Here is a 57,419-nt window from a genome sequence, read left to right as displayed (position 1 = left end):
CCCGCCGGGCGCGTGCCGCACCGCAGCCGATCGAGCCGGAACCCGAAGAGGTGCTGGAGCTGAGCGATCCGATGCCGCATTCGCGGATGGAGCCGGCGCGGGTCGAACAGCCGCGCGTCGAGCGCGAGATGGCGCGGGTCGCTGCACCGCAGCCGGTCGCCCAGCCGGCGCCCCAGCCCGTCGCGCCGCCGCAGCCCGCGCCCCAGCCTGTCGCGCAACCCGCGCCCCACCATTATGCACCGGAGCCCGAGCCTGCGCCGCAACCCGCGCAACCTCCGCGGCCCGCACCCGTTGAGCCTGCAATGTCGGACGAACCCATTTTGTCCCAGCGCGCCGCCGCGGCGAGCCTGGGGTCGCTCGAAACGCTGAGCAAGCTGCTGGTCAAGCCCGAGCCGGACAGCGACGGCACGCTGGAGGGGCTGGTCCGCGAGATGCTGCGCCCGATGCTGCGCAGCTGGCTCGACACGCATCTGCCCGAGATGGTCGAGACGATGGTCGCGCGCGAGATCGCCAAGATAACCGCGCAGATGCGCTGAGGCCGTCGATGGGGAGGGGCATGGCGGCGACGTGGCGCCCATCGCAGCCCCGCCCTGACTTGCCACCGTCACGGGCTTTGCGTAGCGATCGGTGATGACCAAAGCCTCTCAGATCGTTTCCGAACTCGACCGCCTCTACCGCGCCTCCGTCGACCGCCTGCAAGCGGCCCTCAATACCTATCTGACCGACGGCACGCCGCCGTCGCCGCAGAGCCGCCTCGACGGCTCGTTCGCCTATCCCGTCATCCGCCTGCGCTACGCCGCGACCGGCGACCGGCCGGCGCCGCTGCGATCGTTCGGGCGGCTGGTGTCGCCGGGCGACTATACGATCAGCGTCACCAAGCCCGCGCTGTTTGCGGATTATCTGACCGAACAGCTGACTTTGCTGATCGAGGATTATGACGTCGAGGTCGAGGCGGTGCCGGGGCGGCAGGAAATTCCGTTCCCCTATGTGCTCGATCCGGGTCATGCGCTGAGCCTCGACACCGTGTCCGCGACCGAGCTGGCGCGGCATTTCCCCGCGACCGAGCTGGCGCATATCGGCGACGAGATCGCCGATGGCCTGTGGATCGCCGAAGGGGGCAGCCGGCCGCTGGCGCTGTTCGACGCGCTGCGCACCGATTTCAGCCTGGCGCGCCTGCGTCATTATATGGGGACGCCGTCCGAGCATACGCAGCGCTTCGTGCTGTTCACGAACTATCACCGCTATGTCGATGAATTCGTTCGCTGGGGTGCGTCGCAGCTGGGGGAGGGATCGCGCTTCACGGCTTTGTCGGGTGCCGGCAATATCGTGATCGACAAGCCCGGCGACGTCGACAAGCTGGTCAACGACAGCGCGTGGCGGCGGCATCAGATGCCGGCCTATCACCTGATGGCGGACGACCGCACCGGCATTACGCTGGTGAACATCGGCGTCGGGCCGTCGAACGCGAAGACGATCTGCGATCACCTCGCCGTGATGCGGCCCGAAGCGTGGCTGATGATCGGCCATTGCGGCGGCCTGCGCCCCAGCCAGCGGATCGGCGACTATGTGCTGGCGCACGCCTATCTGCGCGACGACCATGTGCTCGACGACGTGCTGCCGCCCGAAATTCCGGTGCCGGCGATCGCCGAAGTGCAGCAGGCGCTGGCCAAGGCGTCGGAGATCATTTCCGGCCAGTCGGGCGAGGAATTGAAGCGGCGTCTGCGGACGGGCACGATCGTGACCACCGACGATCGCAACTGGGAATTGCGCTATTCGGCGTCGGCGCTGCGCTTCTCGCTCAGCCGCGCCGTCGGCATCGACATGGAGTCGGCGACGATCGCGGCGCAGGGCTATCGCTTCCGCGTGCCGTACGGGACGCTGCTGTGCGTGTCCGACAAGCCGCTGCATGGCGAGTTGAAGCTGCCGGGGCAGGCCAATCGCTTCTACGAGCGGGCGATCAGCGAGCATATGCGGATCGGTATCGAGGCATGCGAGCAGTTGCGGCTGGAGGGGGATCGCCTGCACAGCCGGAAGCTGCGCGCGTTCGACGAGCCGCCCTTCCGCTAAGCCATTGAAATGACGTCTACGAGCGGCGGGCCGGGAAACGATCCGCCGCACGTGCGTTACGCCTCCGAATCAATCAGGGAGCCGTATCGTGGCCGACGACACCGACACGCCCAAGACCGACACCCCCGCCGCCACGCCGCGCCGTCGTGCGCCGCGCAAGGCGAGCACGACCCGTTCCACCGCCGCGAAGACCGGCACGACTAAGCCACGCGCGCCGCGTAAGGCTGCGGCGCCATCGACCGTCGAGAAGGTCGAGACGGCGATCAGCGATGCGGCCACCAAGACGACGCGTCGCGCTCGCACGGCGGTGACCAAGGCGGAAGGCGCCGTCGCATCGGCCGCCAAGGCGGTGAAGCCGCGGTCGAGCAAGCGCGCGGCGCCGCGCCCGGCGTCCAAGAAGCCGGCGACGAAGGCCACGGGAAAAAGCGGCGATCTGCTGAGTGGTAAATGGGGCGTCGCCGCAGTCGGTGCCGGTGTTGCGGCCGTGGGCGCCGCCGCGGCGGCTGCGTTGCTGACGCTGCGGGGCAGCACCCCGAAGGACAAGGACGCCGGTCGCAAGGCGCATGCGCCGGACGGCGAGGACGCCTCCGCCTCGTTCCAGGCGGGCATCGCCGACGAGAATACGATCCCCGAAAAGGTGTGATACGCGCCGCGCGGTCCCGATGGGATCGCGCGGCGGATCAATGACATTGCCGCTGCCCCGTTTTCCGTTCTACACGTCGGAGGCCACGCCCGCTGGAGCGGCGTGATGAGGGGTGAGCGTTGATCCAGCTTTCGGTGATGACGGCGGTCGTGTGCGGCGCAGTGCTCGCGCTGCTCGTCGGCGGTGCGGGCTACGCACTGTTCGTCGGCCGGCGGCTGGCGGCCGAGGCCGACGATGCTAGCGCACGCGTCCGCGAGGCCGAGGCGCTGCGTAGCGTATCGCCTGCGCTTGCGATGCTGGTGCGGGCGGATGGCCGGGTCGAAATGCCGCCGCGGCTGGTCGATTGGCTCGGTCTGGCCGTCGCACCTCGCTTTCTGCAGGATCTGTCGGCCGATGGCGCGGGTCTGCCCGCCGACGAGGCGACGGCGCTGGCGAATGAGGTAAAGGCGGCGCAGCGATCCGGGCGAGCGTTCGTCCGTGCGCTGCACCCGCAAGGATCGGGGCGTGCGATCACCGTGCGGGGCAGCCGCGCACCGGGCGAACTGGGTGCCACGGGCGCGGTCGTGCTGTGGACGATGGACGCGACCGACAGCGAGAGCGAGATCGGGCGGTTGCAGACCGAGGTCGACGACTTGTCGACCGCGTTCGACGCGCTGTCCGGCCTGATCGAGGCGGCGCCGCTGCCGATGTGGTATCGCGGGTCGGACTTGCGGCTTGCCATGGTCAACAGCGCTTATGTCCGCGCCGTCGAAGGCGCCGATGCTGCCGATGTGATCGCGCGCGAACTGGAACTGGTCGAGGGCTCCGGCCGCGGCGGTCCGCGCGCGGGCGCGCAGGCGGCGCGGATCAGCGGCAAGCCGCAGCGTGAAATCCTGCCTGCGACGATCGATGGCGAACGCCGCAGCCTGGAAGTGCATGACGTGCCGCTGCCGACGGGCGGTGTCGCGAGCTTCGCGGTCGATGTCGAGGATTTGGAGCAGTCGCGTGCCGGCGCCAAGCGCTTCGCCGAGGCGCAGCGCGCGATGCTCGACCGCCTGTCCGCGGGCGTTGCGCAATTCGGCGCGGACCGCGGTCTCGTCTTCTGCAACCAGCCGTTCCGCCGCATGTTCGCGATGAGGACCGAATGGCTGTCCGACCGGCCCGAATTCGATCGCGTGCTGGAACGCATGCGCGAGGCGAACCGCTTGCCCGAGGTGCGCGACTTCCCATCGTGGAAAGCGGAGCGGCGCGCCTGGTTCGTGCCGGGCGAGGATGCGGCGGAGGAAAATTGGCATCTGCCGGGGGGTACGCATCTGCGGGTGGTCGCGCAGCCGCTGCCCGATGGTGGTTTGTTGGTGATTTTCGAGGATCGGACCGAACAGGTGCAGCTCGCCTCCGCGCGCGACACGTTGCTGCGGGTGCGGACCGCGACGTTCGACAATCTGTTCGAGGCGCTGGCGGTGTTCGCCGGCGACGGCAAGCTGCAATTGTGGAACAACCGGATGCGCGCGGTCTGGGGGTTCGAGGAGGAATTCCTCGCCGGTCATCCGCGCGTCGATACCTTTGCCGAGACTGCGGCGCCCAAGCTGGCGACGCCCAATCGCGCGGCGCTAATCCCCGAACTGGTGCGATCGGCGACGGTCGAGCGCCAGCAGCGCGGCGGCCGCGTTGCCTTCGCCGACGGGCGGCATTTCGAATTCGCCGCGGTGCCGCTGCCCGACGGCAATGCGCTGCTCACCATGCTCGACATCACCGACAGCCGGCGTGCCGAACAGGCGTTGCGCGAGCGCGCCAATGCGCTGGAGGCGGCGGACCGGGTGAAGACGCAGTTCGTCGCCAATATGAGCTACGAATTGCGTACGCCGCTGACCTCGATCAGCGGGTTCGCCGAGATGCTGCATGGCGGCTATGCGGGGAAGCTCAGCAAGGACGCGGACACCTATGTCGAGGCGATCCTGCAATCGGTCGAGCGGCTGGGGCTGCTGATTGATGACGTGCTCGACCTGACGCAGGGGGGCGACGATGCCGAGATCGAACGGGTCGACGTCGATCTGGCGGTGGTCGCGCGGGCGGCGGCGGATACGATCATGCCCGCAGCCAAGCGGCGAAAGCTGGACTTCGCGGTCGAGGTCGCGCGCTCGGCAGGGCGGGTGACGGGCGATCCCAAGCGGCTGAAGGAAGTGATCGAGCACCTGTTGCGCCATGCCGTCGCGGCGACGCCCGAGGGCGGGCGGATTCTGCTCCACGCCGATGGCAGCGCGACGGGGGCGCGGATCGTCGTATCGGACGATGGCTTCGGCATGGATGCGGAGAGCGTTGCCAAGGCATTCGACCGGTTCGGCGAGCCCGGTATGCAGCCGACCGGCGAACGCGCGCTGGGGCTCGGCCTGCCGCTGGCGAAGCAGTTCGTGGAGGCGCACGGCGGGCGGATCGACCTGGTGTCGCAGCCGGGCGAGGGGACGCTGGTGACGGTCGAGCTGCCGCGGCGGTGATGATGCGCGTGTGGACGCCCCATATGCGCCGTCACCCCGGACTCGTTCCGGGGTCCAATCGTCCGCATGGGCGCAGCTTGAGCCTCATGCCGTCCCCCTCGCCGCAAAGTGGACCCCGGACCAAGTCCGGGGTGACGGAGGGGGGGTGGTGACGTCGATCTTTCTCGCCGACGCTATCGCGACCGAAGCGTTCGGGGCGAGCCTTGCCGCCGTCGTCCAGCCCGGTGACGTCATCGCGCTCAACGGCGACCTTGGCATGGGCAAGACGAGCATCGCGCGCGGGTTGCTCGCCGCGCTCGGACTGCCGGGCGAGGCGCCCAGTCCCAGCTTCGCGATCGTCCAGCCCTATGATCCGCCCGAGGTGCGGCTGCCGGTGCTGCACGTCGACCTGTATCGCATCGAGGACCCGGACGAACTCGAGGAACTGGGTCTCGACGAGGCACTGTCGGACGCAGTGCTGCTGGTCGAATGGCCGGAGCGGGCGCCGGGATACTGGCCGCATGCATTGCGGTTAACCCTGGCGCCGGCACCGGACGGCGGACGAATCTTGACAGCCGACGTCCCGGCGTCATGGAAGCCGCGATGGCCGATATGACCCCGCCCGCCGGTGCGCCCGCCTTCCTCGCGATCCATGGCTGGTCGGGTACGATCAGCCCGGTGGCGGGGGATGCGTCGTTCCGCCGGTATTTCCGCGTAACCCAAGCGAATCGCAGCGCAATCCTGATGGATGCGCCGCCGCCGCACGAGGATCCGCGCCCCTTTATCGCGATCGCGCAATGGCTACGCGAACGCGGCTTTGCGGCGCCTGCGATTCATGCTGCGGACCTCGACCAGGGCCTCGTCCTGCTCGAGGATTTCGGCGACGCGCGGCTGCGCGAGGCGGCGGACGCCGACGCTGCGGCGGCATTGCCGCTGTACGAGGCGGCGATCGACCTGCTCGTCGCGCTGCGCGGGCATGCCCCGGCAGAGATCGCGCCATACGACCATGCGGTGCTGCATCGGGAGGCGGCGCTGCTGCCCGAATGGTATGGTCCGGCGGTCGGGCTGGATGTCGACGTCGCGGGCTATCATGCCGCCTGGGATGCGGTGTTCGATCATGCGCTGACCGATGCGCCCGTAACGGTGCTGCGCGATTATCATGCCGAAAATCTGATGCTGGTCGGATCGGCTCAGGCGCTCGGCCTGCTCGACTTTCAGGACGCGCTGGCGGGTCACCCGGCTTATGATCTCGTATCGCTGTTGCAGGATGCGCGGCGCGACGTGGATCCCGAGGTCGAGCGCGCGATGCTGGATCGCTATCGCGCGGCGACGGGCGTGGGCGACGGTTTCATGGACGCCTATCACGTGCTGGGCGCGCAGCGGAACGCGAAGATCATCGGCATCTTCACCCGGCTGTGGCGCCGCGACGGCAAGCCGCGCTACGCCGCGCTGTGCCCGCGCGTGTGGAGCTATCTGGAGCGGGACCTGTCGCAGCCGGCGCTGGCGCCGGTCGCGCGCTGGTTCGACGAGAACGTGCCGCCCGAATTGCGCGGCGATCCGAAGGTGCTGTCCGCATGACCCGTCAGCGTTCGCTCCGCCCGGATCCCGGCGGCGCGGTGCCGCACACCGCGATGGTGATGGCGGCCGGTATCGGCAAGCGCATGCGCCCGCTGACGGCGACGCGGCCCAAGCCGCTGGTCGAGGTGGCGGGCAAGCCGCTGATCGATCACGTCTTCGACCGGCTGATCGACGCGGGCGTGGCGAAGGCGGTGGTCAATGTCCATTACCTGGCCGATACGTTGCAGGCGCACGTCACCAACCGGTTCGACGGGATCGAGGTGGCGATCAGCGACGAGCGCGCACAGCTGATGGAGACGGGTGGCGGGCTGGTGCAGGCGCGCGACCAGTTGGGCGCCGATCCGATCCTGGTCGTCAACAGCGACAATCTGTGGATCGATGGGCCGGTCGACGCGATCAAGCTGCTGAGCCATCGCTGGGACGATACCAAGATGGACGCGCTGCTGCTGGTCGTGCCCTATGCGCGCGCTCACAATCACAAGGGGCAGGGCGATTTCCGGGTTGCGGCCGACGGCCGTATCGTCGGGCGGCGCAAGGCGGGGGCGACCGCGCCGTTCGTATACACCGGCATCCAGATCCTGCACCCGCGCCTGATCCGCGACTGGCCGGAGGGGCCGTTCTCGACCAACCTGTTCTGGAGCCGTGCGATCGAACAGGGCCGGGCCTATGCGCAGGTCCACCAGGGCCTGTGGTTCGACGTCGGCACCCCCGCCGCGATCCCTAAGACGGAGGCGATCATCGCCAATGGCTGAGGCGCGTCTTGATGGCAGTGCCAGCCCGCTCCCCCTCCCGGCCACCCACACGGTATCCTGATGGGTGGCCGGGAGGGGGAGCGGGCCGGAACCGTCGAGCATAACAAGCGCCCGCAACTCTTCACCATTCCGGCGCACCGCGCGTTCGCCGACACGCTGGTCGCGGGGCTGATGAAGCGGACCGGCGGCGACGCGATGGCGCTGGCCCGCGGCCTGATCCTGCTGCCCAACAATCGCGCGGCGCGTGCGGTGTCGGCGGCGTTCGTTCGCGCGAGCGGCAACGGGCTGCTGCTGCCGCGGCTGGTGACCCTCGGCAGTCCCGACCTGGGGGAAGCGGTGGGCGCGGCGCTCGACCCGGTGGACGATGCCGATCCACCGCCGCCGGCGATCGCGCCGATGCAGCGCCGGATGATCCTGGCGCGGCTGGTGTTCGAGGAGCGTGCCGCGGCGGGTGTGCCCGTCGACGCCGCGGAGGCGGTGCGGCTGGCGGGCGAGCTATGCCATACGCTCGACCAGTTGCTGGTCGAGGAGGTCGAGCCCGAGCGTTTGCGCGATCTCGACCTAGCGCCCGAGCTGACCGATCATTGGCAGCGAGCGCTGTCGACGTTCCGGATCGTGCTGGAATGCTGGCCGGGCGAGCTGGCGAGGGCCGGCCGTATCGACGCGGCGACGCGGCGAAGGATGCTGCTCGACCGGCTGGTGACGCGCTGGCGGACGCGGCCGCCGACGGGCTTCGTCTGTGCGGCGGGCGTGACCGATCCGGCGCCCGCGGTCGCGCGGTTGCTGCGCTGTGTCGCGGAGGCACCGCAGGGGCTGACGGTATTCGCCGGACTCGACCTTCAGATGCCCGAGGCCGAGTGGGATGCTTTGGGGCCGCATGCGCCCGACCCGGTGACGGGGCGCGTCCGCCGGTCGATCGAGACGCATCCGCAATTCCATCTTAAGCTGATCCTCGACCGCATGGGCGTCGGCCGCGGCGAAGTAGCGCATTGGCCGGGCAGCGCCGGGCCGGACGCGGGGGCGTTGCGCGGGCGCGCGATCGCCAACGCCTTGGCGCCCGCCGCCTTTACCGGCAAATGGACCGATCTGAAGGCGGAGGACCGGCGCCTGACCGGGGTCGCCGCCGTGGAACTCGCAACGCCGGCGGAAGAGGCGCAGGCGATCGCGCTGGCGCTGCGCGGTGCGATCGAGGAACCGGGCAAGACCGCTGCGCTGGTGACGCCGGATCGCGCGCTCGCTCGCCGGGTCAGCGCGCATTTGCGGCGGTGGCAGATCGAGGCGAACGACACGGCGGGCCGGCCACTGTCGATCCTGCCGCCGGGAACGCTGCTGCTCGCGCTGGCCGAGGCGGCGGCGCAGCGGTTCGCGCCGCTGGCGCTGCTGGCGCTGCTCAAGCATCCGCTGGTCAAGGTAGACCCCAATGATCGCGCTCTGCGGGGCGCATGGCTGGACGGGACGCGTACGCTCGATCGCGCGTTGCGGGGCCCGAGGCCGGCGGCGGGGCTCGACGGGATCATGGGGCATCTGCTGGCCAACCGGCGGGATCGGGCGGCGGCGTGGTTCGCCGAGCCGGTCGGCGTGCTGAAACCGATCGAACTGGTGTTCGACCAGGGCGCGCAGCCGCTGTCGGCACTGCTGGCGGTGCTGCGCGAGACAGCGCAGGCGTTGTGCGGGGACAATCTGTGGTCGGGGCCGGCGGGACGCGCTGCGGCGGAGTTCCTCGATGCGCTGGAGGCGGAGGCGGCGGTCGGGCCGCCACGCGTCGCGCCCGATGGTTTCCCGCCGCTGCTGCGCGGGCTTCTCGACGAGGTGGCGGTGCGGCCGGGGTCGGGCGTCGGCCATCCGCGCATCGCTATCTATGGCCCGATCGAGGCACGGTTGCAGACCGCCGACTTGATGGTGCTGGGCGGGTTGAACGAAGGCGTGTGGCCCGGGCGACCGGCGCCCGATCCGTGGCTGGCGCCGCGTATCCGGGGAGCGCTGGGTCTTGCCGGGCTGGAGCGGAGCGTCGGTGTCGCGGCGCACGATTTTGGCCATGCGCTGGGCGCGCCACGCGCGCTGGTGACGCGGGCGCGGCGCGATGCGGCGTCGCCGGCGCTCGCGTCGCGGCTGTGGCTGCGGTTGCAGGCCATGGCGGGAGACCGGTTCACGCGGGCGCATGATCTGGAGGGCTGGGCGCTCGCGTTGGACGATCCCGGTGAGCATCGCCCTGTCGTCCGACCGGAGCCGATGCCGGGACCGGCGCTCCGGCCGAAGGCGATCTCCGTCACCGAGATCGACCGGCTGAAGGCCGACCCTTATGCCTTTTACGCGCGCCGGGTGCTGGGGCTGATGCCGCTGGACCCGGTCGATGCCGATCCCAGCGCGGCGTGGCGCGGCACCGCCGTCCACGACATCCTGGAGCAATGGTGGAAGCAGGACGCGTGCGCGCCGGACGCGCTCGTCGCGCGCGCTACCGCGATGCTGGAGGACGAGCGCACGCATCCGATGATGCGCGCGCTGTGGCGGCCGCGGTTGATGGAGGCGGTGCGCTGGATCGCCGACACCGTGACGGCGCAGGACGGTGAAGGACGCACGGTTGCCTCCGCGGAGGGGAAGGGCAATGTGACGATCGCGGGCGTCACGCTGTCGGGCCGCTACGACCGCGTCGACCGGCTGGCGGACGGCACGCTTGCCATCGTCGACTATAAGACCGGTAAGCCGCCGTCCGCCGCGGCGGTGCGCGCGGGGTATAGCCTGCAACTCGGGCTGCTCGGCGCGATCGCGGAGCGGGGCGGATTTCAGGAGGTGAAGGGCAAGGCCGGCGGCTTCGAATATTGGTCGCTCGGCAAGAAGAAGGATCAGTTCGGCTATATCGAGACGCCGGTGGACGCCGAGGGCAAGCGGGACAAGATCGTCACGACCGAATTCACGACGATCGCGGTCAGCAACTTCGTCGATGCGGCCGGCAAATGGCTGACCGGGGACGCGCCGTTCACCGCCAAGCTGGTGCCCGAATACGCACCTTATGCCGAATATGACCAACTGATGCGCCGGGACGAATGGTATGGCCGGGACTGAACTGGCGACCCTGCCGCGACTGAAGGGCGCACAGGCGGCGGCGAGCGATCCGCACGCGCACGTCTGGCTGTCGGCGTCGGCCGGCACGGGCAAGACGCAGGTGTTGGCCGCGCGCGTGTTCCGCCTGTTGCTGCGCGGCACCGATCCGTCGGCGATCCTGTGCCTCACCTTCACCAAGGCGGGCGCGGCGGAGATGGCACAGCGGATCAACAACCGGCTCGCCGCTTGGGTGCGGATGCCGGCGCCGCAGCTGTATGCCGACCTGGAAGCGCTGGGCGAGAAGGGTACGCCGGAGTTGCAGGCGCGGGCCCGGACGCTGTTTGCGGGCGTGCTCGACGCGCCGGGCGGCGGCCTGCGCATCCAGACGATCCATGGCTTCTGCCAGAGCCTGCTCGCGGCGTTTCCGGTCGAGGCGGGGCTGACCCCTGGCTTCCGCCCGCTGGAGGCGCGCGAGGAGGCGGTGCTGGCGCGCGAGACGCTCGCCGCCCTGCTGACCGATGCCGAGCGCGAGGGCCGCGAACGGCCGATCGAGACGATCGGGGCGCTGTCGCTGCGGCTGGGCGAGGGCGGGGCGGAGAGCTTCCTGCTCGCCTGCGCGCGCTCGCTGCATGCGCTGGAGGCGCTGCCGAGTGGGATCGGGCCGTGGCTCCGGCGCGCGCTCGACCTGCCGCAGGGGGATATCGGCGAGGCGCTGGCCGAGGGCTGTGACTGTATCGACACCGATCTGGTCGAGCGGCTCGCAGCGGCGAACACCGCCTGGGGCGCAGCGACGGGCGTGGGGCATGCCGAAACGCTCAACCGCTGGCTCGCGGCGGCACCGGCGGAGCGGGCCGCGACGCTCGGCGACCTTGCAGGCGTGGTGCTGACGGGGAAGAACGAACCGCGCAAGGCATCCAAGAAACTGGTCGATGCCGAGCCCGATTATGCCGAGCTGGCGGCGGCGCTGGGGCAGCATTGCCTTGACCTGCTGTCGCTTACCGCGCGCGCGGCGTACGCCGATTTGCTTGCCGAAGCGCTGGAGGTGGGACGCGACTATGCGCGCGCCTATGCCGCGGCGAAGCGGCGGACGGGGGCGGTCGATTTCGACGATTTGATCGGCGTGACGGTGCGGCTGCTCGAACAGCCGGGCATCGGCGAATGGGTGCGGTACAAGCTCGACCAGGGCACCGAGCATGTGCTGATCGACGAGGCGCAGGATACCAACCTCAACCAGTGGCGGATCGTCACTGCGCTGGCAGGAGAGTTTTTCGTCGGGCGCGGCGTGCATGCGCCGTCGACCCGCACGCTCTTCACAGTCGGCGATTTCAAGCAGGCGATCTTCGGCTTTCAGGGCACGGACCCGATCAACTTCCGCTGGGCGGAGGGCCATTTCGCCGGCCGCGCAGCGGAGGTGGAGGGCGCCGACGACTGGCCCGAGGAGGAACGCGGCCTGCCGTTCCAGCGCCTGTCGCTGACGCATTCGTTCCGATCGACGCGGCCGATCCTCGAGTTCGTCGATGCCGCCGTCGCGGCCGCGGGCGAGCCCGGCCTCGGCGCGATCGACGCGATGCAGGCGCATGCGAGCGAGGTGCCCGGCCCCGGTACGGTCGAGCTATGGCCGCCGGTGATCGCGGGCGGTAGCGAGACGGACGAGGAAGCGTGGATCGACGATGCCGTACGCGAACAGGCGGTGCGGATCGCGCGCGCGGTGCGCGACTGGCTGAAAGGCGGCCTGATGCTGGAGAGCAAGGGGCGTGCTCTGCGGCCCGAGGACGTGATGATCCTCGTCAAGCGGCGTGGCGACCTCGCCTCGCTGATCGTCGCGCGCCTGTATGCCGAAGGCGTGCCGGTCGCGGGCGTCGACCGGTTGCGGCTGAACGCGCCGCTGGCGGTGCAGGATCTGCTCGCCGCCGTACGCTTCGTCCTGCAGCCGGAGGACGATCTGTCGCTCGCCGCGCTGCTCGTGTCGCCGCTGATCGGCTGGACGCAGGACGAATTGATGCACGCTGCGCCGCGAGAGCATGGCAGCCTGTGGCGGCACCTGACGCAGACGCTGTCGGAGGAGCGATTGGCGCCGCTGCGCGCGATGCTGTCGCGCGCCGACATCGCGACGCCCTACCAGTTCCTCGAGGAGATCCTGTCGGGGCCGCTGGACGGGCGGCGCAAGCTGCTGCGCCGGTTGGGGGCGGAGGCGCGCGATCCGATCGAGGAACTGCTCAACGCCGCGCTGGCGTTCGAGACGACGTCGACGCCGTCGCTGCAACGCTTCCTCGACTGGTTCGATTGCGGCGATGTCGAGATCGTGCGCGATCCGTCGGCGCCGCTCGACGCCGTGCGGGTGATGACCGCGCATGGCGCGAAGGGCTTGCAGGCGCCGCTGGTGATCCTGGCAGACGCGACCGTCGATCCCACCGCCGCCCCGCGCGCGCTGGTGCGCTGGGTGCCGGAGCCGGGGGCGCAGCCGATCCCGATCTTTCGGCCGCGGTCGGGTGAGCGTGGCGGGCCGCTGGATGTGGCGATCGGCGAGGTGGAGCGCCGCGAGCTGGAGGAGCATTGGCGCCTGTTCTACGTCGCCGCGACGCGCGCCGAGGAACGGCTGGTGATCGGCGGCGCGCTGGGGCCGCGCGCGCAGGGCGAGCCGCCGGTCGCGAGCTGGTATGCCGCGGCGGCACGCGCGCTGACTGAGCTGGGCGTGCCGGACGATGGGCCACGGGTGTTCATAGGCTCCGATCCCCAGCCGCCGGTCAAGCCGCGCGGCGGCGCGCTGGCACGCCAGCCCGAACGGGTGGTGCTGCCCGATTGGGCGCATGTGCCCGCGCCGCCCGAAAGCCGCCCGTCGCGCCCGCTCACCCCGTCGGCACTCGGCGAGGATGAGGTGAGCGACCCTCCGCCCGGCCCGGCGATGCGCGCCGCCGCGGAACGCGGGCGGCTGTTCCACGCGTTGTTCGAACGCCTGCCGCCGGTCGAGCCGCAGCATCGCGCCAGCTGCGCGGATCGCTGGCTCGCGACCGCGGGCGGCGTCGCGGACCCTGGCGAGCGGCAGCGGATCGTCGCGGGCGTGCTCGCCGTGATCGAGGATTCCGCTTATGCGCCGCTGTTCGGCCCCGACAGCCTTGCCGAGGCGCCTATCGCGGCGACGCTCGCCAACGGCATGGTCGTGTCGGGCACCGTCGACCGGCTGCTGATCGCGCCGGACGCGATTCGCCTTGTCGATTTCAAGACCGGGCGCCGGGTGCCGGATACCCTCGACGATATCCCGCCCTACCACTTCGATCAGATGGCGGCCTACGTCGCGGCGCTGCGCGTGATCTTCCCCGATCGCACGATCGCAGCGGCATTGCTCTACACCGGCGGGCCACGTCTGTTCGAACTGCCCGCGGACACGCTCGCCACGCACAAGCCGCGCTTTCGCATTCCGGAGCAAAGCTAGGGGCCGGACGGTTGAGCCGGGCGGCACGCCATCCTAGATGGACAGCAAAGGAGATACCCATGGCTACCAAACAGATCACCGACGCCAGCTTCGATGCCGACGTCCTCAAGGCCGATGGCCCCGTGCTCGTCGACTTCTGGGCCGAATGGTGCGGCCCTTGCAAGATGATCGGGCCGAGCCTCGAAGAGCTGTCGGAAGAGCTGGGCGAGAAGGTGACGATCGCCAAGCTCAATATCGACGACAATCCCGATGCGCCGGGCCGTTACGGCGTGCGCGGCATCCCGACGATGATCCTGTTCAAGGGCGGCGCCCCCGCGGCGACCAAGGTTGGTGCCGAGCCCAAGGGACGGCTGAAGGCCTGGCTCGAGGGCGAGCTGGCGTAAGGTCGAAGCGGGCGGGGGGAAACCTCCGCCCGTTTTGCTTTGGGTGACGGGCGGCGGCGCTCAGGCCTCGACCGCCGTCACACGTATCGCTCGCTCCCACATCTTGTCACTCGCAGCCGCGATCATCACGTCGCGGGGATAGCCGATACGATAAGGGCTGCCATTGAGCTGACGCACCACACCGCCCGCTTCGGTGAGGAACAGCGCGCCGGCAGCATGATCCCAGGGCAGCGAGCGCTGGAAGATGGCCGCATCGTCCACCCCCAGCACGAGCCGCGGATATTGCTCCGCTGCGCAGCGCGGCATCGGGTGGAGCGTCCAATCCTCACCCGCCCGTGCCGCCAGGTCGGCCTGCTCCGTACCGTCGAGGAAATAGGTCGGTACGCCCAACACGGGTCGTGCGTCCGTGCGGGTGCGTGTGGTCACCGCGACATCGTCGATGAACGCGCCGCCGCCTGCGACCGTGTGGCACAGCCGGTCTGCGACGGGATCGAGGATCCAGCCCGCCAGCACCTCGCCCTCCTCGGCGAGCGCGATCATGATGCCGAACGGCGTCTTGCCGCTGGCGTAATTGTTGGTGCCGTCGATCGGGTCGACGATCCACACCCGGCCGCGGTCGATTCCGTCGAGCAACGTCGCATCCGCCGCCACCGCTTCTTCGCCGATAACCCGCGCCGATGTGTCGATCGCGACGAGGCCGGCGGTGAGCGCTTCCTCGCTCAGCCGGTCGGCGATCGTCACCATGTCGTCCGCCGCCTTTTCCTCCACTTCGTCGGCGGCTAGGTTGCGGAAGCGCGGCAGGACGATCTCGGCCGCGACGCGCCGCATCAGCTGGGCGACGGCATCATGGTGCGGGTGGTGCATGTCAGCTCCTGTAATCGGCGTTGATCGAGATGTAGCCGTGGGTCAGGTCGCAGGTCCAAACCGTGGCGGTGCCATCGCCCAGCCCGATGTCGACCCCGATTTCGATATGCTGGCCCTTGAGGTGCGCGGCGACCGGGGCTTCGTCATAGCCCTCGACCGCGAGACCCGCCTGCGCGACCTGCGTGTCGCCGAAACGGATCGACAGACGGTCGCGTTCGGCGGGTTCGCCGGCCTTGCCTACCGCCATCACGACGCGGCCCCAATTGGCGTCCTCGCCCGCGATCGCGGTCTTGACCAGCGGCGAATTTGCGATCGACATGGCGATGCGGTGCGCCGACCGGTCGCTCTCGGCGCCCTCGACCGCGATCTCGATCAGCTTGGTCGCGCCCTCGCCATCGCGCACCACCAGCATCGCAAGCTGGTGGCACAGATCGGCCAGCGCCGCGGCGAAGGCATCGGCGCCCGCGCTGTCGCTGCTCTCGATCGGGGCATTGCCGGCGGCGCCCGTGGCGAAGGCGAGGACCGTGTCGCTGGTCGACGTATCGCCGTCGACCGTGATGCACGAGAAGGTCTTGCCATTCGCCGCGGCAAGGGCGCCTTGCAGGAAGCCGGGGGCGACCGCCGCATCGGTGAAGATGAAGCCGAGCATCGTCGCCATGTCCGGCGCGATCATGCCCGATCCCTTGATGATGCCGACCAGCGTGACGGTCCGCCCATCGACGATCGCGGTCGTCATCGCGCCTTTCGGATAGGTGTCGGTCGTGCCGATCGTCTCCGCCACCGCGAGCCAATCGCACGGGGTTGCGGCGAAGGCGGCGTCGAGGCCGGCTTCGGCCTTGTCGATCGGCAGCGGCACGCCGATGACCCCGGTCGAGGCGACGAACACGTCCGACGGCTGGCAACCGACATGCTGCGCCGTGCGCGCCGCGATCGCCTCCACCGCCGCGCGGCCGCGATTGCCGGTAAAGGCGTTGGAGTTGCCGGCATTGACGACCAGCGCACGTGCCTGGCCCAGGGACAGCGCCTGCCGACACCATTCGACTTCGGGCGAGGGGCATTTGCTTTGCGTCAGCACGCCCGCCACGCTGGTGCCCTCGGTCAGCGTCACGAAGGTCAAGTCGCAGCGATCCCACGTCTTGTAGCGCGCGCGGGCGACATGCGGGGTCACGCCGGCGACGGCGGGCAGGGCTGGGAAGGGCGTGGCGAGGGGGGAGATGGACGTGGACATGGCCGTGCCATAGGCTGCTTCCAAGACAGGGCAAAGACGCATGATGGACGAAGACGCGCAACCGACGCGGGTGACGGTTCTGAAGGGCGATGTGCGACCCCCACCGCGTGAGGGTGGCTCCCCATTGGCGGGTGAGCGCCGCGCTCTGATGGTCGGCGTACTCGTGCTGGTAGTGCTGGTGTTGCTCGCCTTGATGGTCGTCGGCGGCGAACTGGTAAGGCGGGCGTTCGATCAGGCAAGCCCGCCCCGGGTATGGACGGGGCCGTCGACGGTGAACGCGGGGACAGTGAGCCGGAGCAGCATGAATCCGGCGGATTGGATTACCAACGACGACTATCCGCCTGAGGCGTTGCGGCACAACGAACAGGGGACCGTTACCGTGCGCTGGTCGATTACATCTGCCGGCCGGGTGCGTGATTGCGAAGTCTTGGAAAGCAGCGGGCATGCGAGCCTGGACGCCGCCGCGTGTCGCGCGATTACCCGGAACGGCCGCTATCCCCCGATTGCGGCCGATGCGCCGGTACGACGGTCAACGCGCCGGGTGGTCTGGAAAATTCCCGACGAAGGGCCGACCGCGGGTGCGGCAGCCCGGCCGATCGATATCGCCACCGCACGAAACCAGGACTCCGCAATCGAGATCGCCATCACCGTTGGTTATGATGGCAGGGTCGAATCATGCCGCATCGTCGGAGCGCCGCCGCCATCCGGGGGCGATCCCTGCGCGGCGACGCCGCGGGGCATGTGGATGGGACCGGGGTTCGTCCGTGACGGCAAGCCGATCAAGGCGGTGCTTCACCGGCGGTGGTCGTCGACGACGACATTCGAATAGATGCGACGGACGGATGCGGATGGACGACGGACCGCATCTGCAATAGGGACTGCCCCCGTGAACCTGCTGTTGCTTCTTTCCGCGCTGCTGTCCGCCCTGACCGGCGGTGCCTCTGCGGTGCGTGCGCCGGTGGCGGCGCATGCCGCGGCGGGGATCGTGGCGAGCGTGCAGGCCGAGGTGCGGGCCGCCCGCGCGGCGAGCCGGCCGCAACAGCGGGTCCCGGGGCTTGCCGCGCTGGCCGATCTGGGCACCACGACCGTGCTCGCGCTGACCGCGGTCGAGCCTCTTTTTGCGAGCCGACGGCGCGAATAGCGCGCGCGTGCGTTGCTTCGGCCACGGCCGACCCCATCTTTTCATGCAATCGACGCTGCGCGCCCTTCGTCCGTGCGCGCGCGCAAAATCATTAGGAATCAGCCTATGTTCGGCGGCCTTGCCAAGTCCATTTTCGGGTCCTCCAACGATCGTTACGTGAAGTCGCTGGGCAGTATCGTCCAGAAAATCGGCGCGTTCGAACCGCAGCTCCAGGCACTGTCCGACGAGGAACTGTCGGGCCAGACCGCCAAGTTCCGCGAGCAGCTGGCGAACGGCATTAAGCTCGACGACCTGTTGCCCGAAGCCTTCGCTACGGTGCGCGAGGCGGCGGTGCGCGTGCTCGGCATGCGCCACTTCGACGTGCAGATGATCGGCGGCATCGTGCTCCATCGCGGCGAGATCGCCGAGATGCGCACGGGTGAAGGCAAGACGCTGGTCGCGACGCTGGCCACCTATCTCAACGCGCTGCCGGGCGATGGCGTCCACGTCATCACCGTCAACGACTATCTCGCCGCGCGCGACGCGGAGTGGATGGGACAGGTCTATCGCTTCCTCGGCCTGACTGTCGGCGTCATCATCCCCAACCTGACCGACGAACAGCGCCGCGCCGCCTATAACAGCGACATCACCTACGGCACGAACAACGAGTTCGGCTTCGACTATCTGCGCGACAACATGAAGTACGAGCGCAGCAGCATGGTGCAGCGCGCCTTTGCCATGGCGATCGTCGACGAGGTCGATTCGGTGCTGATCGACGAGGCACGCACGCCGCTGATCATCTCAGGGCCCACAGACGACAAGTCGGAGCTGTACATGAGCGTCGATGCGATCGTGAAGCAGCTGACCCCCGACGATTACGAGAAGGATGAAAAGCAGAAGACGATCATCCTGACCGAAGACGGCACCGAACGCGCCGAGCGTCTTCTGGAAGCCGCCGGCCTGCTGCAGGGCGCGAACCTGTACGATTTCGAGAACACGCAGGTCGTCCACCATCTGAACCAGTCGCTGCGCGCGAACATGATGTTCAAGGCGGACACCGATTATATCGTCAAGGATGGCAAGGTCGTCATCATCGACGAATTCACCGGCCGCATGATGGACGGGCGCCGCTGGTCGGACGGCCTGCACCAGGCGGTCGAGGCGAAGGAGGGCGTCACGATCGAGCCCGAGAACCAGACGATGGCCTCGATCACCTTCCAGAACTATTTCCGCATGTACCCGAAGCTCGCCGGCATGACCGGCACCGCGGCGACCGAGGCGGCCGAATTCTACGACATCTACAAGATGAACGTCGTGACGATCCCTACCAACGTGCCGGTGCAGCGGATCGACGAGGAAGACGAATTCTACAAGGACACCAACGACAAGTTCCGCGCGATCGCCAAGAAGATCCGCGAACATGCCGCGCTGGGTCAGCCGGTGCTGGTCGGCACGGTGTCGATCGAAAAGTCCGAACTGCTCAGCGAATTCCTGGTGCAGGAAGGCGTCGAGCATAAGGTGCTGAACGCGCGTTACCACGAGATGGAGGCGCATATCGTCGCGCAGGCGGGCCGGAAGGCTGCCGTCACGATCGCGACCAACATGGCGGGCCGCGGCACCGACATCAAACTCGGCGGCAACCTTGAATTCCGCATGCTCGACGAGCATCCGGACCTCGTCGAGGGCACGCCGGAATACGAGGCCGAGGCGACGCGCATCCGCGCCGAGATCGAGATCGAGAAGCAGGAAGTGCTCGCCGCGGGCGGTCTGTTCGTGCTCGGCACCGAACGCCACGAATCGCGCCGCATCGACAACCAGCTGCGCGGCCGTTCGGGTCGCCAGGGCGATCCAGGCCTGTCGCGCTTCTACCTCAGCCTGGACGACGATCTGCTGCGCATCTTCGGACCGGACACGCTGTTCGCGCGCATGATGCGTTCGAACATCGAGGACGGCGAGGCGATCGGCAGCAAATGGCTGTCGAAGGCGATCGAGACCGCGCAGAAGAAGGTCGAGGCGCGCAACTACGACATCCGCAAGCAGGTCGTCGAATATGATGACGTGATGAACGACCAGCGCAAGGTGATCTACGAACAGCGCGCCGACATCATGGATGCCGATGCGGTGGGCGATGTCGTTACCGACATGCGTGCCGAGACGGTCAACGTCATCGTCGGCGGTGCCTGCCCGCCCAACAGCTATCCTGAGCAATGGGATATCGCCGGCATGAAGGCGGGCCTGGTCGACGTGCTCAACCTCGACCTGCCGGTCGACGACTGGCTGAAGGAAGAGGCGATCGATCCCGAGATCGTTGAAGAGCGCGTGCAGGAAGCCGCCGATGCCGCCATCGCCGCCAAGTCGGCGGAGCTGGAGCCGGAGACGTGGACGCAGGTTGAAAAGTCGATCCTGCTCCAGAACCTGGACCATCACTGGAAGGAGCATCTGGCGACGCTCGACGCGCTGCGTCAGGTCGTCCACCTGCGCGCCTATGCGCAGAAGACGCCGATCAACGAGTATAAGCAGGAGGCGTTCAGCCTGTTCCAGCGCATGCTCGACGCGATCCGTGAGGACGTGACGAAGACGATCGCGCACGCGCAATTCCAGATGCAGCCGCTGCCAACCGATTTGCCCGAACTGCCGGACTTCATCACCACGCATTTCGACCCGTTCACGGGCGAAGACGATTCGAACGATATCGACGCGGGCACGATGGGGCGCGTCACCGCACAGATCCCGCCGATGCAGATGATGCAGCCCGATGTGCCGACCGAGTTGGGCGACAATCCGGAGCTGTGGGACGGCCGCGTGAACCGCAATGCGCCGTGTCCGTGCGGTTCGGGGCGCAAGTACAAGCACTGCCACGGCGCGGTGACGGTGTAAGGGGCGGGGACGCCTTTAAACACGTTCGTCATCCCGGACTCGTTCCGGGATCCACCGTGCGGCAAGGGGGGCGGGGGAGCCTCCAGCGCTGCCTCCGCCGCCCAGTGGACCCCGGAACAAGTCCGGGGTGACGGCGATAATTCCGGAGCCGCTACACACGAAAAAAGGCCGGGCCACCCTGCGGTGACCCGGCCTTTTTCGTTACATCTGAAGCAGTCTTACTTCGGCAGCACCACGCTCGGGCCGATGCTGTTGACGACCGCGCGGGCGTCGAAGGCGCGCAGGTTGTCGCGTGGGATCGGGCCCTTGCGCATCACGATCTCGGCGCTCGCTTCGTAGCGATCGATCGTGCGGATGTCGAAGTCGTTGCCCCAGGGGCCGAAGCCGCCGCCGAACCATGGGTCCCACGTGCGCCAGCCGAACCCGCGGCCATAATAACGCCACGACGGACCCCAATAGCCGCCGAAGCCACCATAGCCCCAGCCGCCGCCGATGCCCGGCGTCGTATAGGTGCGCGACTGCAGATCGGTGTCGCGGTTCGCCATAACGAAATAGTCATAGCCATTCTGCAACGTCAGTTCCGCGGCGCGGAACAGCAGATAGCGTTCCACCGTGTCGCGGGACGTCACGCTGTTCCCGGCGAAATTGACCAGGAATCGACCCGGTTCGATCTGACGGTCGCTATAGCCGGTGCGATTGAAACCCTGCCCGGTGGCGGGGCGATAGGTGGTTTCGGTCGCGCAGCCCGCGACCATCAACGTGGAGGCGGCGAGCGCCGCGACCATAGCCTTGCGGCCAAGATGCATCATGACACCAATACTCCATTCGCGCGCGGGTGCGGCGAACCCTCGCGCGTATATCCACTTCCGTCCGAACGAGCGATGAACGACTTGGCTCCGTCCGGCAACGTTTCGTCGCGATCACGTGCCGATGACATGCAGGGCAATGCTGCGCCGATGCGGCGCAATCCGGTGTTCGAACAGATAGATACCCTGCCACGTGCCCAGCATCGGTTCGCCCTCTGCGATCGGTATCGACAGCTGAACGCCGGTCAGTGCGGCTTTGAGGTGCGCGGGCATATCGTCCGGCCCTTCGTCGTCGTGCTCGTACGTTCGGCTTTCGGGAGCAAGTCGGTCGAAATAGGCCTCCATGTCGCGGCGGACGGCTGGCGCGGCATTTTCCTGGATGACCAGCGAGGCGGAGGTATGTCGGCAGAATAGGGTGAGCAGGCCTTCGCCGATCCCCTGCGCCGCCACCCAATCGCGGACGGGCGCGGTGATGTCGACCAGCCCCTTGCGGCGCGTCTGGATCGTCAGCGTGCCGACCGACTGATGCATGTTGGCTCCTTTTCGCAGTTTAGATCCGTTGCCAACGCGCTGCCGCCGCGTTCGGACCCTGACTGCGCCAAAGGATATGAGCGATGCCCGACCAAAACCCGCTGCACCGTGGCCCCCAGCGGCGCGCCGTACCGCGCATGCTGACCTTCATCGCGACGATCGTGCTGATCGCAGTAGCGCTGGTGGTCGGGTTCACCTTCGCGCGTTGAAGTGCGCTATGCGGTACCTGGACGGGGGCAAGCGGCCGGCTGCCGCGATCGCCTACTGATACCTTCGGAGGCCGTCGAAGACGGTCGCGCGGCACGTTTGCAATAAGGCGGTCGACGGGCCCGGGACGGCCGGCACGCGTCGCCGCGTCCAATGCCGTCCGGCTCCGATCCGTTGGAAAACTATTCGCTGTCGACGGGTTTCTTGGCGGTGACGGCCATCAGCACGGGGACGGTCAACAGGGCGGCAGCCATGGCACCGATCGCCACTTCCAGAAAGATCATAGCAAAGCCTCTCCAGCGGAAGCATTGATCGCTTCTCGCATCGGGGCATGATGCGGACGAGTCGAAGCCAGCGCAAGCGATTTCGCTGGCCGGCCCAAGTCGCTGACGGTGTGGGTGAAAATGGCTCCCTGAGTAGGATTCGAACCTACGGCCGCTCGATTAACAGTCGAGAGCTCTACCGCTGAGCTATCAGGGAACGCTGCGTCGTGGAGGGCGTCTATACCCACGAATTTTTGCGGCGCAACCCGTTAAAGCGAGTTTTCCACAGCTTCGTGCGGCATCGGCGCCTCAGGCGATGAATTGCTCCATCGTGATACGGTCGTCGAGCGCATGTTCGGGGTCGAACAACAGGGTCAGCTCGCGCGCACGGTCGATCGCGACGCTGACTTCGGCGACATCGCGGAATTCGCGCTGGTCGGCGACGGCGGATACCGGGCGCTTGGCGGCATCGAGCACGCGCAGCGAGATGCGCGCCTTGTCGGGCAGGATCGCACCGCGCCAGCGCCGCGGGCGGAACGGGCTGATCGGCGTCAGGGCCAGCATGTTCGACCCCAGCGGCAGGATCGGCCCCTGCGCGGACAAATTGTATGCGGTCGACCCCGCGGGCGTGGCGACGAGGATGCCGTCGCACGCCAGTTCCGGCATCACGACGCGTTCGTTGACCGTCACCTCGAGCTTCGCGGTCTGGCGGGTTTCGCGCAGGAGCGAGACTTCGTTGATCGCCGGCGCCTGATGGACGCGGCCGTCGATGCCGGTAACGGTGGCGGCGAGGGGCGACACCTTGAACGGCTTGGCGCGCGCTAGCCGCTCGTCGATGCCGTGGCGGCGCCACTCGTTCATCATGAACCCTACCGTGCCGAGGTTCATCCCGAAGACAGGCACGGGCGGCCGGCGCCGGTCGAGCAGACCGTGCAGCGTCTGAAGCATGAAGCCATCACCGCCCAGCGCGATGATGACGTCGGCCTCGGCCGGATCGACCCAGTCGGCGGCGTCCGCCAGCTCGGCGGCAGCGGCGCGGGCAGGGGCCGTGGGCGAGGCGACCAGTGCCCGCCGCTGATAGTCGGTCATCCCCCGGTCACGCTCATATGGCGCGCCACCGCAGGTGCAGCGCCAGCGGCGATGCGGAAGTCGTGGCGGGCAGGCTTGCGCAGCAAACCGCGATCAATCGCGGCATCCAGGCCGTCGATCCCACCGTCACGCAGCGCCGCCTTGAGGTCGACCTGATCGTCATGACCCAGGCACATATAGAGTTTGCCCTCGGTCGTCAGCCGCACGCGGTTGCAACCATCGCAAAAATTGGCGGTGAGTGGCGAGATGAGGCCGAGGCGGGTCGCAGTGCCCTCGACCTGCCAATAGCGTGCTGGGCCACCGGTGCGGTGCGTAGCGCGATACAGCGGGAAGCGCGCCGCCAGCACCTCGAACACGCGGGTCAGGGGCACGAAGCGGTCGGTGCGATCCTCATCCACCGCGCCCAGCGGCATCGTTTCGATTAGCGACAGGTCGTGGCCTTCGTCGATGCACCATTGCAGCATCGCGGGAATTTCGTCTTCATTGAGGCCCGCAAGTGCGACGGCGTTGATCTTCACCGCCAGTCCGGCGCGCTTCGCGGCGGCGATGCCGTCCAGCACCTGCGCTAGGTCGCCATGACGCGTGATGTAGCGGAAGCGATCGGCATCGAGGCTGTCGAGACTGACGTTGATCCGCCGGATCCCGGCATCGACCAGCGCATCGGCGTGCTGCGCGAGCCGGGTGCCGTTGGTCGTCATCGTCAGCTCGTCGAGCCCGGCCCCCACGTGGCGTCCCAGCCTGTGGACCAGATCGGCTACGTCGCGGCGCACCAACGGCTCGCCGCCCGACAGGCGGATCTTCGTCACGCCGCGCGCGATGAAGCGTTCGGCGATAATCGCGATTTCGTCGAGGGTCAGCAGCTTGGCCCGCGGCAAAAAGGTCATCTGCTCCGCCATGCAATAGCGGCAACGCAGGTCGCACCGATCGGTGACGGAGATGCGCAGATAGCGGATCGTCCGTCCCTGCGGATCGACCAGCGGGTCGGCGGAAGGGGCAAGGGCGCTGGTCATGACATGGGGCTAGGCCGACAACCATCCGCCGACAAGTCCGTTCCGTTAAGCCCGCTTCACCGTGACACAGCATTGTCGGTTAACTCCCGGGCGCTTAGGCAGGACCGGAATGGGGACCGTTACCGACAGCACACGATTGTTCATCGTCGCGCAGGACGATGACGCGGCAGCGCTTGCGGCGCTGGCGCAGGACGACGGCTGGGCGCCGGTCGTCGATACCGGCGGGCGCGAACTGGTTGCGCGGGCGCTGGCGAGTGGCGCGGCGGTGATCCTGGTCGATGGGCGAAAGGCGCCCGCGGCCGGTCTGGCGGCGGTGCGCGCGCTGGGCGGCTTGATCGCCGCGACCGGCGCCGCGCTGCTGGTGCTGACCGACGACGGCGATACGCTCGACAAGCTCTACACCGCGGGCGCCACCCATTTCCTGCGCGAGACGGGCGATCCGGCCGACATCCAGCTCGCGTTGCGCTTTGCGGCGCGGCACGCGACCCGCCATCAGGGCGAGCGGCGCGGCCCGGCGTTCGGACTGCGCGCCGATCCGGAAGATGTCAGCGAACCGATTTCGGCCTGGCTCGAAGCCGGGCGGCAAGTCGGCATCGTCAGGATCGCGCTGTCGCGGCTCGATATTCTGAATGCCGCGCGGGGGCGCGCGGTGGGCGATGCGCTGATCGCCGAGGCCCATCGGCAGGTCCGTACGATGGCCGCCGACCTGCTGGGTGACGATGCGGTGGTCGGCGCGCCGCGCGGCGGCGATATCGTCGTTGCGGCGGTGGCGGAGCCGGGCGCGCTGATCGGCCTCGCCCGCGCGCTGGATGGCGCCTTGTCGCGACCCATTGCGGTCGGAGGGCGACAGGCGGTGCTGGGCAGTCGCTGGAGCCTTGCGGAGAGTGCGCCGGGCGACGATGCCGCCAGCCTGCTGCACCGTGCGGCGGAGGCATTGGTGTCGGCAAAGGCCAGCGACGGCCCGACGATCCGCGTCGCCGGACCCGAGCATACGGCGCCGATCGATTCGCTCGCCATCGACCTGCATTTCGCGATCGAGCGCGACGAGATCGACATCCTGTTCCAGCCGCAGGCGCGCATCGATTCGCGGCGGGTCACCGGGGTCGAGGCGCTGGCGCGCTGGCGGCATGGGCGGCTGGGTCCGCTCGGCGCCGACGTGTTGTTTGCAGCGGCGGAGCGCGCCGATCTCGGCCTCGTCCTGTCCGATCATATCCAAGGGCTAGTGCTGGCGCGGATCGCCGCGTGGCCGGAGTCGCTGTCACACGTCCGCGTCGCGCTCAACATCACCGCCGGGGACCTGGGCCGGCCCGGTTTCGCCTATTCCTTCCTGCGGCGCGTCGGCGCCAGTGGCGTGGCGTGCGACCGGCTGACCGTCGAGGTGACGGAGAGCGGCGCCATCCACAATCTCGATCGTGCGGCGGCGATCCTCACCGATCTGCGGGCGGCGGGGCTGCGCGTCGCGCTCGATGATTTCGGGACGGGCTATTCCAGCCTCGCCTATCTCACCACGCTGCCGCTTGATTACCTCAAGCTCGACAAGGCGCTGGCGCTGGGCATCGAGCGGACGCGGCGTCACCGCGGCGTGGTGCGCGCGGTGATGACGCTGGCGCGCTCGCTGGGCCTCGCGGTCGTGGCGGAGGGGATCGAGACCGACACGCAGCGGCAACTGCTGGCGGCTGAGGGCTGCGCCTTCTACCAAGGCTTCCTGCTCGCGCCCGCGCTGGATGACGCGGCACTTGCAGCGATGGTGGGAGACGGGACATGCTGATGATCGTGGCGGCTCTGGCACTGCCGGCACCGGTGCAGGATGCGCAGGCGGCGATCGAGGCGGCGCTGGCGGACAGCGCGGCAGGCTGGAGCGCCGGCGATATGCCCCGCTTCCTCGCGATCTACGCCGACGACGCCGTGTTCGTGACGAAGAGCGGCCTTGTGCGCGGCAAGGCGGCGATCGCGGCGCGCTATGACAAGAGCTATGGCGCCGATGCGAGCAAGCGCGGCGGGCTATCGTTCCGGGTCGTCGGCTCGCGCGCGGTCGATGCGACCCACCGCATGCTGTGGGCGGAATGGCACCTGGCCTATCCCGATGGTCGCAGCGACAAGGGCGTGACGTCGCTGCTGTTCGAAAAGCAGGCCGGCGGCTGGAAGATCATCGCCGACCACAGCAGCTGATCCGACGTTCCGGAGAAAGCCGCCATCACCCGGCCGCTTTCGCCAGCCCCTTCGACAGCTGCAACGCCCCATGCAGGCGCGACTTGGCGTCCGGCCATGCCCGTTGCAGCACCAGCTTGCTATCGGGGCGCAGCTTGGCGACCCCGTTGAGCCGCTCGACATAGGCGAGCAGCCCGGCAACATTGGGCGGCGTATCGTTGTGGAACCCGACCAGCACGCCGCGCGGCCCCACGTCCATCTTCGCGATGCAGGCCTTGCGCGCGTTGAGTTTGATCTCGATGACCTTGATGAGGTTCTCGGTCGCGTCGGGCAGGGGGCCGAAGCGGTCGATCATCTCGGCGGCGAAGGCTTCGATCTCGCGATTGTCTTCCAGCTCGTTGAGGCGGCGGTACAGGCCCATGCGCAGGTCGAGGTCAGGCACGTAATCGTCGGGGATCAGGATCGGCGCATCGACCGTGATCTGCGGCGAGAAGTCGCGCGGACGGTCGCTCTTCAGCCCGCCGGCCTTGGCGTCCATGATCGCCTCTTCCAACATCGATTGGTAGAGTTCGTAGCCAACCTCCTTGATATGCCCCGATTGTTCGTCGCCGAGCAGATTGCCCGCGCCGCGAATGTCGAGGTCGTGGCTGGCGAGCTGGAACCCTGCGCCCAGACTGTCGAGATCGGACAGGACCTTCAGTCGCTTCTCCGCCGTATCGGTCATCATCCGTTCGGGCGGCGTAACCAGATAGGCATAGGCGCGGGTCTTCGACCGGCCGACGCGGCCGCGCAGCTGGTACAGCTGGGCGAGGCCGAAGCGGTCGGCGCGATTGACGATCATCGTGTTGGCCGAGGCGATGTCGATGCCGCTTTCGATGATCGTGGTCGAGACGAGCACCTCGAACTTCTTGTCGTAGAAGGCGCTCATCCGCTCCTCCACCTCGGTGGCGCTCATCTGGCCGTGCGCGATGACGTAGCGGACCTCGGGCACCTCGTTGCGCAGGTATTCTTCGAGGTCGGGCAGGTCGGCGACGCGCGGGGTGACGATGAAGCTCTGTCCGCCGCGATAGTGTTCGCGGAGCAACGCCTCGCGCAGCACGACTGGGTCCCAGGGGATGACATAGGTGCGCACGGCGAGGCGATCGACCGGCGGCGTCTGGATGACCGAGAGTTCGCGGATGCCGCTCATCGCCATCTGCAACGTGCGCGGGATCGGCGTCGCGGTGAGGGTAAGCATGTGGACGTCTGCGCGCAGCGCCTTCAGCCGCTCCTTGTGGGTGACGCCGAAGCGCTGTTCCTCGTCGACGATCACGAGACCCAGGCGCTTGAAGTCGATGGCCTTGGCGAGCAGCGCGTGCGTGCCGATGACGACGTCGATGCTGCCGTCTGCTAGGCCCTCTTTCACGCGCTTGGCTTCTGCCGCGGGGACAAGGCGGCTGAGGCGGCCGATGTTCATCGGAAAGCCTTCGAACCGCGCGCTGAAATTGTTGAAATGTTGGCGCGCGAGCAACGTCGTCGGGCAGACGACTGCAACCTGCTTGCCCGCCATTGCCGCTACGAAGGCGGCGCGCAGTGCGATCTCGGTCTTGCCGAAGCCGACGTCGCCGACGATCAGCCGGTCCATCGGCCGGCCGGCGCTGAGGTCGCCCAGCACATCCTCGATCGCGCGATCTTGGTCGTCGGTCTCGGCATAAGGGAAGCGATCGACGAAGCTCGGATAGCCGGCGGGATCCGGTTCGAGCACGTCACCCGGATGCAGCGCGCGTTCGGCGGCGGTCTTGATGAGTTCACCCGCGATCTCGCGGATGCGCTCCTTCATCTTCGACTTGCGCCGCTGCCATGCCTCACCGCCGAGGCGGTCGAGCGAGGCACCCTCCTCGCTACTGCCATAGCGCGACAGGACTTCAAGATTCTCGACCGGCACGAACAATTTGTCGCCGCCGGCATATTCCACCGCTACGCAATCGTGCGGGCTCTGGCCGACGGGGATCGAGGTGAGGCCGAGATATTTGCCGATGCCGTGGTCGGCATGGACGACGAGGTCGCCCGGCGTCAGCGTCGCGAGTTCCGCTAGGAAAGCATCCGCCGATTTCTTGCGCTTCGCCCGACGGACGAGGCGGTCGCCGAGCATGTCCTGCTCGGTCAGCACCGCGACGTCGGGGGCGGTGAAGCCGTGGTCGAGCGGCAGCACGACCAGCGCGACACCGGCACTCTTTGACGTATCGGCAACGCCCAGCGCCTCGTGCCAGCTGTCCGCCGCCTTGGCGCCGTTGAGGCCGTGATCCTTCAGCAGATTGCCCAGCCGCTCGCGCGCGCCGATCGAATAGCTCGCGAGTACCGGCTTCTTGCCCTGCTTGCGCAGCGCGCCGAGGTGTTTGACCACCGCTTCGTAGACATTCGCACCGCCCGACCGCTCGGGCGCGAAATCCCGCGCACCGTCGACGCCGAAGTCGAGCACGCTCGCGCTCTCGGGCTCATGGAAGGGCGTGGTCAGATGCGCGTGGCACGCCTCCAGCCCTGCCGCCCATTCCTTGGCGTCGAGGTACAGGGTCTTGGCGGCGAGCGGGCGATAGCTGCCGGGCTGCGCGGCCTCGGCGCGCTGGCGGTTTTCGTAATAATCGGCGATCGCCTCCATCCGGCCCTCGACCGCGCCGGGCACGCCGAAGTCGCGTACGATGACGTCGTCGGCGGCAAGGTGATCGAACAGCGTCGCAAGCTTGTCTTCGAACAGCGGCAGCCAATGTTCCATGCCGGCAAGGCGGCGGCCGTCGCTGATCGCCTGATACAGCGGATCGCCCGTTGCGGTCGCGCCGAATTTGTCGCGATAGCGGGTGCGGAAGCGCTTGATCGATTCCTCGTCGAGCAACGCCTCGGACGCGGGCAGCAGCGTGAAGCCGTCGATCCGGCCGGTGGTGCGCTGATCCTCGGGGCTGAAGGTGCGTACCGTCTCGATCTCGTCGCCGAAGAAGTCGAGGCGCAGAGCCTGGTCCTCGCCGCTCGGGTACAGGTCGACGATGCCGCCGCGCACTGCGTACTCGCCCTGATCGTGGACGGTTTCGGTGCGGACATAGCCGTTCGCCTGCAGCAGCTTGGCGAGATCGTCGCGATCGATCCGCGCGCCCGGCTCCAGCGTCGCCACCAGTTGGCGGATACGGAACGGCGTCAGCACGCGCTGCGTCGCCGCATTGGCGGTCGTCAGGACGAGCTGCGGACCCTTGGCGGGGCGCTGCAAGCCGTAGAGCGCCGCGATCCGCTCCGCCATGATCCGCAGGGTCGGCGAGGCGCGGTCGTAGGGCAGGCAGTCCCAGGCCGGGAAGACGATCACCTCCAGCTCGGGCGCGAAGAATGGCGCCGTCGCCGCGACTGCGCGCATCGCGGCATCGTCCGGCGCGACGAAGACCGCACGGCCCTTCGCGGCACGCGCGAGGTCGGCGAGCAGCGCCGGCTGGAAGCCCGCCGGCACGCCCGACAGGGTCAGCGGCGTCTTGGCGGACAGGATCGTCTTGAGGTCGGGCATCATGGTCCTTGGAAGACGGTAAAATTAGAGGCGGACGTGTGCTCCAAACACTCCGTCACCCCGGACTTGTTCCGGGGTCCACCGGGACGCAAGGGAAAGGCAAGAGGCTCAGGCTACTCCCTTCGCCGCGGAGTGGACCCCGGAACGAGTCCGGGGTGACGAAGGGTGTGGGGCGAGCTCAGCCCGCTCTCACTCCGCCACCGGCACGTAGCTCAGCGAGCGCATCTGGGTCATCATGTCGCCCTCCCATTCCGGCGGGCAGGGCATCGATCCGATCGCCCAGGCCATGATATCGACGTCCTGTTCCTCCAGCAGCGCCTCGAACCAGTCGAGCTGTTCCGGTGTCCACCCCGCGCCATGCGTATCGAAGAAGCCGCCGATCATCAGATCCGCCTCTTTCGTGCCGCGATGCCAGGCGCGGAATTTCAGGCGCTTCAACCGGGTGGCGTGATCCATAGGTCATCCAATACGAACAGCCCGGCGGATGCTGACGGCATCGGTCGGGTAGGCTAGAGGGGTCATGTAGTCATGCGTCCCGCCATCCTCAATCCGCTGTTCGCCGAGGTCACCGCGCTGAAAGGCGTCGGGCCTGCGCTCGCCAAGCCGCTCGACCGGCTGGGGCTGGAGCGCGTCGTCGATGTCGCCTTTCATTTGCCGAGCGGCTGGATCGATCGCCTGCCGCGCGAGGAGCTGGACGTCGCCGACGCCGGTCGCATCATCGCGATCACGCTGACCCCGCGCGACTACCGCACCAGCACCGGGCGTGGCCCGACACGCGTGCAGGCGACCGATGCGAAGGGCAATTACGTCTCTCTCGTCTATTTCGGCGGGTCGTCGGGCTGGGTGAAGAAGCTGCTGCCGCTGAACGAGCCGCGCCGCGTGTCGGGCAAGCTCGAAAGCTACGGCGAGACGCTCCAGATCATCCACCCGGATCTGGGCGAACCCGACGAACCGTTCCGCGAACGCGAGGCGATCTATCCGCTGTCCGAGGGGATGACATCCCGCCGCCTTGCCGGTTTCGCCGCGCAGGCGATCGAGCGGGCGCCCGAACTGCCCGAATGGATCGACCCCAGCCTGAAGGCGAAGCGCGGCTGGCCCGACTGGCGCGACGCGCTCGCCCGCATCCATGCCGACCCGGCCGACAAGATGGCGCGCGAGCGCCTGGCCTATGACGAGATCTTCGCCAACCAGCTCGCAATGACGCTGGTCCGTGCCGACACGCGCAAGCGGCGGGGCAGGGCGCTCGTCGGCGACCATCGCCTGCGTGACCAGCTGCGGCTGCCCTACAGCCCGACCGGCGCGCAATCGCGCAGCATCGCGGAGATCGAGGGGGACCTTGCCCAGACCGCGCCGATGCTGCGGCTGCTGCAAGGCGATGTCGGATCGGGCAAGACGCTGGTCGCGGCGATGAGCCTGCTGATCGCGGTCGAGGCGGGAGCGCAGGGCGCGATGCTCGCTCCCACCGAGATTCTCGCGCGGCAGCATTACGAGACGCTGCGCAAATTGCTGTCCGGCGTCGACGTGAACATCGCCGTCCTGACGGGCCGCGACAAGGGCCGCGCGCGCGAGGCGACGCTGATGGCGCTGGCGAGCGGCGAGATCGACATCCTCGTCGGCACGCATGCGATCTTCCAGGAGGCCGTCGGCTATCGCGACCTCGCGCTGGTGATAGTGGACGAACAGCATCGGTTCGGCGTCGCCGAGCGTATGATGCTGCAAGCCAAGGGCAAGGCGCCGCCGCACCTGCTCGCGATGACCGCGACGCCGATCCCGCGCACGCTGACGCTGGCCCAGTACGGTGAGATGGACGTCAGCCGATTGGACGAAATGCCGCCGGGGCGCGAACCGATCGAAACCCGCGTCGTGTCCGAGGATCGACTGGACGAGGTGGTCAATGCGATCGGCCGCCATATCTCCGATGGCGGTCAGGCCTATTGGGTGTGCCCTTTGGTCGAGGAGAGCGAGAAGAGCGACCTCGCCGCCGCCGAGATGCGCGCCGAATCGCTGCGGGCGCGCTTCGGGGACAAGATTGGGGTCGTCCATGGCCGGATGAAGCCGCCCGAGAAGGACGCGGTGATGGAGGCGTTCGCGGGCAACCGCCTAAGCGTTCTCGTCGCGACGACGGTGATCGAGGTGGGGGTCGACGTGCCGAACGCGACGCTGATCGTGATCGAACATGCCGATCGCTTCGGCCTTGCGCAGCTCCACCAGTTGCGTGGACGCGTCGGGCGTGGCGGCGGGCTGTCGCGCTGCCTGCTGCTGCGGGGGAGCGCGCTCAGCGAGACATCGCGCGCGCGGCTCGCGCTGATGCGCGAAACGAACGACGGCTTCCGCATCGCCGAGGAAGATTTGCGCCTGCGCGGGGGCGGCGAACTGCTCGGCACGCGTCAGTCGGGTGAGGTAACGTTTCGTCTGGCGCTGCCTGAGATGCTGAGCGATTTGCTGCACTGCGCGCAGGATGACGCCCGGTTGCTCATCGATCGCGACGGCGGGCTAGAGGGACCACGAGGACAGGCGGCGCGGATCGCATTGTATCTGTTCGATCGCGACGCCGGCGTGGCGCTGCTGCGATCGGGGTGAAGGCGCAGACCTCAGCCCTGCATCGCGCCCAGGACGGCGTGATATTGGTTGACCGGTATCGCCTTTTCGAACTGGCAGCCGATCCGGCCACCAAGCGCCCAGCGCACGGCCGCCTGCATCTCGCCGACCACGGGAAGCGTCACCCGCAGCCATTCGCCCACGCTCACCTCCGCATCGCTGCGGATCATTACGCCCTGCGGCGACAGGTTCACCGCCAGCACCGATAGCGTCCGACGATCGGTCAGCACGGCGCGACAGCGATGATGCACCTCGTCGCGCGGCTCGGCACGGCCGTCGATCGGGTGGGACAAGGCTTGCGACATGGCCGATACTCCTCACACCCCGGACGTGGCCGTCACCATTCCGGACTGAAGCGATAGAAGAGTAACCGTTTACGCTTGATTACTGTTCCCGAACGAGCAAGCCATGGTTCTTCTTGCCCGCGGACAGGCGGACAGGTTCCTCGCCGACATCGATCATCAGCGCCTCGTCGCTCACCTTGTCGGTGCCGATACGGGCGCCGCCGCCGGCGATCAGGCGGCGCGCTTCGCCCTTCGACTTGGCGAAGCCCAGCGCGATCAGCGCCTCGACGACGTTGATCGATCCGCCTGTGACCGTGACGCTGGGCAGCGCCGCGCCGCTGGCGCCTTCCTCGAACGTGCGGCGGGCGGTCTCCGCCGCGTCCTCGGCGGCAGCGCGACCGCGGCACATCGCCGTCGCTTCGTTGGCAAGCACCTTCTTGGCTTCGTTGATCTCGGCGCCTTCCAACGCCTCCAGCCGGGCGATCTCGTCGAGCGGCAGGTCGGTGAACAGGCGCAGGAAGCGGCCGACGTCGCGATCGTCGGTGTTGCGCCAGAATTGCCAGTAATCGAAATGCGGCAGCTGGTCCTCATGCAACCACACCGCGCCCGCGACGGTCTTGCCCATCTTCTCACCCGAGGCGGTCGTCAGCAGCGGGGTGGTGACGCCGAACACCTCCGTGCCGTCCATGCGGCGGGCGAGTTCGATCCCGTTGACGATATTGCCCCATTGGTCGCTGCCGCCCATCTGCAGCCGCACGCCGCAGCGGCGCGACAGCTCCATGAAGTCATAGGCTTGCAGGATCATGTAGTTGAATTCGAGGAAGGACAGCGACTGTTCGCGGTCCAGCCGCAGCTTCACCGAATCGAAGCTGAGCATCCGGTTGACCGAGAAATGCTGGCCGACGTCGCGCAGGAAGGGGATGTACTCCAGCGCATCGAGCCATTCGGCATTGTCGAGCATGATCGCATCGGTCGGGCCGTCACCGAAGGTGAGGAAGCGTTCGAAGATCCGCTTGATCGATGCGACATTGGCCTGGATCCCGTCCTCGGCGAGCAGCTTGCGCGCCTCGTCCTTGAAGCTGGGGTCGCCGATCTTGCCGGTGCCGCCGCCCATCAGCACGACGGGCTTGTGCCCGGTCTGTTGCAGCCGGCGCAGCAGCATGATCTGTACCAGGCTGCCGACGTGCAGCGACGGTGCGGTCGGATCGAAGCCGATATAGCCCGGCACGACCTGCTTCGCCGCGAGCGCATCGAGCGCGGACGCATCGGTGAGCTGGTGGAGGTAGCCGCGGGTCGCGAGCGTGTTCAGCAGATCGGACTGGTAGGTCATGGCGCGCGGTTAGCAAGCCGAAGGCCGTACGTCACCCTGTCCCATTCGGCGCGACGGAATCGCGCGTTACCGCCCCGACAGCTGGCTCAGCGGATCGACCGGCGTACGCCCCTTGCGCAGCTCGAAATGCACCTCGGGGCGGTCGGCAAGGCCGGTGTCACCCGACAGCGCGATCGTCTGTCCCCGCTTCACGCTCTGGCCACGCTGGACGAGCAGCTTGCTCGCGTGGCCATAGACGCTGGTCCAGCCGCCGCCGTGCTTGATGATGATCAGGCCGCCCAGCGCCGCGATCCCGTCGCCGGCATAAGCGACGACGCCGTCTGCGCTCGCATGGATCGCCGTGCCTACCGGCACCGCGATCTTGATCCCGTCGTTACGCTCGCCACTCCGGCCGGGGCCGAAGCGGCGGACGACCTGACCGTCGACCGGCCATACGAAACCGCCCTGTAGCCGTGCGGGCGCCGCGACGACCTCCGTCGGCGGTAGCACGCGGCGCGGGTTGGCGACGGGCCGCGCCGGCGCCTGACGGGGGGCGGGCGTCGGCTCGCCGCCGGTCAGGATGTCGTCGATGTCGAGACGGAAAGCGGCGGCGCGCTCGGCGAGGCTGGGCGCCTGTGTGGGATCGCCGGGGATCAGGATCCGCTGGCCGGCCCGCAGGATATAGGGTTCTTCCAGCGCATTGGCGGCGACGATCCGGGACCACTCGATGCCATAGGCGCGGGCGATGGCGATGCCCGTCTCGCCCTGTCGCACCAGATGATAACGGCCGCCCGGAATGGTGAGCATCTGCCCCGTCTGCACCGCGAAGGGCGGTTCGAGCGTGTTGGCGCGGGCGATCGCCTCCGCACTGGCGCCGGTGCGCTCGGCGATACGGCGCAACGTGTCCCCCGGGGCGACGGTATAGCTCTGGGTCGCGACCACCTTCGCGTCCGGCGTGACAGGCCGCGCTTCCCATGCAGGGCGCGCGGTGGTGGGCATGGCCACCTGGCGCGAGGGAGGGGGCATCTCCTCGCGCAAGGGTTGCGGTCTGTCCTGCTCGGGATAGCGCGGGGCGGGTTCGAGCGGCGGGTAAGCGGCGGCCGAAGGATAAGCGGGGCGGGGCGGCGGCGGGGCTTCGGTCGAGATGTCGTCGACGCTCGGTATACACGCCGACAGCATCAGCCCGGCGAGCGCTACTCCCGTGACGGTCCGACCCCGCGCCATCCGATCAGCCTTGCGGTTCGAGCCGGTCGAGCCCGCGCAGATAGGGTTGCAGCACCGTCGGCACGACGACCGATCCGTCCGCCTGCTGGTAGTTTTCCAGCACCGCGACCAGCGTACGCCCGACCGCAAGGCCGGACCCGTTGAGCGTGTGGACGAAGCGCGGGGCCTTCTCGCCCTCCGCCCGGTAGCGTGTGTTCATCCGCCGCGCCTGGAAATCGCCGGTGTTGGAGCAGGACGAAATCTCGCGCCACGCCTGCTGACCCGGCAGCCAGACTTCGAGGTCGAAGGTCTTGCGCGCGCCGAAGCCCATGTCGCCGGTGCAGAGCAGGATGCGCCGATAGGGCAGGTCGAGTGCCTCCAGCACGCTCTCCGCGCAGCGGGTCATGCGCTCATGCTCAACGTCGCTGTCCTCGGGACGGCAGATGCTGACGAGCTCGACCTTCTCGAACTGGTGCTGGCGGATGAACCCGCGCGTGTCGCGCCCGGCGGCGCCCGCCTCGCTGCGGAAGCACAACGTATGCGCGGTCAGGCGCATCGGTTCGGCGAGCGTGTCGAGGATCTGGCCCATGACCGATGCGGTCAGGCTGACCTCGGCGGTCGGGATCAGCCAGCGGCCATCGGTGGTGCGGAAGGAATCCTCCGCAAACTTGGGCAGCTTGTCCGTGCCGTACATCGCCGGGTCGTTGACCAGCACAGGCGGGTTGCACTCGATGTAGCCATTGTCGGCGGTCTGATGATCGAGCATGAACTGGGCGAGCGCCCGGTGCAGCCGCGCCATTTGCCCGCGCAGGAAGGTGAAGCGCGCGCCCGACAGATCGGCACCCGTCTTGAAGTCCATGCCCAGCGCCGGACCGATGTCGGCATGTTCGCGCGGCGTGAAATTGAACGCCCGCGGGGTTCCCCAGCGCTTCTGTTCGACGTTGCCGGCTTCGTCCTCGCCGTCGGGGACGTCCCCGGCGGGCAGGTTGGGAATGGCCGCCAGCGCGCGATCCAGCGCCAGGCCCGCTTCGGCATCGGCGGCTTCGAGAGCGGGCAACGCCTCTTTCAGCGCCGCGACCTCGGCCATCAGTGCCTGCGCGCGCGCTTCGTCCTTCTGTGCCTTGGCCTGACCGATGCCCTTCGACAGCTCGTTCCGGCGGGTCTGCGCATCCTGGGCGGCGGCGATCGCGGCGCGGCGGGCATCGTCCAGCGCGATGAGGTCGGCGGACTGGGGGGCAGCACCCCGGCGGGCGAGGGCGGCGTCGAAGGCGGCGGGATCGTCCCGGATGGCGCGGATGTCGTGCATGGCGCGGCTATGCCCCGCCGCGGGCTGAGCGGCAACCCGGCAGCGCCGCGCGGCAACCCGCCCGCCTCGCCTGCGTTGAGCAGGGGATAGCAACGATCAGGAGAAGCCCCGATGCAGGTCCCTCACAATGCCTTCGTGCTCGTCGCCGACGGTCGCAAGGCGCTGTTCTTCCGCAACGAGGGCGATGCGGACTATCCCAATCTTCAGGTCGAGCACGCCGAGGAAAAGGTGAACCCGGCCGATCGCGACCAGAAGACCGATGCCGCGGGCCAGGCCTCCTCGACGCAAGGCGGCACGATGGGCGAGACGGACTTCCACCAGCAGGAAGAGGATCGTTTCGCCGCCGAGACCGCCGATATGCTGAAGCGCCGCGCGCTGGCCAACGATTTCGAATCGCTGATCATCATCGCCCCGCCTAAGACGCTGGGCGAGCTTCGCAAACATTATCATAAAGAGGTCAGCAATCGGCTTGCGGGTGAGCTGGCCAAGGACCTGACCGGCCACCCGGTGCCGGATATAGAACAGGCGCTGCGGTCGGCCTGACGAACGGCGCAACAAAAAAGGGGCTGCCGAGCGATCACTCGGCAGCCCCTTTTTTGTTTCGGAATTGATCCCCGGGTCAGGCCGCTTGCGGCTTGGCGAAGCGCTTGCGCGCGACGAGGGCGGCGGCGGCGGCGCCGAACAGCAGCACCATCGGCGGGGCGGGCACCGGTGCGGGTGGGCCGCCCGACGATCCGGTCGAACCCGGCGGCGGCGGGGGCGGCGGCGGTCCGCCGGTGGAGCTCCAGCCCTTCGAGCTCGAACCATATTGGCCCTGACCTTGCCCTTGGCCCTGGCCTTGCCCCTGTCCTTGACCCTGGTTTTGCCCCTGACCTTGGTTCTGGCCTTGGCCCTGATTTTGGCTCTGGTTGTTGTTGTTATTATTGTTGTTGTTGTTTTCGTTGTAATTCTGGTTGGTGTTATTGTTCTGGTTGTTGTTGTTATTGTTGTTCTGATTGTCGACGACGACGTTCGCGCCGCCCGTGGAGCTGCTGGTCGACGAACTGCTCGATACGTTACCCGACGAGCTGCTCGACACGTTGCCGGACGACGAGGAGCTGCTGGACGAACTGGTCGAGCTCGACCCGCCGCTGGACGTCGACGAAATGACGATGCTGCCCGACGAGCCGGACGATCCGCCGCCAAAGAAGCCGCCCCCGAAGAAGCCACCGCCGCCGCCACCCCAGCCGCCGCTGCCGCCGACGACCACCGGCACACCGCCACCGCCGCCGGTCACGAAGCCTTCGGACGCGGGCAGGGGCACCGGCACCGGCGCAGCCTGGCTGGCGACCGTCACCACGGCTGGTGCGCAGGCGGCGGTGGTCGTCGTGGTCACCACGCGCCGGCGCACGGCCTTGCGCTGGACCGCGGCGACCTGCCGATGTGCGACCACCCGCTTCTTGACCTGTTTGGTGTAGACGGGGCGGCTGGGACGTTCGGCGACGTGTACGGCGCCACCGCCGATCAACGCACCGCCACAGGCGCATGCGCACAATTTCGCCAAAGCCATCCGTACGGACATCGGGTCTCTCTTTCATTGCCGGTCCCTGCGGCCCGGATCGTCCTGTCGCAGCAACGGATTGCCGCATATGCCATTCAACGCAAAACAAACCGTTAAGTGCAAGTTTGTTAACCAGCAATTCGCTGCTTTTGCAGTGCTTCACCGACATTGCACCATCTGATTCGCGGTTAACGTACCAGAGTGAAACAGCGGCGGGCTTCGAGATCGCGCAGAGACCGTAACGCAGCTTAGTCGCTGACTTGCAACCGTTCTGGTCCCATTCGCAATAAAAGTTCGTGTTTGCGATCGATTCGGCAACTCGCGTCGCTTGTGGTTCCGTTCAGCCGCGATTATAGGCGCCTCACCAATATGGGGGCGGTCCCGGGTTCAATTTCAGGGACCGGAGGGAGAGTGGCATGGCAACGCACGTAAGCCGCGTACACGACAGGAGTGCCGACATGTTGCCTGCGAACGACGCCGGCGACTGGAGCGACGATGGTTATCGGCCTAGCCCCGATGAGCCGTTCATGAATCTTCGTCAGCAGACTTATTTCCGTAATAAGTTGCTGCGGTGGAAGGACGCGATCCTGCAGGACGCAGCCGGAACGCTGAACCAGCTGCAGCTCGATTCGCTGCGCGAAGCCGATCTGACCGATCGCGCGTCGAGCGAGACGGACTGGTCGATCGAACTGCGCACCCGCGATCGCCAGCGCAAGCTGGTGTCGAAGATCGACGCCGCTATCCGCCGCATCGACGAGGGCGAATACGGTTATTGCGAAGTGACCGGCGAGCCGATCAGCCTGGGCCGGCTGGAGGCGCGGCCGATCGCGACGATGACGCTGGAGGCGCAGGAACGCCACGAGCGCAACGAAAAGATCTCGCGCGAGGATTGATCGTTCGCCGGCCGTCGCGCTGCGATGGGCCGGCGTTTACGTTCTGGTAAGATTCGGGGCGGCATGCGGTGGGAGTTTCCCGGCCGATCATGACGAGGGCACCGGATATGGATAGCCTCTTCCACGCGTCTTCCATGGCAACCGACGATGCCGGGCCTGTCGACGGCGGCGTCGTTCCGCCGCGCCATCCACCCCGCGAAAGCCTGTTGCTGACGGCGCGGCTGTGGCTCCACGGCGATTACTGCGATCGCGAGGTTCGCATGCGCAACCTGTCGCCGGGCGGGGTGATGGTCGATTGTAGCGCGGTGCGCGAGCCGGGTTCGCTGGTGCGGCTCGAGATGCCGGGCCTTCGAACGGTCGCGGGCAAGGTTGCGTGGTGTACCGCGGGACGGATGGGAATCGCGTTCGAATCCCCGATCGATCCGGCTCTGGTTCGCGTCGGGGCGGCTGCAGACTAGGTTTTGCTGGCGAGGGGCTGCTCACAATTGGGTATCGCCCCCTGCAAAAAGCCCCTCCGGGTTGGGGAGGGGCTGAATGGCGTCAGGCTCTACAGGCCCGAAAGCTCTTCCTTCAACTTCAACTTTTGGCGCTTCAGGTCGGTGAGGATCGCGGAGTTGGGCATCGGGCGGTGGGCTTCGTCGGCGATGCGGCGGTCGAGCGCGGCATGCTTGGTTTCCAGTGCCTGTTGATGCGTCGTCTGCATTTCGGTGTACCTCCTGATGCATGCGTGTTGGGGGACTGAGTAAACCATCGAACGTCCTAAAAGTCGTCACCGAAAATGGTTGAACGCGATTAGTCGAGGGGCATGATGCGACGACTTGGGTTGGTCGTCCGGCTGCGCTAGGGGCAAAGCGGGCCGCAGGGTGGTGGCAGGGGGTTTTACCATGGACGACGCGCAGATCATCGCCCGCCTGGAACAGCTGCGCACCGAACATCGCGACTTAGACGCGGCGATCACCGCGCTCGGCGCCAGCGCGACGCCCGATCAATTGCAGCTCGCCCGGCTGAAGAAGCGAAAGCTGCGGCTGCGCGACGAGATCGCCCTGTGCGAAGACCAGCTGATCCCGGACATCATCGCCTGAGCCGCCGGTCGTGCTTTTCCGATTTGGCACAGGATCGACCACAACGGCCGCTGGGCAGGCGGCGCGCGCTATGTCACCGGTGAACGCATGACTGGCAGCCGTTCCGAATCACGCATCCATCGCCGCCTGATCGATTCGCTCTATACGGAGGCGATGCTGCTGGCGGACGAAGCACGCAGCTATTTCGACGAGACGGGGCGGCTGGAGCGGGAAGCGCTCGACCCGCTGATCCGCGTCGGCTTTTCATGTGAGTCGTTGAAGGTGACGACGCGGCTGATGCACGTCATCGCCTGGCTGCTGACGCAGCGCGCGATCGATGCAGGCGAGATGCAGCCGCGCGACGCGCTCGATGGAAACCGGCGGCTGGGCCACGCGCCGCAGTTCGACGCGGATCTCGTCGCTGCGTTGCCGCAGCGCGCCCGTGCGCTGGTGGAGGCAAGCGCGAACCTGCACCGCCGGGTCGGTCATCTAGACGCGGCACAAGTGGAGCAGATCGCACCAAGTCCGGTCCAGCGCCTGCACGATCGGCTGGCGCTGGCCTTCTAAACGCAACGCGGTGCCGGATCAGCCGGCGATCCGCGCCTTTGCCGCCGCATATTGGCGTGCGAAGCGGTCGACGCGGTCGGCGACGCTTTCCACCGCATCGACCACGCCGATGCCCTGGCCCGACCCCCAGATATCGCGCCAGGCCTTCGCCTTCGATCCGTTGTTGCCGCCGAAATTCATCGTCTTGAGATCGCCCTCGGGCAGATGATCGGGGTCCAGCCCCGCCGCTTCGATCGAGCTGCGCAGGTAATTGCCGTGCACGCCGGTGAACAGGTTCGAATAGACGATGTCGGCCGCCTTGCTCGCGACGATCGACGCTTTGTAGTCGGGCGCGGCATTCGCCTCGGTCGTGGCAATGAAGGGCGAGCCGATATAGGCGAAGTCGGCACCCATCGCCTGCGCTGCCAGGATCGCACCGCCGGTCGCGATCGACCCCGACAAGGCCAGCGGTCCATCGAACCACTGGCGGATTTCCTGGATGATCGCGAAGGGGGACAGCCGCCCGGCATGGCCGCCGGCACCGGCCGCGACCGCGATCAGCCCATCCGCACCCTTTTCGATCGCCTTGCGCGCGAAGCGATCGTCGATGACGTCGTGCAGCGTGATGCCACCCCAGCCATGCACCGCGGTATTGAGGTCCTCACGCGCGCCCAATGAGGTGATGACGATCGGCACCTGCCACTTGGCGCAGGTGGCAAGGTCCGCTTCCAGACGGTCGTTGGATTTGTGGACGATCTGGTTGACGGCAAACGGCGCGGCGGGACGATCCGGATGCGCACGATTATGCGCGGCAAGCTCTTCGGTGATCTGGTGCAGCCATTCGTCCAGCAACGCCTGCGGCCGGGCATTGAGCGCCGGAAACGAGCCGACGATCCCCGCCTTGCACTGCGCGATCACGAGTTCCGGCCCGGAAATGATGAACAACGGCGAACCGATAACGGGCAGGCGCAGGCGGTCGAACAGCGTGGGCGTCGTCATGGTCGGGCGGCTCCTCTTCTTATGATCGGTTGTCTAGCGAAACCTATCCGCCTGTCCAGCACGACGGCGCTTGCGGCGCGCCGACAAAGGCGTCAGACGGGACGTAACATTGTATCCGGAGTTACCAGTCCATGAAACTCGCCGTCGCCGCCGCTCTCGCGATGACCGTCTCTGCGCCTGCGCTCGCCGCGGGCAGCCTGCCGACCGATGTGGTGCCCGTCCTGTATGATATCGCCGTGACGCCGAATGCGCAGGCGATGACCTTCACCGGCACCGAAACGGTCACCGTCGACGTGAAGGCAGCGACCCGCACGATTACGCTCAACGCCGCCGATCTGGACGTCACGTCGGCGACGGTCGACGGCAAGGCCGTGCGCTTCGCGCTCGACAAGGACAAGCAGCAGCTGGTGCTGACGCTGCCCGCCGCCGCGACCGTCGGCCGCCACACCGTCGGCTTCGCATGGAGCGGCAAGATCAACCAGTCCGCCGCCGGCCTGTTCGCGATCGATTATACCAACCAGGACGGGTCGAAGGCGCGCATGCTCGCGACCCAGTTCGAGGCGCCCGACGCCCGCCGCTTCGCGCCGATGTGGGACGAGCCGGCATTCAAGGCGAAGTTCAAGCTGAAGGCGGTGGTGCCGGCGGGGCAGCTCGGCATTTCCAACATGCCGGCGACGTCGGTGACGCGCCAGGCGAACGGCACGCAGCTGTACAGCTTTGCCGAAACGCCGGTGATGTCGAGCTACCTCCTGTACCTCGGCATGGGTGACCTGGATCGCAAGACGGTGCAGGCGGGCAACGTCGAGATCGGCGTCGTGACGCGTCGCGGCGTCGCGGACCAGGGCGACTACGCGCTGGCGCAGGCCAAGCGGTTGCTCGGCTATTACAACAGCTATTTCGGCACGCCCTATCCGCTGCCGAAGATGGACATGATCGCCGGCCCCGGCTCCAGCCAGTTCTTCGGCGCGATGGAAAATTGGGGCGCGATCTTCTACTTCGAACCCGAACTGCTGTTCGATCCCAAGCGCGCCACCGAAAGCGGCCGTCAGCGCATCTTTACCGTCGTCGCGCACGAAATGGCGCACCAATGGTTCGGCGACCTCGTCACCATGCGCTGGTGGGACGATCTGTGGCTCAACGAGGGCTTCGCGTCGTGGATGGAGAACAAGTCCGCCGCCGATCTGAACCCGGACTGGAAGGCGGAAGCCGGCGCCGTCATGAGCGACCGCGAGGCGGCGATGAGCATCGACGCAACCTCGGCCACGCACCCGATCATCCGCAAGATCGAGACGGTCGACCAGATCGGCGAGGCGTTCGACGGCATCACCTACATGAAGGGGCAGGCCGTGATCGGCATGCTCGAATCGACGCTGGGTCCGGACAAGTTCCGCGACGGCATCCGCCGCTACATGGCGAAATACAAATACGGCAACACCGTCACCGAACAGTTGTGGGCGGAACTGTCCGCCGCGGCGGGGCAGCCCGTCGCGGAGATCGCACACGGCTACACGCTGCAGGGCGGCGTGCCGCTGGTAACGCTGTCGAACGCGCAATGCGTCGGCGGCATGACGCAGGCGACGGTGGCGCAGGGCCGTTTCGGCTTGGATGAAGCATCGAAGACGCCGCAGACGTGGCAGGTGCCGATGGTCGTCGGCACCCTCGGCGGCGGTGAGACGCGCACCATCGTCACCGGCCCATCGACCAAGGTCAGCGTCAAGGGCTGCGGCACGCTCGTGCTGAACCAGGGCAAGGGCAGCTATACGCGCGTGATGTACGATCAGCCGGCGCACGACGCCCTGGTGCGCGATTATACGCGGCTGGAGCTGAAGGATCGCCTCGGCACGCTTGCCGACGATTATGCGCTGGCGGCAGGGGGATATCAGGACCTGTCGCGCTTCTTCGCGCTGATGGGCCGGGTAGGCGAGGGCGCCGATCCGCTCGAATGGCAGCTGGTGTCGGGGCGCCTCGGCAGCCTTGCCGGGCTGTATGAGGGCACGCCGCTGGAGACGGCGCTGCGCAATCGCACGGTCGCGATCCTCGGCCCCGTTCTGCGGCGGATCGGCATGACGGCGCAGCCGGGTGAGTCGCCGCTGGTGACGAACCTGCGCGAATCGCTCGTCTATCGCCTCGGCGCGGCGGGTGACGGCCAGGTGCTCTCGCAGGCGCGTAGCTATGTCGCGCAGCTCAAGACCAACCCGACGGCGATCCCGCCCGCCATTCGCGCGCCGGTCCTGTCGACCTTCGCCACTTATGCGACACCTGCCGACTGGGATGCGCTGCTCGCGCTGACGCAGGCGGAAACCAATCCGGTCGCCAAGAACCGGTATGTCTCGCTGCTGGGCGCGGCGGAGGACGATGCCGTCGCGAGCCGTGCGCTGGCCCTGCTCAAGACCGACACGTTCACCGCCCCGCAAAAGGCGGCGTTGCTGCGGGCGATCTCCGGCAGCCACCCGGATATGGCGTTCGACTGGGCAGTGGCGAACCACACGCTGGTCGACGGCTTCATCGAGGAAAGCAGCCGGTCGGGCTTTATCGTCGGTCTGGGCGGTGGCTCGTCCGACCCCAAGATGCCGGGCAAGATCGAAAGCTTCGCGCAGACGCTGCCCGAAACGTCGCGTGCGCCGGCGCGTCGCGTGATCTCGGGCATCGCGGTGCGCAAGGCGGCCGCGGAACGCCTGCGCCCGGCAGTGGAGACGTGGCTGAAGTCGGGTAAGTAAGCCGCAGCCGGCCCGGTTGTCTCTCCCGTACAAGGCGTGGTTCCAGCGAAAGCTGGGGCCTCCCGCGGCTCTTAAGTTGCGCTGAAACCGGGGAGATGCCAGCCCTTGCTGGGATTACGTCTTATTCGAGGCGGATGGATTACGTTCCAGGGAAAGCGTTCATTCCAGCCGTCATTGCGAGCGCTGCGAAGCGATCCAGAGCCGGATCACGACGCCCTGGATTGCTTCGCTGTGCTCGCAATGACGATGATAACCGTTCTTACGCCACCTTCGCCATGCCACCGATGATCTTGTCGAGCGTGATGGGATATTCCCGCACGCGCACGCCGGTCGCGTTATAGATCGCATTGGCGATCGCCGCGCCGACGCCGCATAGGCCGAGTTCGCCGACGCCCTTCGCCTTCATCGGCGACGTCGTCGGATCGGTTTCGTCTAGGAACACCACTTCCTGGTGCGGGATGTCGGCGTGGACCGGCACCTCGTAACTCGCCAGGTCGTGGTTGACGAAGAAGCCGAACCTTTTGTCGACGGCGAGTTCCTCCATTAGCGCCGCTCCCACGCCCATCGTCATCGCGCCGATCACCTGGCTGCGCGCGGACTTGGGGTTGAGGATACGCCCCGCCGCGCACACCGCCAGCATGCGGCGGACGCGGATTTCGCCGGTATAGGCGTCGACGCCGACCTCGACGAAATGCCCGGCGAAGGTCGACTGCTGCACCTTCTTGGCGAGGTCGCCGAATTCGATACTGTCTTCGGCAGACAGACCTGCATCGCCTGCAGCCTGACCCAGCGGCACGCTGCGATTGCCCGAGCGGACCTTGCCGTCCTCGAAGACGACGTCAGCCGAGTTGAAGCCGAGCTTTTGCGCAACGGCGTCGCGCAGCTTGACGCAGGCGGCATAGACGCCCGCGGTCGAGCTGTTCGCGCCCCATTGTCCGCCCGATCCGGCGGCGGCAGGGAAGTCGCTGTCGCCGAGCAACACGCGAACCTTGTCGATCGGCACGCCCATCATCTCGGCAGCCGTCTGTGCGATGATCGTATAGCTGCCGGTGCCGATATCGGTCATGTCGGTCGCGACCGTGACCATGCCCTTGGCATCGATGCCGACGCGTGCGCCTGACTTCATGTTGATGTTGTTGCGGAAGCCCGACGCGACGCCCATGCCGACCAGCCAGCGGCCGTCCCGCACCGCGCGCGGCTTGGCCTGACGCCGGCTCCAGCCGAAGCGATCGGCACCCATCTGAAGGCACTGCACCAGCTGGCGCTGCGAGAATTTGCGTTCCGGCTTTTCGGGATCGACCTGCGTATCGTTCGCGATGCGGAAGGCGACCGGGTCCATGCCCAGCTTTTCCGCCATTTCGTCCATCGCGACCTCGAGCGCCATCAGCCCCGGTGCCTCGCCTGGTGCGCGCATCGCATTGCCTTCGGGCAGGTCGAGCACCGCAAGGCGCATCGACGTCAGCCGGTTGGCGCCCGCATACAGCAGCTTGGTCTGCGCCACCGCCGTTTCCGGGCCACCGCCGGGCAGATCACCCGAACCGCTTTCGTGGGCGATCGCGACGAGCTTGCCGTCCTTGCCCGCGCCCAGCCGGATGCGCTGGCGCGTCGCGGGGCGGTGCGTGGTGTTGTTCGCCATCAACGGCCGTTGCAACGCGACCTTCACCGGCCGCCCCGCCGCCTTCGCACCCAGCGCCGCAAGGATCGCATCGGCGCGCACGAACAGCTTCCCGCCGAACCCGCCGCCGATATAGGGCGAGATCAGCCGGACGTTCTGTTTCGGAATCCCCAGCGTCTTGGCGACGTCGCCCTTGCCCCAGGCGATCATCTGGTTCGACGTCCACAGCGTCAGCCTGTCGCCATTCCATGCCGCGGTGCTGGCATGCGGCTCCATCATCATATGGCTCTGGTCGGGCGTCTCGTAGTGCGCGTCGAGCGTCACGGGGGCCGCGGCGAACGCCTTGTCGAAATCGCCGACACGGTCGACGGGCGGTGCGGCGCTGCCTTCGCCGCTGCTGTCACCTTTCAGGGGCGCCGTCTTGAGCGCGCTGTCGAGGTCGAAGCGACCCTTGCCGCGCGCATAATCGACGCGGATCAGGCCCGCGGCGGCGCGCGCCTGTTCGAACGTCTCGGCAACCACGAGCGCGATCGCCTGATGATAATGGTCGACCGCCGGACCGCCGAGCAGCTTGGCGGTATTCATGTCGCCCTTGCCGAGCGGACCGGCCGTGTCCGCGGTGACGATCGCCAGCACGCCCGGCGCGGCCTTGGCGGCGCTCAGGTCCATGCTGCTGATCCGGCCCTTGCCGATGCCGGCGCCGACGACGTAGCCATAGGCGGCGTTCGGGGCGACGTCATGACGCTCATAGGCGTACCGCGCCGTGCCGGTGGTCTTGTACTTGCCGTCGATACGATCGGTCGGCTTGCCGATGACCTTCAGCTGGTCGATCGGGTTGGTGCCCGCAGGCTGATCGAACTTCACGCGGCGCTCCTGCTTTTGGCTTGGGCCATCACACCGGCGAGCGTGCGCTCGACCAGCGGCACCTTAAAGGCATTGTCGGCGGTGGGGCGTGCGCCGGCGAGCAGGCGGCTGGCCACCGCCTTCGCCCCCTGCGGCATGGCGGCATCCGCCTCGGGCGTGCGCCACGGTTTGGGCGCGATGCCACCGATCGCGGCGCGACCGGTGCCGTCGGGCTGGATCACCGCGGCGACCGACACCAGCGCATAGGCGTAGGAAGCGCGGTCCCGCACCTTATGATAGATGTGCGTGCCACCGAGCGGCTTGGGCAGCGTCACCGCCGTGATCAGCTCCCCTGGCTGCAGCGCCGTTTCGATATGCGGCGTGTCGCCCCACAAGCGATGGAAATCGGCGATCGGGATCGAGCGCGTCGTGCCCGACGGCTGCACCGTCTCGACGCTCGCGTCGAGCAGCCGCATCGCCACCGCCATGTCGCCGGGATAGGTCGCAACGCACGCATCGCTGGTGCCAATGATGCCGAGCTGCCGGCTGTAACCACCGATCGCCGCACAGCCCGATCCGGGCTTACGCTTATTACAGGGCTGGTTGGTGTCGTAGAAATAGGGGCAACGGGTACGCTGCAACAGGTTGCCCGCGGTGGTCGCCTTGTTGCGCAGCTGCCCGCTGGCGCCCGCAACGATCGCGCGGGTCAGGACGCCGTAATCGCGGCGGACGCGCGCGTCCGCCGCGAGATCAGTGTTGCGTACGAGCGCGCCGATGCGCAGCCCGCCATCGTCGGTCGGCTCGATCCGGTCGAGCTTCAACCGATTGACGTCGACCAGATGGACCGGCTCCTCGATCTGCAGCTTCATCAGGTCGAGAAGGTTGGTGCCGCCCGCGATGAATTTGGCACCGGGGCGCGCGGCCACGGCCTGGGCGGCGGCGGCGGGCGTGTCGGCGCGCTCGTAGGTGAAGGCCTTCATGCTTTGGCTCCCGCGACGTCCCGCATCGCGTCGATGATGTTCGAATAGGCGCCGCAGCGGCAGATGTTGCCGCTCATCCGTTCGCGCATTTCCTCCGCCGTCAGCGCAGGAGCGCCGGCGACGTCGTCCTGCACATGGCTCGGGACGCCACGCTTGATCTCGTCGAGCACCGCGACCGCCGAGCAGATCTGGCCTGGGGTGCAATAGCCGCACTGATAGCCGTCATGCTTGACGAACGCCGCCTGCATCGGATGCAGCTTGTCAGGCGTACCGAGCCCTTCGATCGTCGTGATCTCGTCGCCATCGTGCATGACCGCGAGGCTGAGGCAGCTGTTGATGCGTCGCCCATCGACCAGCACCGTGCAGGCTCCGCACTGGCCGTGGTCGCAACCCTTCTTCGTGCCGGTCAGCTTCCAGTGCTCGCGGAGCGCATCGAGCAAGGTGGTTCGCGTGTCGAGTGCGACCTGGCTTGTCCGTCCGTTCACCTTCAGCGTCACGGGCATCGTCGGCGGGGCGGGGCGTTCGTCGAGAGGCACCGCTGCCGCCTCAGTGGGCATGGCGGTCGCCGCCGCACCGATCGCCCCGCTCGCGAGCACGCCGCGGCGAGACATGGACAGTTCGTAATCGCTCATCAAAGGCCCCTTGATGCATCTGACATACCGACGTTTTCGACGCGGTGTACGCCACTGACGGGGTAGGCCTTATCGTTTCGACGCAGCGCAAAGCAAACCCTTGTTAGAAGTACGCAAAGAAACGGGTCCAGGTTCCAACGGAACCCGGACCCGCAACGTTTTGATGTAGATAAGTGGCGGGATCAGAAGCCGATATGTGCGCCCGCCGACAGAACGACCGCATGGGCATCGCGCAGAGTGCCGCGGGTCAGGATGTTGGTCTGTGCCGCGGTGCCGACATAGGCCGCGGTCTGACGGTCGATCGTCGTGTCTTCGAAATCGACATAGTTTGCAGCCAGATCGAAGCCGAACTTCGGAGTCACCTGGAAGGTGCCGCCGACGCCATAGTTCCAGCGGTTCGAATCCGGCACGCGCGCGTCGCGCAGGCCGTCCTGCGTCGGGGTCAGCGCGCGCTGCACGCCCGCCCGAACCGTCAGGCTGGGCGAGACGGCATAGTCGACGCCACCCGCCAGGCTGTAGCTGTCACGATAGTTTTCGGGCAGCGCGGTATTGAGCGGCGCGCCGAGGCGGATCGCGTCGAACTTGCTCCAATTGTAGCGCACGGCCTGACCGTTCAGCGTCAGCGCCGGGGTCACCTTGATGCGCGCGCCGACGATCGTCTGTGCGGGCGTGTAGAAGCTCGCCTGCACGCCCGTCAGCGTGCGGTTCTGGCCGGCAAGCGGGCCGACGAGGCCGGCGACGGTGAGGTCGCCCGTCAGCGTATGCTCGATGCGCGACTTATAGCTGATGCCGATGGTCGCCCAGTCGTTGTGCATCTGGACGCCCGCGGTCCAGCCGATGTCCCAGCCCTTGCCTTCCAGCTTCTGCGAGCCGTCGGCCGTAGTGGTCAGGTTGGGCAGAGCGTTGCCCAGGCTGGCGTAGACGTGCTCGACGTTGGCACCGCCGCCGACGCGCAGCCAGTCGGTCAGCGCCACGGCGATCGACGGCTGGATGTCGATCGTCATCAGCTTGGTGCGGGTCGCGCTGTAGCGGGTCCAGCTGTTGTTGTCGTAATCCGTGGTGAAGCTATAGGGCGACGTCACCGCGAGGCCAAATGCGACCGGACCGAACGGCAGCGCGATCGCGCCGGACGGCAGCAGGCCCTTGTCGATCGGGTTGCGCGCTTCCTGCGCACCGCCGACGGGCTGGTAGTTGGCCGGATTGGCGCACGACACGCCGGCCGGGCGGCACACCACGGTGCCGTTGTTGACGACGCGACCGCGCGGCAGGATGCCCGACGCGTTGATCGCCGCCTCGCCGCGCTCCATCCCTGCGATCGATGCTGGGTTCCACCACAGCGACTGCGGGCCGGTATCGGCGACTTCACCCGAGAAGGCACGACCGGCGCCACGCGCCGACTGCTCCTGCAGGTAAAACGCCTGGGCGTGGGCCACCGAGGCGAAACCGAACGAGCCGAGGACGGCAGTGGCGAGCAATGAAGTCTTGATACGCAGGGACATGAGCGGTCTTCCTTAAGCTTACTGGTAAGTCGAAACGGGTCGGATCAGCGCACGCGCGTCCAGGTCTGCGTCTTGCAGAGCGGCACGAACACGCAGCCACGCACCTTCAGAGTGTTGGCGTCGACGGGCGTCACCTTCGCCTTGTACGTCTTGCCGTCGTCGGGGTTGTAGATCTTGCCGCCGCTCCAGGCATCGCCATCCGCGGTGAAGCCGCTGATCAACAGCAGACCCTTCAGCAGGCGACCGCGCTGCGCCGGATCCTGATTGTTGACGTCCTTCAGATCGGGCTGCTGGCGGAGCAGTTCGGACGAGATCAGCCGGCCGCAGATCGACGCACCACAGCGCTGGATTTCGACGATGCCGTTGCGCGTTTCGGTCTTCCACCGGCCCAGCGCGACGTCGGGGGTGGGTGCGGGCGCAGGGGCGGCGGCCAGCAGCGCGCCAATCAACATCAGGGACATGGTCAATTCTCCTCTCCCGGATGGACGCGAACGGCCGCGCCCATCGAACAAGCCGTTCTAGCCTTGCGCCGTATCTGTACGGTCGCATTGTGGCGCCGCGGAGGCCGCCCGATGCCGGGCAATAACCTATTGGCGAGCCAGATGCCGTTTACGGCAATCTGATGCCCGCCTAACCCCGGGGCGCGGTGTGTCAAGGGTGATGACGTAAACCGCGGTGCTTCAAGCATCTTTTCGTACGGATGGCACCGGATCGTGCCGACCGCCATGCACCCGGGCGGTTCCAGGTCTGGCATTCGCAAGCCATGGACCCGCCCGGGGCATCGTCAGTTGCGCAGCGGCTTCCCCGTGGTCAGCATCTGCTGCACGCGCGCCTGCGTCCGCGGATCGCGCACGGCCTCCATGAACGCCGCACGCTCCAGCGTCAGCAGATCATCTTCCTGCACGGTATCGACCAGATCGGCTTCGCCGCCGGTCAGAACTGTCGCGAGCCGGCCCGAGACGACCTCGTCATATTCGGTCGCCATGCCCTTCTTGCGGAAGCCGTCGACGACACCGGCGATGCCGGTGCGGCCGCTTTCGCCCGGCAGGCGGAAGGTTGGCTTTTCGGGCGCCTTATAGCCGTCGACGAGGCTGAGCGCCTTGGCCTTGGCGTCGGCGAGCAGACGGTCGCGATTCATCGTGATGCCGTCGCTGACTTTAAGGAACATCATCTCCTTCGCGAGCGCGGCCGACTTGGACACCTGCGCCGTCGAGATCGTCTCGAACGCCTTAGCCACCGCCGGCATCGGCCCGCGCGGCATCATCGGCGCCTTGGCGAGTCGATCGAGCAGCTCGCCGTTGCCGCCCCAGCCGGGCAGCAGGCCGACGCCGCACTCGACCAGACCGATGTAGCTTTCGGCATGCGCCTGCACCGCATCGGCGTGGAGCACGACCTCGCAACCCCCGCCCAGCGCCATGCCGGCCGGTGCCGCCACGACGGGGAAGGGGGCGTATTTCAGCGCCTTCAGCGCCTGCTGCCCGCCGGCGATCAGCTTCTCGATCTCGCCCCACATGCCCGCGGCCACGGCGAACATCGCCATGCCCAAGTTGGCGCCGGCCGAGAAGTTCGAGCCTTCGTTATAGATCACCAGCGCCTTGAAGCGCTCCTGCACCAGCGGGATGGCCTGCTGAATCAGGGTCATGATCTCGCCGTCGAGCGCGTTCATCTTGGTGGTGAACTCGAGTGCCGCGACGCCGTCGCCGACATCCCAGAGTGCCGCCGAGCCATTCTTGAGAAGCGGCTCGGACCGCAGCTTGATGTCTTCGAGCAGCAGCACGCCATCGCCGCGGACGACGTCATGATAGTCGCCATCCGTGCCCAGGAACTGGCGCTTGCCGTCGACGACGCGATAGAAGCTGCGGTCGCCGGCCGTCTCGAGGATCGCCGGGACGCTGCGCCCCTCGTCGCGCAAGCGCTGCGCGAAGGTAGCGGCACCGATCCGGTCGAGCAGCTCGAACGGGCCGAACTTCCAATTGTAGCCCAGCTTCATCGCGTCATCGATCGCGACGATGTCGTCCGCGGCTTCGCCGACCAGCATCGCCGCATAGGACAAGGTCTTGCCCAGGATTTCCCAGGCATAGTCGCCGACCTTGCCCGGCGTCGCGATCAGCGCGCCCAGATCCTTTTCCGCCTTGGGCGGTAGCGGGGTGGGCTTCTGGCCACCGCGATACTCGCCCGTCGCGAGATCGAGCGCCAGCTTGGTCTTGGTGACCTTGTCGAAACGGTAGAAGCCGCCCTTGCCTTTACGGCCGGTAAAGCCATCCGCGATCATCTTGTCGACCAGCGGCATCGGACGAACGGTGTCGAAATAAGGGTCGCCCTGCGGCAGCGTGGACGACAGGCTCTTCGACAGCAACGGCATCAAATCGACGCCGACGAGGTCGACGAGGCCGAAGATCCCGGTCTTGGGCACGCCCATCGGCCGGCCGCCGATCTGATCGGCTTCCTCGACCGTCAGCCCCTGATCCATCGCCGCGTTGATCGCGACGGCGAGCCAATAGGTGCCGATGCGGTTGGCGATGAAGCCCGGCGTGTCCTTGGCGCGGACGATTCGCTTGCCCATGAAGCGGTCGACGAAGTCCTCGACCTTTTCGGCCACAGCGGCGTCCGTATGGTCACCGCGCACGATCTCGATCAGCCGCATGTAGCGCGGCGGATTGAAGAAATGGGTGATCAGGAAGTCGGCCTTGAACTGGTCAGAGCGCCCGTCGACCAGATGGCCGAGCGGGATGGTCGACGTGTTCGAGCTGACCGCGGTGCCGGGGCGCTTGAGCGCCTCGAGCTTGGCGTAGAGCGCCTGCTTGATGTCGAGCCGTTCGACGATCGCCTCGACGATCCAGTCGCACTCGGCGACACGGTCGAGGTGGTCGTCGATATTGCCGGTCTCGACCAGCTTCGCCGCACCCTTCGACATGAAGGGCGCGGGTTCGGTCTTCAGCATCTTGGCGACCGCATTCTTGGCCACCGCGTCGCGATCGTCACCCGCCTTGGGGACGATATCGAGCAGCAGCACCGGGATGCCTGCGTTGGCTACCTGTGCGGCGATGCCGGCGCCCATGACGCCCGCCCCGATCACGCACACCTTTTTGATGGATTCGCTCATGTTATGCGCGCTCCAGCACCGTGGCGATGCCCTGGCCGCCGCCGATGCACTGGGTGGCGAGCGCGTACTTGCCGCCCTCGCGCTCCAGCAGCGCCGCCGCCTTGCCGACGATGCGCGCGCCGGTCGCGCCGAGCGGGTGGCCGATCGCGATCGCACCGCCGTCGAGGTTGATCGTGTCGTCCTTCAGGCCGAGGTCGCGGATGCAGGCGATCGCCTGGCTGGCGAATGCCTCGTTGATCTCGACGACGTCGAGGTCGCCGACCGACACGCCCGCGCGCGCCAGCGCCTTCTGCGAGGCGCTGATCGGACCCAGACCCATCGTCTCGGGCTCGATGCCCGACACGCCGACCGCCTTGATGCGGGCGAGGATCTTGAGGCCGTGCTTGGTCGCGAACTCTTCCGACGTCACGAGAACCGCGCTCGCGCCATCCGTCAGCGGCGACGAGGTGCCGGCGGTGACTGAGCCATCTTGGCTGAACGCGGGCTTCAGGCCGCCGAGCGCTTCGACGGTGGTGTCGGGGCGGATCGTGCCGTCTTCACTGACCGTGCCGGCCTTGGTCTGGATCGGCACGATCTCATCGCTGAGCCGGCCATCGGCGCGCGCCGCTGCGGCCTTCTGCTGGCTCTTCACCGCGAACGCATCCTGTTCGCCGCGGGTGATCTGATATTTGGTCGCGACGTTCTCCGCCGTGTCGCCCATGCCCATGTACGCGCCGGCATTCTTCTTCGCGAGGACGGGATTGGGCAGCGGGTTGTAGCCGCCCATCGGCACGCGGCTCATCGATTCGAGGCCGGCGCAGATGAACGCCTCGCCCGCACCGATCTGGATCTGGCCCATTGCGATATGGATCGCGCTCATCGACGATCCGCAGAAGCGGTTCACCGTCATCCCCCCGACCGACAACGGCAGATCGGCCAGCAACCCGATCATCCGTGCGACGTTAAGACCCTGTTCGCCTTCGGGGAAAGCGCAGCCAAGGATGATGTCCTCGATCTCTGCGGCGTCGACGCCGGTCTTTTCGATCAGGCCGCGAATCGTCTGCGCGGCAAGATCGTCGGGACGGACCCGGGCGAGGGCGCCCTTGCCGGCGAGGTGGAATGGCGAGCGCGCATAACCGGCGATGACGACGTTGGTCATGAAATCCTCTCTTTGGCAGGCATCGGGATGCAAGGGCAGACTTGCGTGATGCCGTATAGGTGCGATACCTTCCCATTACGTCAAGTGGATCGAGCCGACAATATGCTCGATGATGGGCATGAGAGGATGAGGGAATGAGCGACACCGCCACCGCCGGAACGACGGCGCAGGGTGCAGCGCCGCTGGCGATCAAGCAGGGCGTGCCGCTGCCGAGTCGGCCCCGCCTGCTCGGCGACCTGCTCGACCATACCGTCGCACGCTTTCCCGGTCGCGCGGCGATCGACTTCATGGGGTCTGTCACCAGCTGGGGCGACCTCGGCAATGCGGTCGACCGCGCCACGGCGGGGTTGCAGGCGCTGGGCGTGGTGAAGGGCACGCGCGTCGCGCTCTGTCTGCCGAACACGCCTTATTATCCGATCCTGTTCTTCGCGACGCTGAAGGCGGGTGGCATCGTCGTCAACGTCAACCCGCTGTACGTCGAGCGGGAGCTGGCGCACCTGATCCACGACTCGGGCGCGGAGATCATCGCGACCCCCGACGTCGCCGAAATCCAGGCGCGTGTGCTGAAGGTCGCGGGCGAGGCGGGCATGCGCCACGTCATCACCTGCCCGATTGCCGACGCCCTGCCGACGATCAAGAAATATGCCTATAAGCTGGTGAAGCGTAAGGAGATCGGCCGCGCCCAACGTGATGCGCGCCATCTGTTTTTCGCCGACTTGATGGCGAAGCGCGCCACGCCTGCTCCCGTTGCGGTCGCGCCGGACGAGGTGGCGGTGCTCCAATATACCGGCGGCACGACTGGCGTGCCCAAGGCGGCGATGCTCTCCCACGCAAATATCGTCGCGAACACCGATGCGATGCTCGTCCATGTCGGCGGCGAAACGCCCGATCAGGATCGCGTGCTCGGCGTGTTGCCGCTGTTCCACGTCTTCGCGCTGACTAACGTCCTGACCTTCTCGACGCTGGTCGGCGCGGAGATGATCCTGCTGCCGCGCTTTGAAATGAAGCAGTTGCTCGGCACGCTGAAACGCACGCGGCCGACCTATTTCCCCGCGGTTCCGACGATCTACAACGCGCTCGCCAATCTGGGGGAGGGGCAGCGTCCCGACCTGTCCGCGATCAAGGTCTGCATTTCGGGCGGCGCACCGCTGCCGATCGAGGTGCGCCATGCGTTCGAGACGAACACGGGCGCGAAGCTGGTCGAGGGCTATGGCCTGTCCGAAGCCTCGCCGATCATCACCTGCAACCCGTTCGACGGCGTCAACAAGGAAGGTTCGGCCGGTCTGCCCTTCCCCGGCACGATGATCGAGATCCGCGATCGCGAAGACCCGACGCGGATCATGCCTAAGGGCGAGAAGGGCGAAATCTGCGCGCGTGGGCCGCAGGTCATGAAGGGCTATTGGCACAAGCCTGCCGAAACCGACGCGGCCTTCGCCGATGGTGCGCTGCGGACGGGCGACGTCGGCTATCTCGACGACGACGGCTATCTCTTCATCGTCGACCGAATCAAGGACATGATCCTGTGCGGCGGCTACAACGTCTATCCGCGCGTGATCGAAGAGGCGCTGTACGAGCATCCCGCCGTCGTCGAAGCCGTCGTGATCGGCGTACCCGATGCGCATCGCGGCCAGGCGCCCAAGGCCTTCGTCGTCCTGTCTGAACCGGGCAGCGTGACGGGCGCCGATCTGCGCGACTTCCTGCGCGACAAGATCAGCAAGATCGAGCTTCCCCGCGAGGTGGAAATCCGCGACAGTCTGCCCAAGACGTTGATCGGCAAGCTTTCCAAAAAGGAGCTGGTCGAAGAGGAAATGGCGAAGGCGGCGCGCTAGACGTCGGCTCGCTTCAGGTGAGGGTGCAAGGGGTGAACGAGGACAGAGGCGAATTGCAGGGTATTCAGGAGGTGGCCGACATGCTCGGCATCACGCCGCGAACCCTGCGCTTCTATGAAGACAAGGGGCTGATCGAGCCCTGCCGCATCGGGACGACGCGCGTCTATCGCCGACGCGAGATCGCCCGGATGCAATTGATCCTGCGCGGCAAACGGCTGGGGTTTTCACTGACCGACATCGCCGAATTTCTCGACCTGTACGATGCGGACCCCCAGCATCTCGAACAGATGCGCGCGCTGGCGGAGCGGGTCCGGATGCGGATCGAGGAACTGGAAAAGCAGCGTGACGCGCTCGACCAAACGCTGGGCGAATTGGCCAAGCTCGAAGGTGAGGCGCTCGCCAGGGTGCATGCCCACGAACCGGAAGCGCAACGGGCGGCGGGGTAAGGTATATTTTCTCGTTCCCCGCGTGAGCTCCGCAGGCCGTCTCGCGCTTACGGCTCACGAGGGGCTTCACGGTTGCCTCCGCGTCCCGTTAGACCTCCGGCGAAGCCCAGGGCGACGACGTGGCCGCGGCGACCCGCTCTCGCCAATGCATCGGGCGGACGATAGAAGGAACGCATGTCCGACCCTCGCGAAACCGATCCGATCCTCGATCCCAAATACGACGCCGCCGGCCTCATCACCGCGGTCGTCACGACGCGTGACGGTGCGCTGCTGATGGTGGCGCATATGAACGCCGACGCGCTAGCCGCAACCCAATCGAGCGGCGAGGCCACATTCTGGTCGCGCAGCCGCGGTCGGCTGTGGAAGAAGGGTGAAACCTCCGGCAACGTCCTGCGCGTCGTGGAGATGCGGATCGACTGCGATCAGGATGCGGTCTGGATCATCGCCGATCCGGCAGGGCCTGCGTGTCACACCGGGGCGACGAGTTGCTTCTACCGGCGGATCGACGGCGATCGGCTCATCCGCGTCGCATGAGAATGCTGCCGGCGCTGGCGGCGGTGGCCTTGCTGGCGGGCTGCGGATCGCGACCGGAGGCGTCCGCCGACGCCGCGACGTCCGGTGCGCGATTGGAAGCGGCGGCGATCCGCACGGGCTTGATCGACGATCCGACGCGCGCCGATCTGGTCGGTTCCTGGGCATTGGACACCGATCGCGTCTGCGTGGTGCCGGGCGCGAAAGGGTTGCTGCGGCTGGGAGCGCTCGTCGATTACGGTGAGGGGCAGGGGTGTGCGGCGTCGGGCACCGCGCAACGTAGCGGGGACCGCGTGCGGGTTGCCTTCAGCACCTGCCGTTTCGAGGCGCGGTTCGAGGGCGACC

Annotated in this window: 49 protein-coding genes and 1 tRNA gene (2 of these 50 running past the window's edge); 27 read left to right on the top strand and 23 right to left on the bottom strand. The window is 67.4% G+C overall.

The window, feature by feature from the left end:
* The 10 genes from ACGVWT_RS03070 to trxA form a co-directional block, all read left to right on the top strand.
* Positions 1-536, top strand: partial view of a DUF2497 domain-containing protein gene (locus tag ACGVWT_RS03070; protein ID WP_315461107.1) — the 3' portion only. Its footprint begins 85 nt before the window's first position; only the last 536 of its 621 coding nucleotides appear in the window; its start codon lies off the left edge, out of view; it ends in the stop codon at positions 534-536.
* A 94-nt stretch (positions 537-630) separates the two neighbouring features.
* The gene (locus ACGVWT_RS03065; protein ID WP_116461047.1) at positions 631-2,067 is read left to right on the top strand and encodes an AMP nucleosidase; all 1,437 of its coding nucleotides are present in this window, start codon (positions 631-633) and stop codon (positions 2,065-2,067) included.
* 88 nt (positions 2,068-2,155) lie between these two features.
* Entirely contained in the window at positions 2,156-2,710 is a 555-nt protein-coding gene (locus ACGVWT_RS03060; protein ID WP_315461108.1) for a hypothetical protein, read from the top strand.
* A gap of 119 nt (positions 2,711-2,829) precedes the next feature.
* Positions 2,830-5,181 carry a PAS domain-containing sensor histidine kinase gene (locus ACGVWT_RS03055; protein WP_315461109.1) on the top strand — a complete coding sequence of 784 codons (2,352 nt, stop codon included), beginning with the start codon at positions 2,830-2,832 and terminating at the stop codon, positions 5,179-5,181.
* Between the two features lie 145 nt (positions 5,182-5,326).
* Positions 5,327-5,776, top strand: a complete 450-nt coding sequence (gene tsaE / locus ACGVWT_RS03050; RefSeq protein ID WP_315461110.1) for a tRNA (adenosine(37)-N6)-threonylcarbamoyltransferase complex ATPase subunit type 1 TsaE — start codon at positions 5,327-5,329, stop codon at positions 5,774-5,776.
* On the top strand, positions 5,773-6,738 hold the full coding sequence (locus ACGVWT_RS03045) for a phosphotransferase (RefSeq protein ID WP_315461391.1): 966 nt from the start codon (positions 5,773-5,775) through the stop codon (positions 6,736-6,738). The genes tsaE and ACGVWT_RS03045 overlap by 4 nt, the downstream gene beginning before the upstream one ends.
* Positions 6,735-7,490 (top strand): nucleotidyltransferase family protein, encoded by a 756-nt coding sequence (locus ACGVWT_RS03040; RefSeq protein WP_315461111.1) that lies wholly within the window; start codon positions 6,735-6,737, stop codon positions 7,488-7,490. The genes ACGVWT_RS03045 and ACGVWT_RS03040 overlap by 4 nt, the downstream gene beginning before the upstream one ends.
* Positions 7,491-7,550: 60 nt before the next feature.
* Complete coding sequence (addB, locus tag ACGVWT_RS03035) at positions 7,551-10,550, top strand: double-strand break repair protein AddB (protein WP_315461112.1); 3,000 nt, start codon at positions 7,551-7,553, stop codon at positions 10,548-10,550.
* Complete coding sequence (gene addA, locus ACGVWT_RS03030) at positions 10,537-13,959, top strand: double-strand break repair helicase AddA (protein WP_315461113.1); 3,423 nt, start codon at positions 10,537-10,539, stop codon at positions 13,957-13,959. Before addB ends, addA begins: the two co-directional genes overlap by 14 nt.
* 59 nt (positions 13,960-14,018) lie before the next feature.
* The gene (gene trxA, locus ACGVWT_RS03025; protein ID WP_017978679.1) at positions 14,019-14,342 is read left to right on the top strand and encodes a thioredoxin TrxA; all 324 of its coding nucleotides are present in this window, start codon (positions 14,019-14,021) and stop codon (positions 14,340-14,342) included.
* Between the two features lie 60 nt (positions 14,343-14,402).
* Here the strand turns inward: trxA and ACGVWT_RS03020 are convergent, their stop codons facing one another.
* A complete protein-coding gene (locus tag ACGVWT_RS03020; protein ID WP_315461114.1) occupies positions 14,403-15,206 on the bottom strand; it encodes an inositol monophosphatase family protein in 804 nt (267 codons plus the stop codon).
* A gap of 1 nt (position 15,207) precedes the next feature.
* Entirely contained in the window at positions 15,208-16,434 is a 1,227-nt protein-coding gene (argJ, locus tag ACGVWT_RS03015; protein ID WP_315461115.1) for a bifunctional glutamate N-acetyltransferase/amino-acid acetyltransferase ArgJ, read from the bottom strand.
* Between the two features lie 40 nt (positions 16,435-16,474).
* On the opposite strand from argJ, the gene ACGVWT_RS03010 reads away from it, so the two are divergent.
* The 3 genes from ACGVWT_RS03010 to secA all read left to right on the top strand — a co-directional run bounded on the left by ACGVWT_RS03010 (position 16,475) and on the right by secA (position 20,431).
* Positions 16,475-17,263, top strand: a complete 789-nt coding sequence (locus ACGVWT_RS03010; protein WP_315471949.1) for an energy transducer TonB — start codon at positions 16,475-16,477, stop codon at positions 17,261-17,263.
* A 57-nt stretch (positions 17,264-17,320) separates the two neighbouring features.
* The gene (locus ACGVWT_RS03005; RefSeq protein WP_315461117.1) at positions 17,321-17,575 is read left to right on the top strand and encodes a hypothetical protein; all 255 of its coding nucleotides are present in this window, start codon (positions 17,321-17,323) and stop codon (positions 17,573-17,575) included.
* Positions 17,576-17,680: 105 nt separating this feature from the next.
* Positions 17,681-20,431, top strand: coding sequence for a preprotein translocase subunit SecA (secA, locus tag ACGVWT_RS03000; RefSeq protein WP_315461118.1), 2,751 nt, complete (start codon positions 17,681-17,683; stop codon positions 20,429-20,431).
* A gap of 218 nt (positions 20,432-20,649) precedes the next feature.
* On the opposite strand, the gene ACGVWT_RS02995 is transcribed toward secA, so the two are convergent.
* Positions 20,650-21,240, bottom strand: a complete 591-nt coding sequence (locus ACGVWT_RS02995; protein ID WP_017978685.1) for a CC0125/CC1285 family lipoprotein — start codon at positions 21,238-21,240, stop codon at positions 20,650-20,652.
* A gap of 111 nt (positions 21,241-21,351) precedes the next feature.
* Positions 21,352-21,768 carry a secondary thiamine-phosphate synthase enzyme YjbQ gene (locus tag ACGVWT_RS02990; RefSeq protein ID WP_315461119.1) on the bottom strand — a complete coding sequence of 139 codons (417 nt, stop codon included), beginning with the start codon at positions 21,766-21,768 and terminating at the stop codon, positions 21,352-21,354.
* An 83-nt stretch (positions 21,769-21,851) separates the two neighbouring features.
* On the opposite strand from ACGVWT_RS02990, the gene ACGVWT_RS02985 reads away from it, so the two are divergent.
* Positions 21,852-21,977 carry a hypothetical protein gene (locus tag ACGVWT_RS02985; protein WP_315461120.1) on the top strand — a complete coding sequence of 42 codons (126 nt, stop codon included), beginning with the start codon at positions 21,852-21,854 and terminating at the stop codon, positions 21,975-21,977.
* Between the two features lie 403 nt (positions 21,978-22,380).
* Here the strand turns inward: ACGVWT_RS02985 and ACGVWT_RS02980 are convergent.
* The 3 genes from ACGVWT_RS02980 to moaA form a co-directional block, all read right to left on the bottom strand.
* A tRNA-Asn gene (locus tag ACGVWT_RS02980) sits at positions 22,381-22,455 on the bottom strand.
* Positions 22,456-22,547: 92 nt separating this feature from the next.
* Positions 22,548-23,327: an NAD kinase gene (locus ACGVWT_RS02975; protein ID WP_017978688.1), complete on the bottom strand. Its 780-nt coding sequence runs from the start codon at positions 23,325-23,327 to the stop codon at positions 22,548-22,550.
* On the bottom strand, positions 23,324-24,337 hold the full coding sequence (gene moaA, locus ACGVWT_RS02970; RefSeq protein ID WP_315461121.1) for a GTP 3',8-cyclase MoaA: 1,014 nt from the start codon (positions 24,335-24,337) through the stop codon (positions 23,324-23,326). Before moaA ends, ACGVWT_RS02975 begins: the two co-directional genes overlap by 4 nt.
* A 109-nt stretch (positions 24,338-24,446) precedes the next feature.
* On the opposite strand from moaA, the gene ACGVWT_RS02965 reads away from it, so the two are divergent.
* Together ACGVWT_RS02965 and ACGVWT_RS02960 are read left to right on the top strand one after the other, a co-directional pair.
* On the top strand, positions 24,447-26,105 hold the full coding sequence (locus tag ACGVWT_RS02965) for a GGDEF domain-containing phosphodiesterase (RefSeq protein ID WP_315461122.1): 1,659 nt from the start codon (positions 24,447-24,449) through the stop codon (positions 26,103-26,105).
* Positions 26,099-26,506 carry a nuclear transport factor 2 family protein gene (locus ACGVWT_RS02960; protein ID WP_315461123.1) on the top strand — a complete coding sequence of 136 codons (408 nt, stop codon included), beginning with the start codon at positions 26,099-26,101 and terminating at the stop codon, positions 26,504-26,506. Before ACGVWT_RS02965 ends, ACGVWT_RS02960 begins: the two co-directional genes overlap by 7 nt.
* A gap of 25 nt (positions 26,507-26,531) precedes the next feature.
* Here the strand turns inward: ACGVWT_RS02960 and mfd are convergent, their stop codons facing one another.
* Both mfd and ACGVWT_RS02950 read right to left on the bottom strand, forming a co-directional pair.
* Positions 26,532-30,002, bottom strand: coding sequence for a transcription-repair coupling factor (gene mfd, locus ACGVWT_RS02955; RefSeq protein WP_315461124.1), 3,471 nt, complete (start codon positions 30,000-30,002; stop codon positions 26,532-26,534).
* Positions 30,003-30,191: 189 nt separating this feature from the next.
* Positions 30,192-30,458 carry a succinate dehydrogenase assembly factor 2 gene (locus ACGVWT_RS02950; protein WP_116461063.1) on the bottom strand — a complete coding sequence of 89 codons (267 nt, stop codon included), beginning with the start codon at positions 30,456-30,458 and terminating at the stop codon, positions 30,192-30,194.
* 72 nt (positions 30,459-30,530) lie between these two features.
* Here ACGVWT_RS02950 and recG point away from each other — a divergent pair, with 72 nt between their 5' ends.
* A complete protein-coding gene (gene recG, locus ACGVWT_RS02945) occupies positions 30,531-32,582 on the top strand; it encodes an ATP-dependent DNA helicase RecG (protein ID WP_315461125.1) in 2,052 nt (683 codons plus the stop codon).
* An 11-nt stretch (positions 32,583-32,593) separates the two neighbouring features.
* Here the strand turns inward: recG and ACGVWT_RS02940 are convergent, their stop codons facing one another.
* The 4 genes from ACGVWT_RS02940 to serS form a co-directional block, all read right to left on the bottom strand.
* Positions 32,594-32,905, bottom strand: coding sequence for a PilZ domain-containing protein (locus tag ACGVWT_RS02940; RefSeq protein ID WP_116461065.1), 312 nt, complete (start codon positions 32,903-32,905; stop codon positions 32,594-32,596).
* A 79-nt stretch (positions 32,906-32,984) separates the two neighbouring features.
* On the bottom strand, positions 32,985-34,214 hold the full coding sequence (gene tyrS, locus ACGVWT_RS02935) for a tyrosine--tRNA ligase (protein ID WP_315461126.1): 1,230 nt from the start codon (positions 34,212-34,214) through the stop codon (positions 32,985-32,987).
* A gap of 66 nt (positions 34,215-34,280) precedes the next feature.
* Positions 34,281-35,417: a M23 family metallopeptidase gene (locus ACGVWT_RS02930; protein WP_315461127.1), complete on the bottom strand. Its 1,137-nt coding sequence runs from the start codon at positions 35,415-35,417 to the stop codon at positions 34,281-34,283.
* 4 nt (positions 35,418-35,421) lie between these two features.
* A complete protein-coding gene (gene serS / locus ACGVWT_RS02925; RefSeq protein ID WP_315461128.1) occupies positions 35,422-36,702 on the bottom strand; it encodes a serine--tRNA ligase in 1,281 nt (426 codons plus the stop codon).
* 111 nt (positions 36,703-36,813) lie between these two features.
* Here serS and ACGVWT_RS02920 point away from each other — a divergent pair, with 111 nt between their 5' ends.
* On the top strand, positions 36,814-37,245 hold the full coding sequence (locus ACGVWT_RS02920; protein ID WP_116461069.1) for a host attachment family protein: 432 nt from the start codon (positions 36,814-36,816) through the stop codon (positions 37,243-37,245).
* 76 nt (positions 37,246-37,321) lie between these two features.
* Here ACGVWT_RS02920 and ACGVWT_RS02915 read toward each other — a convergent pair whose 3' ends face one another.
* Positions 37,322-38,263 carry a hypothetical protein gene (locus tag ACGVWT_RS02915; RefSeq protein ID WP_315461129.1) on the bottom strand — a complete coding sequence of 314 codons (942 nt, stop codon included), beginning with the start codon at positions 38,261-38,263 and terminating at the stop codon, positions 37,322-37,324.
* 437 nt (positions 38,264-38,700) lie between these two features.
* Here ACGVWT_RS02915 and dksA point away from each other — a divergent pair, with 437 nt between their 5' ends.
* Together dksA and ACGVWT_RS02905 are read left to right on the top strand one after the other, a co-directional pair.
* Positions 38,701-39,135, top strand: a complete 435-nt coding sequence (gene dksA / locus ACGVWT_RS02910) for an RNA polymerase-binding protein DksA (RefSeq protein WP_116461071.1) — start codon at positions 38,701-38,703, stop codon at positions 39,133-39,135.
* Between the two features lie 134 nt (positions 39,136-39,269).
* On the top strand, positions 39,270-39,593 hold the full coding sequence (locus ACGVWT_RS02905; protein ID WP_315461130.1) for a PilZ domain-containing protein: 324 nt from the start codon (positions 39,270-39,272) through the stop codon (positions 39,591-39,593).
* Positions 39,594-39,682: 89 nt separating this feature from the next.
* On the opposite strand, the gene ACGVWT_RS02900 is transcribed toward ACGVWT_RS02905, so the two are convergent.
* Complete coding sequence (locus ACGVWT_RS02900; RefSeq protein WP_116461073.1) at positions 39,683-39,838, bottom strand: YdcH family protein; 156 nt, start codon at positions 39,836-39,838, stop codon at positions 39,683-39,685.
* Positions 39,839-40,019: 181 nt separating this feature from the next.
* Between ACGVWT_RS02900 and ACGVWT_RS02895 the strand changes: the two genes are divergently transcribed.
* On the top strand, positions 40,020-40,217 hold the full coding sequence (locus ACGVWT_RS02895) for a YdcH family protein (protein WP_017978703.1): 198 nt from the start codon (positions 40,020-40,022) through the stop codon (positions 40,215-40,217).
* A gap of 87 nt (positions 40,218-40,304) precedes the next feature.
* Positions 40,305-40,763: a DUF1465 family protein gene (locus ACGVWT_RS02890; protein WP_315461131.1), complete on the top strand. Its 459-nt coding sequence runs from the start codon at positions 40,305-40,307 to the stop codon at positions 40,761-40,763.
* Between the two features lie 18 nt (positions 40,764-40,781).
* Here ACGVWT_RS02890 and ACGVWT_RS02885 read toward each other — a convergent pair whose 3' ends face one another.
* Positions 40,782-41,741, bottom strand: coding sequence for a nitronate monooxygenase family protein (locus ACGVWT_RS02885; RefSeq protein WP_315461132.1), 960 nt, complete (start codon positions 41,739-41,741; stop codon positions 40,782-40,784).
* Between the two features lie 131 nt (positions 41,742-41,872).
* Here ACGVWT_RS02885 and ACGVWT_RS02880 point away from each other — a divergent pair, with 131 nt between their 5' ends.
* Positions 41,873-44,458 (top strand): M1 family metallopeptidase, encoded by a 2,586-nt coding sequence (locus ACGVWT_RS02880; protein ID WP_315461133.1) that lies wholly within the window; start codon positions 41,873-41,875, stop codon positions 44,456-44,458.
* A 259-nt stretch (positions 44,459-44,717) separates the two neighbouring features.
* On the opposite strand, the gene paoC is transcribed toward ACGVWT_RS02880, so the two are convergent.
* The 7 genes from paoC to ACGVWT_RS02845 all read right to left on the bottom strand — a co-directional run bounded on the left by paoC (position 44,718) and on the right by ACGVWT_RS02845 (position 54,268).
* Positions 44,718-46,937, bottom strand: a complete 2,220-nt coding sequence (gene paoC / locus ACGVWT_RS02875; RefSeq protein ID WP_315461134.1) for an aldehyde oxidoreductase molybdenum-binding subunit PaoC — start codon at positions 46,935-46,937, stop codon at positions 44,718-44,720.
* Positions 46,934-47,896, bottom strand: a complete 963-nt coding sequence (locus tag ACGVWT_RS02870; RefSeq protein WP_315461135.1) for a xanthine dehydrogenase family protein subunit M — start codon at positions 47,894-47,896, stop codon at positions 46,934-46,936. Before ACGVWT_RS02870 ends, paoC begins: the two co-directional genes overlap by 4 nt.
* Positions 47,893-48,528: an aldehyde dehydrogenase iron-sulfur subunit PaoA gene (gene paoA, locus ACGVWT_RS02865; RefSeq protein WP_043059001.1), complete on the bottom strand. Its 636-nt coding sequence runs from the start codon at positions 48,526-48,528 to the stop codon at positions 47,893-47,895. The genes ACGVWT_RS02870 and paoA overlap by 4 nt, the downstream gene beginning before the upstream one ends.
* 182 nt (positions 48,529-48,710) lie before the next feature.
* Positions 48,711-50,027, bottom strand: coding sequence for an OmpP1/FadL family transporter (locus ACGVWT_RS02860; RefSeq protein WP_315461136.1), 1,317 nt, complete (start codon positions 50,025-50,027; stop codon positions 48,711-48,713).
* 44 nt (positions 50,028-50,071) lie between these two features.
* A complete protein-coding gene (locus tag ACGVWT_RS02855) occupies positions 50,072-50,488 on the bottom strand; it encodes a DUF2147 domain-containing protein (RefSeq protein ID WP_017978711.1) in 417 nt (138 codons plus the stop codon).
* Between the two features lie 323 nt (positions 50,489-50,811).
* A complete protein-coding gene (locus tag ACGVWT_RS02850) occupies positions 50,812-53,130 on the bottom strand; it encodes a 3-hydroxyacyl-CoA dehydrogenase NAD-binding domain-containing protein (protein ID WP_315461137.1) in 2,319 nt (772 codons plus the stop codon).
* 1 nt (position 53,131) lies between these two features.
* Positions 53,132-54,268 carry a thiolase family protein gene (locus ACGVWT_RS02845; protein WP_315461138.1) on the bottom strand — a complete coding sequence of 379 codons (1,137 nt, stop codon included), beginning with the start codon at positions 54,266-54,268 and terminating at the stop codon, positions 53,132-53,134.
* A gap of 134 nt (positions 54,269-54,402) precedes the next feature.
* On the opposite strand from ACGVWT_RS02845, the gene ACGVWT_RS02840 reads away from it, so the two are divergent.
* The 4 genes from ACGVWT_RS02840 to ACGVWT_RS02825 all read left to right on the top strand — a co-directional run.
* Complete coding sequence (locus ACGVWT_RS02840) at positions 54,403-56,097, top strand: long-chain fatty acid--CoA ligase (RefSeq protein ID WP_315461139.1); 1,695 nt, start codon at positions 54,403-54,405, stop codon at positions 56,095-56,097.
* Between the two features lie 32 nt (positions 56,098-56,129).
* Positions 56,130-56,543 (top strand): MerR family DNA-binding transcriptional regulator, encoded by a 414-nt coding sequence (locus ACGVWT_RS02835; RefSeq protein ID WP_043059007.1) that lies wholly within the window; start codon positions 56,130-56,132, stop codon positions 56,541-56,543.
* A 174-nt stretch (positions 56,544-56,717) separates the two neighbouring features.
* Positions 56,718-57,077 (top strand): phosphoribosyl-AMP cyclohydrolase, encoded by a 360-nt coding sequence (hisI, locus tag ACGVWT_RS02830; protein ID WP_315461140.1) that lies wholly within the window; start codon positions 56,718-56,720, stop codon positions 57,075-57,077.
* 2 nt (positions 57,078-57,079) lie between these two features.
* On the top strand, positions 57,080-57,419 hold the 5' portion of the coding sequence (locus tag ACGVWT_RS02825; RefSeq protein ID WP_315461141.1) for a hypothetical protein. 167 nt of this gene lie beyond the right edge of the window; the window shows 340 of its 507 coding nt (coding positions 1-340); the start codon lies at positions 57,080-57,082; its stop codon lies beyond the right edge, outside the window.

This window comes from Sphingomonas sp. S6, from assembly GCF_043498045.1.
In the GTDB taxonomy this organism is placed as follows: Bacteria; Pseudomonadota; Alphaproteobacteria; order Sphingomonadales; family Sphingomonadaceae; genus Sphingomonas.
Note: the sequence above shows the minus strand (reverse complement) of the source record. Positions and strands in the feature narration are given on the sequence as shown.

Coding starts and splice junctions, on each gene's coding strand:
- ACGVWT_RS03065 (WP_116461047.1), top strand. CDS start 631: ATGACCAAAGCCTCTCAGATCGTTTCCGAACTCGACCGCCTCTACCGC.
- ACGVWT_RS03045 (WP_315461391.1), top strand. CDS start 5,773: ATGACCCCGCCCGCCGGTGCGCCCGCCTTCCTCGCGATCCATGGCTGG.
- ACGVWT_RS03040 (WP_315461111.1), top strand. CDS start 6,735: ATGACCCGTCAGCGTTCGCTCCGCCCGGATCCCGGCGGCGCGGTGCCG.
- addB (WP_315461112.1), top strand. CDS start 7,551: ATGGGTGGCCGGGAGGGGGAGCGGGCCGGAACCGTCGAGCATAACAAG.
- addA (WP_315461113.1), top strand. CDS start 10,537: ATGGCCGGGACTGAACTGGCGACCCTGCCGCGACTGAAGGGCGCACAG.
- trxA (WP_017978679.1), top strand. CDS start 14,019: ATGGCTACCAAACAGATCACCGACGCCAGCTTCGATGCCGACGTCCTC.
- ACGVWT_RS03020 (WP_315461114.1), bottom strand. CDS start 15,206: ATGCACCACCCGCACCATGATGCCGTCGCCCAGCTGATGCGGCGCGTC.
- argJ (WP_315461115.1), bottom strand. CDS start 16,434: ATGTCCACGTCCATCTCCCCCCTCGCCACGCCCTTCCCAGCCCTGCCC.
- ACGVWT_RS03010 (WP_315471949.1), top strand. CDS start 16,475: ATGATGGACGAAGACGCGCAACCGACGCGGGTGACGGTTCTGAAGGGC.
- secA (WP_315461118.1), top strand. CDS start 17,681: ATGTTCGGCGGCCTTGCCAAGTCCATTTTCGGGTCCTCCAACGATCGT.
- ACGVWT_RS02995 (WP_017978685.1), bottom strand. CDS start 21,240: ATGATGCATCTTGGCCGCAAGGCTATGGTCGCGGCGCTCGCCGCCTCC.
- ACGVWT_RS02990 (WP_315461119.1), bottom strand. CDS start 21,768: ATGCATCAGTCGGTCGGCACGCTGACGATCCAGACGCGCCGCAAGGGG.
- ACGVWT_RS02985 (WP_315461120.1), top strand. CDS start 21,852: ATGCCCGACCAAAACCCGCTGCACCGTGGCCCCCAGCGGCGCGCCGTA.
- ACGVWT_RS02975 (WP_017978688.1), bottom strand. CDS start 23,327: ATGACCGACTATCAGCGGCGGGCACTGGTCGCCTCGCCCACGGCCCCT.
- moaA (WP_315461121.1), bottom strand. CDS start 24,337: ATGACCAGCGCCCTTGCCCCTTCCGCCGACCCGCTGGTCGATCCGCAG.
- ACGVWT_RS02965 (WP_315461122.1), top strand. CDS start 24,447: ATGGGGACCGTTACCGACAGCACACGATTGTTCATCGTCGCGCAGGAC.
- ACGVWT_RS02960 (WP_315461123.1), top strand. CDS start 26,099: ATGCTGATGATCGTGGCGGCTCTGGCACTGCCGGCACCGGTGCAGGAT.
- mfd (WP_315461124.1), bottom strand. CDS start 30,002: ATGCCCGACCTCAAGACGATCCTGTCCGCCAAGACGCCGCTGACCCTG.
- ACGVWT_RS02950 (WP_116461063.1), bottom strand. CDS start 30,458: ATGGATCACGCCACCCGGTTGAAGCGCCTGAAATTCCGCGCCTGGCAT.
- recG (WP_315461125.1), top strand. CDS start 30,531: ATGCGTCCCGCCATCCTCAATCCGCTGTTCGCCGAGGTCACCGCGCTG.
- ACGVWT_RS02940 (WP_116461065.1), bottom strand. CDS start 32,905: ATGTCGCAAGCCTTGTCCCACCCGATCGACGGCCGTGCCGAGCCGCGC.
- tyrS (WP_315461126.1), bottom strand. CDS start 34,214: ATGACCTACCAGTCCGATCTGCTGAACACGCTCGCGACCCGCGGCTAC.
- ACGVWT_RS02930 (WP_315461127.1), bottom strand. CDS start 35,417: ATGGCGCGGGGTCGGACCGTCACGGGAGTAGCGCTCGCCGGGCTGATG.
- serS (WP_315461128.1), bottom strand. CDS start 36,702: ATGCACGACATCCGCGCCATCCGGGACGATCCCGCCGCCTTCGACGCC.
- ACGVWT_RS02920 (WP_116461069.1), top strand. CDS start 36,814: ATGCAGGTCCCTCACAATGCCTTCGTGCTCGTCGCCGACGGTCGCAAG.
- ACGVWT_RS02915 (WP_315461129.1), bottom strand. CDS start 38,263: ATGTCCGTACGGATGGCTTTGGCGAAATTGTGCGCATGCGCCTGTGGC.
- dksA (WP_116461071.1), top strand. CDS start 38,701: ATGTTGCCTGCGAACGACGCCGGCGACTGGAGCGACGATGGTTATCGG.
- ACGVWT_RS02905 (WP_315461130.1), top strand. CDS start 39,270: ATGGCAACCGACGATGCCGGGCCTGTCGACGGCGGCGTCGTTCCGCCG.
- ACGVWT_RS02900 (WP_116461073.1), bottom strand. CDS start 39,838: ATGCAGACGACGCATCAACAGGCACTGGAAACCAAGCATGCCGCGCTC.
- ACGVWT_RS02895 (WP_017978703.1), top strand. CDS start 40,020: ATGGACGACGCGCAGATCATCGCCCGCCTGGAACAGCTGCGCACCGAA.
- ACGVWT_RS02890 (WP_315461131.1), top strand. CDS start 40,305: ATGACTGGCAGCCGTTCCGAATCACGCATCCATCGCCGCCTGATCGAT.
- ACGVWT_RS02885 (WP_315461132.1), bottom strand. CDS start 41,741: ATGACGACGCCCACGCTGTTCGACCGCCTGCGCCTGCCCGTTATCGGT.
- ACGVWT_RS02880 (WP_315461133.1), top strand. CDS start 41,873: ATGAAACTCGCCGTCGCCGCCGCTCTCGCGATGACCGTCTCTGCGCCT.
- ACGVWT_RS02870 (WP_315461135.1), bottom strand. CDS start 47,896: ATGAAGGCCTTCACCTACGAGCGCGCCGACACGCCCGCCGCCGCCGCC.
- paoA (WP_043059001.1), bottom strand. CDS start 48,528: ATGAGCGATTACGAACTGTCCATGTCTCGCCGCGGCGTGCTCGCGAGC.
- ACGVWT_RS02860 (WP_315461136.1), bottom strand. CDS start 50,027: ATGTCCCTGCGTATCAAGACTTCATTGCTCGCCACTGCCGTCCTCGGC.
- ACGVWT_RS02855 (WP_017978711.1), bottom strand. CDS start 50,488: ATGTCCCTGATGTTGATTGGCGCGCTGCTGGCCGCCGCCCCTGCGCCC.
- ACGVWT_RS02850 (WP_315461137.1), bottom strand. CDS start 53,130: ATGAGCGAATCCATCAAAAAGGTGTGCGTGATCGGGGCGGGCGTCATG.
- ACGVWT_RS02845 (WP_315461138.1), bottom strand. CDS start 54,268: ATGACCAACGTCGTCATCGCCGGTTATGCGCGCTCGCCATTCCACCTC.
- ACGVWT_RS02840 (WP_315461139.1), top strand. CDS start 54,403: ATGAGCGACACCGCCACCGCCGGAACGACGGCGCAGGGTGCAGCGCCG.
- hisI (WP_315461140.1), top strand. CDS start 56,718: ATGTCCGACCCTCGCGAAACCGATCCGATCCTCGATCCCAAATACGAC.